This window comes from Pseudorhodoplanes sp. (assembly GCF_050250235.1).
Taxonomy (GTDB): Bacteria; Pseudomonadota; Alphaproteobacteria; order Rhizobiales; family Xanthobacteraceae; genus Pseudorhodoplanes.
Window position 1 is genome coordinate 1 of sequence record NZ_JBFWPA010000056.1, and the last position, 44,758, is coordinate 44,758.

Genomic DNA, 44,758 nt, shown 5'->3' on the forward strand with positions numbered 1-44,758 from the left:
CCGCGCCGGGCCGTACCAGTTGATATGGTTGTAGGTCTCGGCCTCGATCCCGCTCGCGGCGATCTTGTCACGCAGGTAGTCCATCTCGAACGAGGCAAAGCGTCCGCCCATCCCGCGAAACACGTAGGCTTTTCCGGTGGCCGGCTTCTTCTGGGCAAATTCGCCGTCCGCAGACAGGAACCCCTCGAACACGGAGAGCGAGCCGCATCCCGACAGGCTCGCGGCAAGAACACCGGCGATCACGAGGCGCGGCAGATTGAACATGCGTTCTTGGCCCTTATGTCGTCGCGCCGCTTGCGCCTGGGGCTGGCGAAGTCGGAAACGCACGCCATCCGATGCCTGCGGATCAAAGGCGGATTTCGTTAAGATTTTCCGAAGATTGCACGAAGTATCCGATAAGATACTGATTAAGCTTGGGTTTCATCGCTGCGCCAACTCGCAAGGCGGAGCGACCTGCGGGTTTGTCATGCGAGAACCGCGAAGCCTGGCTCCGAGTCGCCGGACCCGAGATCGGGCGGGACATGCCGGCTCGTTGACAAGTCCACATCGCGATCCATAGAACCTGTCGGCAGCAATGGCGATCCCGATGAAGGGCGGCAATGCGATGACGGGACCCGCTTTGCGAAAACGCGCGAACCACGAACGACACCACTCGGCTCGCGACGTGTTGCCAAACGGCCCAGGCCCGCACATTCATGACGACGACCCCTGGAACGCCGCGGTCGTGCATGGCCGAAAGCTCGACCTCGGCGAATATCCAAGCTCGCTGCTGTTGCGGGCGGCCAATGTCATCCATCTGGAAGGCACGGCGGTCTATGCGAGGAAGCACGGCCTATCCCTGCCGGAATGGAGAATTCTCGGGCGGCTGTGCGAATCCGCGCCGATGCCGCTGGCCGCGCTTTGCCGCATTTCCCATTTCGACAAGGCGCAGGCCACGAGGGTGCTGCGCAGTCTCGCCGCGCGCCGGCTGGTCCGCATGCTTGCCGACCCCTCGCACCGCAATCGCCGCATCGTCGATCTCACCCCAGGCGGACGCAAGCTCGCGCAGTCGATCTTTCCCGAGGCGCTGGAGGCGCAAATGAAACTGCTGAAGGCGCTCTCGCCGGACGAGCGCCGCGCGACATTCAGCGCATTGAAAAAGCTGCTGGCGGTGTATGGCGCCGGGATACCCGCGCCGGCGTCGATGGACGAGGGCCGATCGTCGTGAAAATCACCGGCATCGAAACTCTGCATGGTGACGGCGGCTATCGCGTCTGTTCCTACGTCAAGATGACCACCGATGAAGGCATCGTCGGCTGGTCCGAATATTATGAAGGCCTGACCGGAGTTTCGGTCACGCCGGTGATCCGGGATTTCGCGAAAGTCGCGGTCGGCATGGATCCGCGTCAGGTCGGCCGGCTGAGCGAAAGCCTGCTCGCGACCACGCGGCTATCCTGGGGTGGCCTCGCGCATCAGGCGGTCGCGGCCATCGAGAATGCGTGTCTCGATATCCACGCCAAATCCCTCGGTGTGCCGGTCTATGCCCTGTTCGGCGGGCCGTTTCGCGAACGGGTGCCGGTCTATTGGACGCATTGCGGCAGCTATCGGGTCCGGCACGCGGCCTTCTATGAGCAGGAGCTTGGCTTCGAGCCGGTGCGCACGCTCGACGACTTCACCCGGCTGGGCCGCGAAGCCGTCGCGCAGGGCTTCCGGGCCGTGAAGACCAATCCGGTGTTCTTCGACCGGGACAGGCCCTATATGTTCAACGGCGGGTTTCGCATCGAACCCGGCTTCCTCGACCGCAGCATCAGCGATCACCAGATCGGCGCGATCGTCGAGCAGCTCGACGCGTTGCGCGAGGGCATCGGCCCTCATACAGGGCTGATGCTCGATGTGAGCTTCAGTCAGCGCACCGAGGGGTATCTGCGGCTGGCGCGGCGGCTGGAACCGCTCCATCTGTACTGGCTCGAGCTCGACATGCGCGATCCGGAAGGGCTGGCGCTGATCCGGCAATCCACCCGCACGCCCATCGCGTCGCTTGAGGGGCTTCACGGCATCCACGATTTCCGCCCCTATCTCGTCCAGCGCGCGGTCGACACCGCGATCGTCGATCCGATGTGGAACGGGGTGTGGCAGTCGGTGCGCGTGGCGACGCTGGCCGATGCCTTCGAGATTCACGTGGCGCCGCACAACCCGGTCGGCGATCTCGCGAACCTGATGAGCGCGCATTTCTGCGCCGCCATTCCGAATTTCCGCATCATGGAGCTACGTCCGGACGAAGCGCCATGGACACGGGATTTCCTGACGCATCCATCGAGCATCGAGAACGGTGAAATCCTGGTCCCGCAGCGTCCAGGCTGGGGCTCCGATATCGATGAAGCCGCGCTGAAGGCGCATCCGCCCCGAAAGGCGCGATAGGGAGCCTGCCGATGCGCGTGGTCTATTGGGCGCGGCTGCAACTCGCCAGACGAAACGTCACCGACGCCCTGCGCGCCGTGCCGGGCGCCGATCTCGTCATCGTCGAAACCCTTCCGGAAATGCTGGCCGCGCTCGACGGCGCCGAAGCCCTCATCCTCTATGACGCGCCGCCCGCCGAGGCCCGTCAGGTGGTGGCAGCCTTGTCGTCACCCGGCAATCGTGTCCGCTGGATGCATTTCCTCACCGCGGGCATGGAAGGTTTCAACGCGGTCGGACTTCCGGCAGGACTTGCGGTGACCTACCCCGCCGGCTGCGTGGCGCCGACGGTCGCCGAACACGCCATGACGCTGCTGCTCGCGCTGATCCGCCGCGTCCCCGCCATGCTGGAGGCGCAGGGGAAGCGGAACTGGTCGCGGCTCGAGGTTTCGGCGAAAGCCACCTCGGTCGAGGGCAAGGTCATGGCGATCGTGGGTTACGGCCAGATCGGCCGCGAGATTGCGCGGCGCGCCCGTCCCTTCGGCATCCGCATCCTGGCGGTCTCGCGCAGCGGAGGCGCCGACGAATTCACGGACGAAGCCCATTCATTGCTGCAACTCGATGAGGTGCTGGCGCGGGCCGACATGGTGATGCTGACCATCGCCCTGACAGCGGAAACCCGTCATCTGTTCGATATGCGCAGATTGGAAGCCTGCAAGCCGGGCGTCGTGCTGATCAACGTGGCGCGTGGCGGGCTGATCGATCAGCCGGCCCTGGCCGCGATGCTGGCATCAGGTCAAGTGGGCGCGGCGGGTCTCGACGTCGTCGATCCGGAGCCCCTGCCCGCCGACGATCCGCTCTGGGCTTCGCCCAATCTGATCATCTCTCCGCATTTTGCCGGAGGCGCCAGCCTGCCGAGCCAGGAGCGCCTGGCCGACAGCGCGGCCGCCAATCTGCGGCGGCTCATTGAGGGCGAGCCGCTGCGCCATCTCGTGACATGAGCAACCAATATCCAAGAACGCAAAGGGAGGAATGCATGACACTTCGCCGAACCTTGCTGCTGGCCCTGACGGCCGCACTGGCGGGGCCGCTGCTCGGGGCCAGCCACGTCGCCTACGCACAAAAGCCGCCCGCGCTCGCAACCATCATCGTCGGCTTCCCGGCGGGCGGAGCAACCGACACGGTTGCGCGCCTCGTCGCCGAGGCGATCCAGGGCAAGTATGCCGACTCTGTCGTGGTCCAGAACCGGCCGGGCGCCGGCGGACAGATCGCTGCAGCATTCATCAAGGGAACGCCGGCCGACGGCACCACGCTCCTGTTCACGCCGGCCTTCCCGATGGCGATCCATCCACATGTCTACAAGGACATGCGCTACGACACGCTGAAGGATTTTGTCCCGGTCGCCACCACGCATTTCGGCACGCTGGCGCTGTCGGTCGGGCCGGCGGTACCGAACGACGTGAAGACGCTGACGGATTTCATCGCCTGGGCGAAGGCCAATCCCGACAAGGCCAATTTCGGCGCTCCGTCCGGCGGTTCGCAGCATTTCACCGGCCTGATGCTGGCACGGGACGCGAATATCAAGCTCAACCTGATCTCCTACAAGGGTGGTGCGCCGTCGGTTGTGGATGCGCTGGGCGGACATGTGCCCGCCATCGTGACGCCGCTTGCGGAGGTTCTGCCGCATGCCCGCGACGGCAAGTTGCGTATCCTCGCCACGACGGCGCGCGAGCGTTCGACGCTTGCCCCCGATATTCCGACCTTCGTCGAACTCGGCTTCGACAAGATCGTCGTGCAGGACTGGTCGGGCTTCCTGATGCCGGCCGGGACGCCGCCCGAAGTAGTCGCGCGGGCCAATGCCGCCATCAGCGCAGCGGTGGAGTCGCCAAAGGTGATGGACGCCATGGCCAAGCTCGGGATGGAGGTCGGCACCCGGACGCCCGCCGCATTCGCCGACACCGTGCGGGAGAGCTGGGAGCGGTATCGCGATATCGTCAAGGAATCCGGCCTCAAGGCGCAGTAGCATTTGACGGGTGGATCCCGGGCGCCAATCCCGTGCGCCTGCCGCGCGATGGTTCGTTGCGGCAGGTCATCGGGGCGGTGAGGGATTGCGGCTTGCGGCAGTTGACCTTACCTGCTGCCTGCCCTAAAGCCGCGCCTTCACCCCGATCCGGACCTGCATGACCGCCGCCCCGCGCATATCCTTCGTATCGCTGGGCTGCCCCAAGGCACTGGTCGATTCCGAGCGCATCATCACGCGGCTGCGCGCCGAGGGCTATGAACTCGCGCGCGGTCATGCCGGCGCCGACGTGACCATCGTCAATACCTGCGGATTCCTGGATTCGGCTCAGGCGGAATCGCTCGCCGCCATCGGCGACGCCATGGCCGAGAACGGCAAGGTCATTGTGACGGGGTGCATGGGCGCCGAGCCGGACAAGATCACCGCGCAATATCCGAACGTGCTCGCGATCACCGGGCCGCAGCAATATGAGAGCGTGATGGACGCGGTGCATCGCGCGCTGCCGCCGGTGCACGAGCCCTATGTCGATCTGGTGCCGCCGCAGGGCCTGAAGCTGACGCCGCGCCATTATGCCTATCTGAAGATTTCCGAAGGCTGCAACAACCGCTGTACTTTCTGCATCATCCCGAAGCTGCGCGGCGATCTCGTCTCTCGACCGGCTGCCGATGTGCTGCGCGAGGCCGAGCGGCTGGTGAAGGCCGGCGTCAGGGAGCTGCTGGTGATCTCGCAGGACACCTCAGCTTACGGCGTCGATGTGAAATATGCGACCAGCCAGTGGCAGGATCGCGAGGTGCAGGCGAAGTTCGTGCCGCTGGCGCGTGAACTGGGCGAACTCGGCGTCTGGGTGCGGCTGCACTACGTCTATCCCTATCCCCATGTCGACGAAGTCATCCCGCTCATGGCCGAAGGCAAGGTGCTGCCGTATCTCGACATTCCGTTTCAGCATGCGAGCCCGGAGGTGCTGAAGCGGATGCGCCGTCCGGCCGCGCAGGAGAAGACGCTTGAGCGCATCGCGCGCTGGCGCGAAATCTGTCCGGATCTCAGCATTCGCTCGACCTTCATCGTCGGTTTCCCGGGCGAGACCGATGCCGATTTTGAATTCCTGCTCGACTGGCTCGATGAAGCGGAACTCGATCGTGTCGGCTGCTTCAAATACGAGCCTGTGGACGGCGCGGCATCGAACGCACTCGATGGTGCTGTCCCGCAGGACGTGAAAGAGGAACGCTGGCATCGGTTCATGAAGAAGCAGCAGGCGATCTCTGCCCGCCGTCTCAAGCGCAAGGTCGGAACGCGTCAGCAGGTGCTGATCGACGAAGTCACGGCGTATGGCGGCAAGGGCCGCAGCAAGGCGGATGCGCCGGACATCGACGGCGCGGTGCACGTGACCAGCCGCCGGCCGCTGCGGGTCGGCGAATTTGCGCAGGTGAAAATCGAGCGCTCCGACGCCTATGATCTGCATGGCAGTGCGGTGGGATTCTGCACGCGGGCCGCCTCAGCCAGCGGGGCTGAGCAAATCGAAACCGGGTCAAGCTTATGTGAGTTGCCGGTCCGCGGGACTCACACAACAGTCCGCCCCGCCTCAATGTCGAGGCTGGGGACCGATCATGAAATATCTGCTGCTTGCTCTCTCGGCGTTCGCATTTCTCAGCACCATCGTGCCGGCGGATGCGCAACGATGCCCGCCGGGAACACGCTATTATTGTTCCGGATCGAATTGCCGCTGCGTCTGATCTCCGGAATGCCCGGCCCGCTGATGCAGGCGGGTCGGGCCATGCCATCCGGCGATGCCTGCCGGAACTGGAACTTCGACCATTCGGCTGCGGCATTCGGCCGGCCGCCCGTGACGCAAAAATGATTGGCGCGGCGGTTGGCCGCTTCCGTAATCTCCTGGCTGGCGGATTTTGCTTCCGCCCGGGGTGAACCGGACAGCGCCGGTTTGCGACCGACGGCAAATGTCCCTCTCGGACCAATCAGGGTCGCCACTTCGATCGGGTCATCGATGCGAAACTTCTTCGGCCTAGTCATCGGTTGCCTGGCGGCCGCCGTGATCTCCATGATCGCGTCCGCCGAGGTGAATGCGCAGAACCGCGTCGCCCTGGTTATTGGCAACGACCGTTATCCCAATCTCCCGGCGGACCGGCAACTGCAGAAGGCCGTCAACGATGCTCGCTCCATGAGCGGCGCCTTGCAACAGCTTGGCTTCAATGTGATCCGGGGCGAAAATCTTAGCCGCGGCCAGATCGTCGATCACATCGTGCGGTTTACCCGCGCGATCAAGCCCGGTGACATCGCGCTGGTGTTTTTCGCCGGACATGGCGTGTCGCTGTCGGGAGCGAACTACCTGCTACCCGCCGACATTCCCCTGCCAAGCCAGGGCGAGGAAATCCGGGTGCGCAACATGGCGCTCGGCGAATCCGACCTTGTCGCCGACATCCAGGCCGCCAAGCCGCGGGTGCTGATCATGGTGCTCGATGCCTGCCGCGACAACCCGTTCCGCCAGGCCGGACTCACACGGTCGGTCGGCAACCAGGCGGGGCTTTCGCGGTCTCGCGAGGCGGAAGGCGTGTTCACGATCTACAGTGCGGGTTTCGGTCAGGCCGCGCTTGACCGGCTTGGCGACGGCGACCGCTCGTCGAACTCCGTATTCACGCGCGTGCTGATTCCGGCACTGGCGCGGAGCGACGCACATCTCGCCGATATCGTCATCGACCTGCGCGAAGAGGTAGCTCGGCTCGCCGCCACCGTCGGCCACGAGCAATATCCCGCCTATTACGACCAGACCCGTGGCGGCCGCATCTATCTCAGGCCGCCGGGGGCCCAGCCCGCTCCCCGCGCGCCGCAGATCGCTGTGGCGCCGCCCGTGGCCCCCGCACCTGTTCGGCAGCAGCCGGTTCCTGTTGCGGCGCCGGTTCCCGCCGGTCCAGGTCCGGTCCAGGGCGGAGTGCCGCGTGCGGTGCAGGTCGCACGTGCGACCGAACTCCCGCGCTGCAACCTATTCGTGGATGCAAGTGCCTCGGGTCGCGGCAATGGCTCGCTGCAGAACCCGTACCGCGCGATTGGCGACGCGGTCGCGGCGGCCAATGCCGGGGTGGTGATCTGCGTCGCGGAAGGCACCTATCGCGAAGAGATCAAGCCCGGAGAGAAGCATCTGACATTCGCAGGCGGGTTCGAGCGCGGTTTCGGGGCGAGGGATTCCGCAACCTACGTGACGCGGGCCGTCGGCAATGGGCGCGGTTCGTTCATCCGCTACGAGGATCCCGCGCCGAAGGGCAATGCCCGCACGGTGATCGACGGATTCGACATCAGCGGCTATTCACAGGCGATCGTGCGCGAGCATTATGAATCGCAGCGTTTCGACGTGAGCAACAATCACATTCATGACAATCGCTGCACCGACAACAAGCTTGCCGGCGGCGGATTGTCCCTCAACAACATCACCGGGCGGATCGAGAACAACGTATTCCGCAACAATTCCTGCGGCCGCGGCGGCGCGATTTTCACGAATGACGACGTCAAGGAGAACACCGTCACCATCGAAGGCAACTGGATCGACAACAATCACGGCGTCGAGCCGGAGACCTCGCATGGCGGCGCGGTCTATCTGTTCGGGACCACGCTGCGCATCACCGGCAATCTTTTCACCCGCAATTCCGTGACCAAATGGGGCGGCGGCCTGTTTGTCGGCGCCGATCTGGGAAGCGGGCAGAAGACCGATGCCCGGCTGAACTGGAACGTCTATCGCGGCAACAGCGCGGGCATCGCGGGCGGCGGATTTTTCTGCGACGAGGGCGCGATGTGCCGCAGCTATCACGAAGTCTATGACGGCAATTGCGGCGGCAACATCTATCTGGACAGCGGATCCGGCGGCGGCCCGACGGTCGCGCGCTTCGACCACCTGACCAGCATCAATGCGCGCGCGGTCGGTTGCAGGGGACCCGGGCCAGGGGTGCGGATCGATCGCGGCGGCAACGATCCCGACAATTACGCCTTCATCAATGCGATTTTCTGGGGCAACAAGCCCAATGAGGACATTGCCGCCAACTGCGACGAGAATTGCAACAATGTCCGGATCATCATCTCGCATTCCATGGTGCAGACCCGCTACGGCGCCAACGGGCTGAGGGTCACCTTCGGCGACGGCATCATCCCGCCGGTCGATCCGATGTTCGCCGATCCGGACAATGGCGACTATCACTTGAAATCGGCTGTCGGCCGATGGACCCCGAAGGGTTATGTACGGGATGCGGCGTCGAGCCCGCTGCTCGGCCGCGGCGAAGGCAAGCCCACCGAAGCACCGCCCCGCGCCGGCGACCGCAATGAACTCGGCGCCTATGGCAACAGCGCGGAGTCTTCGCTGGTGCGTTGAGGGTTAAGCCTTGAGCAGATCGCGCAAGGATGCTGCGACGATCTTCGTCGCCGCTTTCAGATCCGACAGCTTGACATGCTCGTTGGCCGAATGCGCATTGGCCTCCAGGATCGAGCGCGGGCCCGCGCCATACAGCACCGTCGGAATACCCGCCGCGCTGTAATGGCGCGCATCGGTATAGAGCGGCACGCCCATTTCCTTGATCGCGGTTTTCAGTTCGCGCCTGGCGTGGCGCTGGATGATCTCGACGATTTTCCGCACCCCGGGCCGCGGCTTGAGCGGTTCGGCAAGGATGATGCGCTTGCACTCGACCTTGATGCCCCGGCCCGCGCCCGCCCGCTTCACCAGTGCGACCAGCTCACGCTCGACCTTCGTCCCCTTCTCCTCCGGAATCAGGCGGCGGTCGATGCGCATCGTGACCTTGTCGGGCACCACGTTGGTCGCAAACCCTCCGGCGATCTGCCCGACCGTGATTTTTGGCGAGCCAATGCCCGGCGATTTCGACTTGATCCGGTTCAGGCGCTTGCGCTCCTTGTAGATGGCGGTGAGGATTCTCGTCGCCGCTTCCAGTGCATCGGCACCGCTCTCCGGCATCGCGGCATGCGCCTGCTTGCCGCGCACCGTGACTTCCAGGTGCAGCACGCCGTTATGGGCGGTGACCACGGCGTAGGAGAAGCCGGCCGAGAAGGCGATGTCCGGATTCGTCAGCTTCTGCTTGATCAGCCAGTCCGGACCGGTATAGCCGCCGATCTCTTCGTCATAGGTCAGATGCAGCTCGACTACGCCGTCAAGCCCCGCGGGACTGTCCTTCAGCGCCAGCAGCGCGAAAGCATAGGTCGCGTAATCCGACTTCGACACCGCGGCGCCGCGGCCATAGATCGCGCCGCCTTTTTCCTCCGCGCCGTAAGGATCATGGGTCCAGCCCTCGCCCGGCGGCACCACGTCGCCATGCGCATTCATGGCGATCACCGGCCCCTTCCCGCTGCCGAAGGTCTCGCGGACGATCAGGTTGGTCGCCGACACCATGCCGTGCTGCTTCGCGATGCCGTCGGGCACCTTGTGCCGCTCGACCGTAAAACCGAGGCCTTCCAGCAGGCGCGCGGATTCCTCCGCGTGACGATCGCAATCACCCGGCGGATTGTCGGACGGCACCCGCACCAGTGCTTTCAGAAATTCGACCTCGCGCGGAAAATTCGCCTCGATGAAATCGGTCATGTCCGGCCCCGTTGCCCTGCGTCCCGCGCCGCCAGGATTTCGATGAAGCGCACCAGCGCAGCGACGCTCAGCCCCATATCGGTCTCGCTCGCCAACTCCGCCGGATTGTGGCTGACGCCGCCCCTGCAGCGCACGAACAGCATCGCCATCGGGCAGAGACTGGCCATCACCTGCGCATCATGGCCGGCGCCCGAGGGTAGCCGCGTCGCTTCAAGGCCGAGCGCCGCGATCGCCTCGGCCATCAGGTTCTGCAACAGCGGGGTGCAGGCCGTGGTGCTGGTCTCATGGAACGGCTCGAAGGCGAATTCCAGCCGGCGCTTGACGCCGATGCGCTGGGCGTCCGCCTTGATCTGCTCGATGGCGGCCTTGCGCCTGGCATCGCTCGACGAACGAAACTCCAAAGAGAACCCGACCCGGCCGGGGATGACATTGGTCGCGCCGGGCGAGGCCTCGATGCGTCCGACGGTCGCCACCATCCCATCGTCCTGGTTTTCCACCGCAGTCTGCTCGATCAGCAGCATCAGCTCCGCGGCCCCGGCGAGCGCGTCCTGGCGCATGCGCATCGGCACCGTGCCGGCATGACCGGCCTCGCCCAGCACGATCACGCGCATCCGGCTCTGCCCAACGATGCCGGTGACTACGCCGAGCGGCAGCCCCTCCGCTTCCAGCACCGGGCCCTGCTCGATATGCACCTCGACATAGCCAACAACCGCAGCGGGATCGTAGGCCGCTGCTGCAATGTCATCCACGCTCTTTCCGTAGGCTTTGATCGCGTCCGCGAGAGTGACGCCATTGCGGTCCGGGAACGCCAGCGATGCGCGGTCGAACACGCCGGCGCAGGCCGAGGAGCCCGCCAGTGTGGTGCGAAATCGTGAGCCCTCCTCGTCGCCAAAGGCCAGCACGTCGATTCCGAACGGCAGATCGGCGTTGCGCGCGGCGAGCTCTCGCACGGCGAGAATACCCGCCACCACGCCCAGCGGGCCATCGTATTTTCCGGCGTCGATTACGGTATCGATATGCGAGCCGATCAGCAGCCGCGTCTCCCGGTCCGGCCGCCAATGGCCCCGCACCGTGCCGAGCGCATCCTCGGTCACGGTCATGCCGGCTTCCCGCATCCAGAAGGCGATCAAGTCGGCGGCGCAGCGATGCTCGGAGCTGAGATAGAGGCGCACAAGCCGCTGCGGCTCGGATGAAATTGCTCCAAGCTCGGCCAGCATGGCTTCGGCGCGCGAACCGATCGCAGCGATTTCGGCGGGGATCGCCATCGTCAATGCGCGCTGAGCCAGCGTCCCAGTTGCGCGCGCTCGTCGTCCGTCATGTTGGTCTGGTTGCCGAGCGGCATCGCCTTGTTGCGGACGGTCTGGATCATAATGAGCTGATTGAAGCGCTTGAGATCGGCGAGTGTCTCCAGCGTAACATTCTTGGGCGGTTCCTTGAAGCTCTCATGCGTCGGCCGGCGCGCATGGCAGGAAATGCAATGCTTGGCGCTCAGCGCCAGCACTTCGCCGTCCGAGACCGGTGGTCCGCTATCCGCCGCGTGGCGCGGCGCCGTGAGAAAAATCGCGCAAAGCAGCGCAAACGCCGTGACCGGCGCCGCCCAGCCGTATTTCTCCCAGGGCTCGCCGATGTCGATCTGGTTGAGGATGTGCCGGAACAGGCCCCCGGTCATCAGGATCAGCGCCACCACCAGCCAGGCCTGCGGATGCGCCGACAGGAACGGATAATGCGGCGACACCATCATCAGCAGCACCGGCAGGGTCAGGTAGTTGTTGTGCAGCGAGCGCTGCTTGGCGATCTTGCCGTATTTCGCTTCCGGCTCCTCGCCCGCCAGCAACTGCGCGACCATCTTCCGCTGGCCGGGAATGATCACCATGAAGACGTTGAAGGCCATGATGGTGCCGATGAAGGCGCCGACATGGATAAACGAGCCGCGGCCCGAGAAAACCTTGGTGTAGAGCAGGCTCGCCAGCAGGATCAGCAGGAACACCGAGATCGCGAGCGGAACCGTGCGGTCGCCCAGCAGCCGGCAAAGGCCGTCGTACAGCACCCAGCCGACCAGCAATGACGCGATCGAGATGAAGATCGCCTGCCACGGTTCGAGCTCCATCACGGCCGGATCGATCAGATAGGCACTGGCGTGGACATAATACTGGATGATCAGCAGGCCGAAGCCCGTCACCCAGGTGAGATAGGCCTCCCACTTGAACCAGTGCAGGTGTTCCGGCAGATGCGGCGGGGCGACGGTGAATTTCTCGACGTGATAGAAGCCGCCGCCGTGAACCTGCCAGGCGGTGCCGAACACGCCCGGGCTCTTGCGCTCCTTCTGGTTCAGCGAATAGTCGAGCGCGATGAAATAGAACGAGGTGCCAATCCAGCCGATGCCCACGATCATGTGGGCCCATCGCAGCAGCAGATTGCCCCATTCGCCGAGAAAGACGTCCATTGCGCTCCGACTCCGGCCCCTCTTCCGGCCTCACCCCGAGGAGCAACCCGAAGGGTTGCGTCTCGAAGGACGAGGCCGGAATGCAGGCTAGCAAACGCTGTGCCGCCTACGGAATGAGGATCGACGAACCCGTGGTCTCCCGACCCTCCAGGTCCTCGTGAGCCTTGCGGGCATCCTTCAGCGCGTATGTCTGGTTGACCGGGATTTTGACCGCGCCGCTCCCGACCACGTTGAAGAGGTCGTTTGCGGTTGCGACCAGGTCCTCGCGCTTGGCCACGTAATTGTTCAGTGTCGGGCGGGTCGCGAAAAGCGAGCCCTTGGTCTGCAGGATGTTGATGTTGAAGGCCTCGATCTGGCCGGACGCCGAGCCGAAGCTGGCGAACATGCCGAGCGGCCGCAGGCAGTCGAGGGAGGCCGGAAACGTGGTCTTGCCGATGCCGTCATAGACCACGTCGCAGAGCTTGCCGCCGGTGATCTCTTTCACTTTCGCGGCGAAGTCCTCGTCCCGGTAGTAGATCACGTGGTGACAGCCATTGGCCTTGGCAATCTCGCCCTTCTCCTTGCTGCCGACGGTGCCGATGACGGTCGCACCGAGATGGTTGGCCCATTGGCACAGAATCTGACCGACGCCGCCCGCCGCGGCATGCATCAGCACGGTCGTGCCCTTGGTCACCCTGTAGGTGCGGTTGAGCAGATATTGCGCGGTCATGCCCTTCAGCATCATCCCGGCCGCCTGCTCGTAGGAAATGACGGGCGGGATTTTCACCACCCGGTCGGCCGGAAGCAGCCGCTCCGCCGAATACCCCCCGAGCGCCACCACATAAGCGACGCGGTCGCCGACCTTGATGTCGGTCACACCTTCGCCGACCGCGATCACCTCGCCCGCGCCCTCGTTGCCGGACACAAACGGCATGCCGACCGGCGACGGATACATGCCCATGCGGAAATAGGTATCGATGAAATTTACCCCGCAGGCATGCTGTCTGATCCTGATCTGGCCCGGTCCGGGCGCCGGCACCTCGATGTCCTCCACAGTGAGGACCTCAGGGCCGCCATGCTTGTGAACCCGGACCGCTGCGACCATCGTCGACCTCCCTTGGCGCGCTCATCGCGGCGCGCTGAAAACCGGCCGGGATCATAGGGGGCGCGACGCCCGGCGCAAGCGCGCGCTATCGGGCGCCGGAGACGGACAGAGTCGTACCGCTGGTATAGCTCGCCCGGTCCGACATTAAGAAAAGAATGGCCTCGGCGACCTCCTCCGGCTTCCCGACCCGGCCGGTCGGGAGCTGATGGGCAATCCGCGCCAGTCGGCCCGGCTCGTGGATTTCGGTGTCGATCGGGCCGGGCGAGACCGCGTTGACACGGATGCCCTCCCCCGCAAGCTCCTTCGACAACCCGGTCACCAGGCCCTCCACCCCTCTCTTGGTGGCGGCATACCAGGCGTATTCGCCGGCGGCGCCAAGCTGCGCCTGCACCGAGGAAAGGAAAATCATGCTGCCCCCCGCCTTGCCATGCTTGGTCGACAGCCGCGGGATCGCCGCACGCGCGCAAAAGAAGGCGCCCATCAGGTTGATGTCGACATTGTCGCGCAGCGTCTGCGTCGACACCGCCTCGAAGCGTGAATTCTTGCCGGTGACCCCGCTGTTATAGACCAGGTGCTTCAGCGGACCGAACCCATCGACCGCCGCGAACAGGCGCTCGACATCCTCCTCTTTCGCCATGTCGCCCTGCACCGCAAGTCCGCGCGCCCCGGCCTTCTCGATCTCGCTGACGACCTGCGCCGCGGTCTGCGCATTGCTCTTGTAGTTGATCACCACGTCATGGCCGCGCGCCGCTGCGAGCATGGCGGTGGCGGCGCCGATGCCGCGGCCGCCGCCGGTAATCAGAACGATGTCTCTCATGATGCTTTCCAGTTCACTTGCGTGTCAGCGCTTTCGGGCGACGGCGCCGGTTGCGCAGCGCCAGGACGTTGAAAACCTCAACGGCACCGGCAAAGGCCATGGCGAAATAGATATAGCCGCGCGGAATATGAAAGCCCAATCCATCCGCGACAAGTGCCACACCGATCAATAACAGGAATGAGAGAGCCAGCATTTTTGTGGTGGGATATTTCTGAATGAATTTCGACACCGGCGAAGCGGCGAAATACATGACGAGCATGGCGATCACAACCGCAGCGATCATGATCTCGACGTCCTGCGCGAGCCCGATCGCGGTGATGATCGAGTCCAGCGAGAAAACCAGGTCGATGGCGACGAGTTGCGCGACGATCCAGGCAAAGGCCTGACGATCGGTCCTCGGCTCCATGTCCTCGTATCGTGCTTCGACCTCGGAATGGATTTCGTGCGTGCCCTTGGCGATCAGGAACATGCCTCCACCGAGCAGGATCAGGTCGCGCCACGATATCTCGTTGCCGAGCACCGTGAACAGCGGTGTCGTCAGTCGCATGATCCAGGTCAGCATGAGGAGCAGCGCGACCCGGAACACGAAGGCAAGGCCGATCCCGATCCTGCGCGCCATCCGCGCCTGATCGCGCGGCAGCCGTGCGATCAGCACCGAAATGAAAACAATGTTGTCGATGCCAAGCACGATCTCCAGCACCGACAGCGTGACGAGTGCGAGCCAGGCATTCGGATCGGTCAGCAGATGGAGCATCGATGCATGCCTAGTCGCCGGCGGTGGCGAGCCCGATGGTCAGAAAGTACACGCCGAGCGCAGCGAGCGACCATGCGACGATCGGACCGGGATCGAGCGCGGTCATCAGCGCATAGAGGCCAAGCGCGCACCAGGCCACCAGCGCCGCGAAATTGAGAGTGCGGAAATGCGCAACCCGGAACGGATGCAAGACGCGCAGCGGCATGAAGGTCAGCACCACGAGAATGGCGACGGCGGAAGCTGCGATCCAGGGCGGCAGCTTGAGAACAAACAGGTGGAAGGCGACCGCGTTCCACAAGGCGGGAAAGCCGCGGAAATAATTCTCCGATGTCTTCATCTGCTCGTCGGCGAAATAGAGCGCGCTGGTCACGACGATCGCGATGGCGAGCGGGATCGCCATTGCGGGCGGCAAGATACCGCTGGTGGCCAGCGCAAAGGCCGGCACGAACACGTAAGTGGTGAAATCAACCACCAGATCGAGCGCGTCGCCGGACCAGCGAGGCAGGACCTCCGCGACCCGAAACCGCCGCGCCAATGTGCCGTCGATCCCGTCGATAAACAGCGCGACCGCGAGCCACACGAACATCGTGATCCATTCGGCCCTGGCGGCGGCAAGCATCGCGAGCAGCGCGCATGCGGCACCGCAGGCCGTGAAGATATGGATGGAGAAGGGTCGCGCGGCGGTGGCGGCGCGGCGGGCCGAAACGCGCAGCCTGCTGTCGCCCTTGCCGCTCCTGCTGTCGCCCTCGCCGCTCAAGGCTTGCAGCCCGTGAACAGAAACGTGATATCCGGAATGTGTGGGCGCGCGTCGACCGGCGAAAAGCCGGCATCGCTCATCGCGGTTGCGATGTCCGATATCGTGTGAGGATGCGTGGTTGCCGAAATCGCGAGATTGGCAAACGACCAGAGCGCCGCATTGCGAGGGCCGGGTTGTTCGTCGTGCATGGCAAAATCATGGATCATGATGCCACCCGCGGCAGGGAGGTAACCGAACGCGCGCACCAGCAGCGCGCGCAGGTCCTCCGGACGGTACGAACTGACGATATAGGACATCAGGATCAAGTCGCAGCCTTCCGGCCATGAATCGTTGACCACGTCACCAGAGGCGCAATCGATCCGTTCGCTCAAGCCCGCATCTGCGACGAATTGTTCAGCGAAGCGGATCACCCCTGGCTGGTCGAACACGATCGCGGACATCTGCGGCCAGCGCCTCGCGATTTCGATCGAGAAAGCGCCGGAGCCACCACCGAGATCGAGCATGCGCCGGTAGGCTGAGAAGTCGGCGTTGCGCGCCAGCAGAAAGGCCGGTCCAGCGGAGCCGGCATGCTGGCCGCGGATGAACAATTCGGTGCGGACCGGATCGTCGAGAAAGCTGGAATAGGTGGTGTCCCGCGCTTCGCCGCGAAGCACGGCGCGCGCCTGCGGCAACTGCTGGTACAGCGTGTCGGCGATCTGCCGCAGGTAATATTCGCCCATATAGCCGCGGGATTCGCGGACCAGATAGCGCGCCGCCGCCTTGCTGTTGCGATAGCGCTCGTTCTCCCGCAGCACCAGACCGAGGCCGGTCAGCGCGTGCAGGAGCGCGTGCAGCGGCCCGATGTGCGCCCCGGTTCGAGCCGAAATTTCCTCCGCCGTCAGCGGGCCGGTCGCAAGCGCCGAAAACAATCCCAGTTCCAGCGCCGCGAACAGGGCCTGCGAGCCCATGAATCCATAGGCGATGGACGAAACCAGCGTGACGGCATCGTCTTTTTGTTCGGGCGCGTCGGCGGACATGTCCGGCCTCCTGTATGCAAGGCAAGACTGCCCCGTTTCGCCGGCGCGGCGCAACAACCGGCCGCCTCGCCACGCGCTGCCGCCTGCGCTATGAGACTGCCCATGATCGCGCCGGCACCATCGAAGGCGGATGTCGTCGTTGTCGGCGGAGGCCCCGCCGGACTGACGGCCGCGATCGCGCTTGCGTCCGCCGGGCTCACCGTCGCGCTGGTGGCGCATGCGCCGCCCGCCGACAATCGCACGACCGCGCTGCTCGCAAGTTCGGTCGCGGCGCTTGAAACGCTGGGCGCCTGGGAAAAATGCAGCGCGCAGGCCGCGCCCTTTACGGCGCTTCGCATCATCGATGCGACGCAGCGCCTGTGGCGCGCACCGGAAGCGCGGTTCGAGGCCCGCGAGATCGGGCTCGACGCCTTCGCCTGGAATATCGAGAACCGGCATCTGGTCGCGGCGCTGGAAACGCGCGCCGCTGCCATGCCAAGACTCGACCGCATCCGTGACACCGCAATCGCGGTCGAGGTCGAACCCGATGCCGTCACGGTTCGCACCGGGGGCGGGACGATCATTGAAGCAAGGCTGGCGATCGGCGCCGATGGAAAGAATTCCCTGTGCCGGGCGGCAGCCGGAATCGACGTGCAGAGCCATGGCTACCCGCAGGTCGCACTGACCTACAACGTCTCGCATCGCCGCCCGCACCGCGATATCTCGACCGAATTCCATGCCGAGCAGGGTCCGTTCACCCTCGTTCCCCTGCCTGGCCAGCGCTCGAGTATCGTGTGCGTGGTCTCGCCGGCGCAGGCAGACCAAATCCGATCCCTGACCGGCGAGGCGCTGGACCGCGAGCTCGAGCAGCGTTCGCATTCGATCCTCGGCAGGATCAGCGCCGAGCCCGGATACGGCGCGTTTCCGCTGGTGATGGAAACGGCACGCCGCTTTGCCGCGCAGCGCATCGCGCTCGTAGGCGAAGCGGCTCACCGCTTTCCGCCGATCGGCGCGCAGGGCCTCAATCTCGGCTTGCGCGACGCCGCGGCGATCGCGGAGATCGCATCGGATCATCGCCACGATCCGGGCGCACCGGAACCCATCGCCCGATATGATCGCGAGCGCCGAGCCGATATCCTGAGCCGCACCATGGCGGTCGACCTGATGAACCGCTCGCTGCTGTCAGGCTTCCTGCCGATGCAGGGGCTGCGCGGCATGGGCCTGCATCTCCTCAACACCATCGGCCCGCTGCGGCGCACGATGATGCGCGAAGGCGTGATGCCACGGCTGGCTCAGCCGCGGCTGATGCGCGGCGAGGCCCTCTGGCTCCGTTGACAACGCTCATCCCGTGCCGGCTGGCTCGCGGAATTGCGGATCAATCGGAACCGGCAGCGCCGGCAGCGTTCCGCCCGCGGCGCCACCGACCCGACGCGCGAACAGACCGCGTGCGATGAAATGCGGGTCGCCCAGCGCCTCTTCCAGCGAACGCACGATGGTGACACAGCAATCGGCCTCCGCGAAGAGCGGCTCCCATTCACTGGCACCACGACTGGCGAGAATGGCGGCGACCGCCTCGATCGTCGCGTCCGGATCGCGGCTGTCATCGGCCAGTGCCTCGCCGAGACCAATCAGCGCGACAAAGCGCTGCCAGAAATGCTCCTCGATTGCCGCACAGGCGATTATTCCGCCATCCTTGGCGGGATAGAGCCGGTAGCGGGCCGCAGACCCCGTCAGTTCGCGCTGCCCTGACCGCGCCATCGCTCCGGTCGCCCAATAGCCCGACAGCGCCCGCCACGCGAAGGTAAACATCGCGTCCGACATGGCGATATCGAGATGGCAGCCCGTGCCGGTCCGGTCGCGCTGGCGCAGGGCGAGCAGGATGTTGATCACCGCCGGAAAGCTGCCGCCCGCGATGTCCGCGATCAGCGCTGGGGGAATGACCGGGCGGTCCGGCGGCCCGGGCTGCAGGGACAGAAGCCCGGTGCTGGAAATGTAATTGAGGTCATGCCCGGCTTCGCCGGCACGCGGCCCCTGCTGGCCGTAACCGGAGATCGAGCAATAGATCAGCCGGGGATTCAGGGACGATACCGAATCGAAGCCAAACCCGAGCTTTTCCATGGTATTTGGCCTGAATTGCTCGACAAGAACATCGCTGTCCTCAAGCAATTGATGAAGAGCGCGAACGCCCTCCCGCGTCTTCAGGTCGAGGGTACGTATGGTCTTGCCCCGGTTGAGCAGGCTGAAGGCGGCGCCGGTGCCCTGCCAGTTCGGGGCATAGCGGCGCAAGTCGTCACCGCCGGGGCGCTCGATCTTGATCACCTCGGCGCCGGCCTCCGCCAGCATCAGTGTCGCCAGCGGACCCGGCAGCAGGTTGGTCAGGTCGACGATCCTGATCCCGGAGAGCGGCTGCATGAACTTCCTCCGCATGTGCCTGCCCGGTGGCGCTTCGATAGGTCCGAATGAGCGCGGTTAAAACGGTGTTACCGGCAACCGTCCGGACTGCACGAGCCACATCACGCTCGTCAGCGTGAGCACCGACACCAGCGTGCCGATCAGGATCGAGCCGGATGCCTCCTCCACCCAGACGTCATATTGGCGCGCCAGCACGAATACATTAAGCGCCGGCGGAAGCGCCGCCATCAGCACGGCCGCATAGGTCCAGGATGCGCTGAAGGGACCGAACCAGGCCAGCACGAAAAACACGATCAGGGGGTGCAGCAGGAGCTTCACCGGAACGATGGCCGGGACATCCCAGGCGAGCCGTGGCAGGGGCCGCAGCGCAACCGTGACCCCGAGCACGAACAGCGCGCACGGGGCCGCGGCATTCTGCAGGAACTGCATGAGGCGGTCGAGCGCAACCGGTGGCTCGACATGCAGCGCCGCGGAAACCGCCCCGAGCAGGGTCGCGATGATGAAGGGATGCAGGGCGATGCGGCGACTGACAAAGACAACCGAACGCCAGAATCCGCGGGGCTCGCCCCCGCCGATTTCCATCAGGAACGGCACCAGGGAAAACAGGATGATGCTGTCGAAGCAGAAGATCAGCGCGACCGGCGCCGCCGCCTGCGGCCCGAGCGTAGAGAGCGCCAGACCCGGCCCCATATAGCCGATATTGCCGTAACCTCCGGCAAGGCCGGCGATCGTCGCTTCCGGCGTGGTGCGATGGCCGAGCTTTGCGATGCCGAACGCAATGAAGAAAGCAGCCGTGGTCGAAAGGCTGGTCGCCGCCACGAAGGAAACGTTGGCCAGTTCTTCAAACGGGGTCTTGGCCACGATCCGGTAGAACAGGCAGGGCAGCGCCACATAGACGATGAAGAAATTCATCCATGCGAGCCCGGTATCGGGAATCTGCTTCAGGCGGCCGCAGGCATAGCCGAGAAAGATCAGCCCGAAATACGGAAGCGCCAGATTGAGGACGTCGATCATGCCGAAGGGGTCGATCCCGAACTGCCGCTCGCCGCAGGGACGGCGCCGGTTGTGCCCGAAAGTGCGGCTTGGCGGGCGGGCGAGCGTGTTCTAGATCATGTTGCGCTGCACTTTCCACCGCGCGTGCCGCATAGCCCGACCGCTGTTGCACCAAAGCCGTTTCTCCCGAGGCCGTTGCCATGAAGCTGCCCCGCAACTTCTTCAAGCCGCTCGCTGCCGGCGCCCCTGCCCCGACGCGTGAATTGCCGGTCCGGCTCGAACGGATGATCCATTTCGTACCACCGCACATCGAGAAAGTGACCGCCAAGGTCCCGCAGCTGGCGCGCGAGGTCGACGTGGTGCTCGGCAATCTTGAAGATGCGATCCCCGCCGACGCCAAGAAAGCGGCGCGCGACGGCTTCATCGCCATGGCGAAGGCGACCGATTTTGGGGCGACCGGGCTCTGGACCCGCATCAACGCGCTCAACTCGCCCTGGGTACTGGACGACATTACCGAACTGGTCGCGGCGATCGGCAACAAGCTCGACGTCATCATGCTGCCCAAGGTCGACGGGCCGTGGGACATCCACTATCTCGACCAGCTGCTGGCGCAGCTTGAGGCGCGGCACGCGGTGACCCGGCCGATCCTCATCCATGCCATCCTGGAAACCGCTGAAGGCGTCATGAATGTGGAGGCGATCGCGACCTCATCGCCGCGCATGCAGGGAATCAGCCTCGGTCCCGCCGACCTTGCTGCCTCGCGCGCGATGAAGACCACGCGGGTCGGCGGCGGTCATCCGGAATACAAGGTGCTCGCGGATGCCGCAGCCGGCGGCGGATCACGTGCAGCGTTCCAGCAGGACCTCTGGCACTACACGCTCGGCAAGATGGTCGACGCCTGTGCCGCGGCCGGGATCAAGCCGTTCTATGGTCCGTTCGGAGATTTTTCCGATCAGGACGGCTGCGAGGTGCAGTTTCGCAATGCGTTCCTGATGGGTTGTGCGGGGGCGTGGTCGCTGCATCCGACCCAGGTCGCGATCGCCAAGCGGGTCTTCTCGCCCGACCCCGATGAGGTTGCCTTCGCGAAACGGATTCTGGATGCGATGCCGGACGGCACCGGCGCGGTCATGATCGACGGCAAGATGCAGGACGATGCAACCTGGAAACAGGCCAAGGTGGTGGTCGATCTGGCCAGGCTGGTCGCCACCAAGGATCCGCACCTTGCGGCGCGCTACGGCCTCTAGGTCGCCTCGGAGCCATCTACCGGCCACGAAGAGCGTCCGGTTCCGGTCCGGGGGGTGACGCGAGGCGGCGCTGTTCCTATGATGGCGGCATGAGCATGACTGAACCGCGCATAGCGAAATTCTGTATCGGGCAGGTGGTGAAGCACCGGATATTTCCGTTCCGGGGCGTGATCTTCGACATCGATCCGACCTTCAACAACACCGAGGAATGGTGGCTGTCGATTCCGGCCGAGGTGCGACCGCACAAGGACCAGCCCTTTTATCACCTGTTCGCGGAGAACGCGGAGACCGAATACGTCGCCTATGTCTCCGAGCAGAACTTGCTCGCCGACCATTCCTCCGATCCGATCCGCCATCCGCAGGTCAGGGAAATGTTCGTGAAGGACCGCAGCGGCGCATACCGGCCGCGAGACTTGCGGGTGAACTGATCGGCCTGCGGGCGAAAACCGGCCACCGCTATTGCGGCTTGCCCTGTTGCGCCCGCTCCTTCGCGCGCTTTTCAAGTTCTTCCTGCAGCTTCTTGTTGCGCTGCTCGACCTCTTTCGGATCGGTCGGCGCCCCGTCATATGCCTTCGCGAAATCCGCGAGCGGTACCGCCAGCGTGAACACCGATTGCTGCATGTTGTAGGCCTGAACATACAGGTTCTGGCCCTTCTTGAGCTTCGCAACCAGTTCCGCACTGGCTTCGCCCTGTGCCATGCAGCCGCCACCGGCGCACACGATGATCGGCAGGACCATCGCGCCCTGCTCGTCATTGTCGACCAGCACGCGTGTGCCGCGCGGCAAGAGAATCCCGAGCGGAAGCATGATCTGGAGTATCTTTCGCGGTTCGCCCTCCGCCTCCATGAGAACGGCACCGACCATCGGAGCACCGCCCTCCAGACGTCCGTCCCTGCCGGTGCGGCACAGAGTCTTGCCGCCGGTTTCCGCACTCTTCGAGCAGAGCTTGGTCCAGTACGAATAGACCAAGGGCGGCGTTTCGGCAGCGGCAGGCTTGGCGGCGTCCGGCTTGGCAGGCTGCTGGCCCTTCGGGGCCGCCTTTTGCGCAGGCTTTTGCTGCGCTTCGGCGGTCGCGACGCCAGCGATCGCAAGGATGACGATGGCAGGTATCAGACTGCGCAGAGGCGATGGCGATCTGAAATGGGTCATGTCGCTTCCTCGTCGTTTGCATCGGGCTGCAGCCTGCCGGATGCCCTTACCATTCATTGTCCGGTCGCCCAAACAAGGCCAAAGCATGACGTTTCGCCCAGGCACTTCGGGCTGCGTCAATCGGTCCAGAAGCAACGGACCGGTCCGGAGGCGGCGGAACAGAAAGGGCGCGCCCTTCGGCACGCCCCCCATATGCCGCACGTGCCGCAGCGCTATTGGGTCTTGCCGCCCTCAAGCTTCTGACGCTGCTCGTTCGCCCGGCGCTGCAGCTCATCCTGAAGCTTCTTGTTCTTCTGCTCCAGTTCCTTCGGATCGGTGGCCGGACCGTCATAGGCCTTGGCGAAATCGTTGAGCGGCAGCGAAAGGGTCATGACGCTTTGCGCCATGTTATAGGCCTGCACATAAAGGGTCTGGCCCTTCTTGAGCTTCTGAACGATTTCGGCGGTGGTCTCCAGATGCGCGATGCAGCCGCCATTGGCGCAGGTGAGGAAGGTACCGATGATAGCGGAAGGTTCGTCGCGATCGATTACCACCCGGGTTCCTTTGGGCAGGTAGACGCCGGGCGGCAGCATGATCTGCAGGACCTTCTTGCCCTCCCCTTCCATCTCCATGAGGATCGCCGCTACGACCGGCATGCCAGATTCGAGTCGCCCATCCTTGCCAGTCTGGCAAATCTGCTTGGCCCCCTGTTCGGGACCCTTGCCGCAGATCTTCGTCCAGTTGGAGTAGATCAGCGGCGGAATCGCCTGCTCCTGCTGGCCGGATGCCGCCGGTGCCTGCGCGGCCGGGGGCGTCGCTGGCGCACCGCCCTTCTGCTGGCCCTTCGGACTGGCCTTCTGCGGGGCCTGCGCGGAAGCCGCGACCAGTCCTGCAACCGAAACCAAAGCGACCGCGGCAAAGATTGCGAGCGTCCGGGCCACCGGACGGGCCGGTGCGGACGCAGACCGATACGTCATGATCCTACTGTTCCTCGTTTTCGCCGTGCCAAACGGCGGTGGGCTCGTCGGCCGCCAAACCGCTGTCTCAACGCCAAAAAAGGCGACAGCGTGACGCCGGGCACGGGCCTGATAGCCGAAAACGCCCTCACAATAAAGCTTGAAGACCAAAAATGATGATATCGGGCACGCATCGCATCAACAGCGATGGCAACCCATATATCGCGCAGCCATGATTGCTGATGCGAACGAATCGGATCACCGAGCGGTGAAAGTCTTGACCCTGTCCTGGTTTCGCGGCCGCTTCGGGATCGCACTCGTGGCCGCGGCCGTTTCGTGGCTCGTCGGTTCTGCAGCACCCGCATTGGCCGGCGCGCAGCATGCGATTGCCATGCATGGCGCGCCGAAACTGCCGGCCGATTTTTCCGCGATGCCCTATGTGAATCCCGATGCGCCGAAGGGCGGGCGCCTGACCGTGGGCGTGCCGGGAACCTTCGACACGGTCAATCCGCTGGTGGTCCGGGGCCTGCCAGTGCCCAACATCCGCGGCTACGTGATCGAAGGCCTGATGGCGCGCGGCTACGACGAACCGTTCACGCTCTACGGTCTTCTTGCGGAGAGCGTCGAGACCGACGACAAGCGGACCTACGTCACCTTCAACCTCAACCCGCGCGCGCGCTTCTCCGACGGCAAGCCGGTGACGCCGGAGGATGTCATCTTCACTTGGCAGCTTCTGCGCGACAAGGGCCGCCCCAATCACCGCTCCTATTATGCGAAGGTCGCGCGCGCGGAGATTGTCGGTCCGCACTCGGTCCGCTTTGACCTGTCCGGCAACGCGGACCGGGAATTGCCGCTGATCCTCGGACTGATGCCGGTCCTGCCGAAGCACGCGACAGACGTTGCGCATTTCGAGGAGACCACCTTCACGCCGCTCGTGGCCAGCGGGCCCTATATCGTCAAGTCGGTGGATGCGGGACGCAGCGCCACGTTTGTCCGCAATCCGGATTATTGGGGCGCCGACCTGCCGATCAACCGGGGCCTGTGGAATTTCGACGAGATTCGGTTCGACTTCTACCGCGACGAAAACGCATTGTTCGAAGCCTTCAAGAAGGGTTTGTACGACGTTCGCGCCGAGAACGACGTCACGCGCTGGCAGACCGGATACGATACACCCGCATTCCGGGCCGGGCGCTACGTCAAGGAGACCTTTCACAACGGCACGCCGGTCGGCATGAGCGGATTTGCGTTCAACACGAGGCGCGCGATCTTCGCCGACATCCGGGTGCGCGAGGCGCTAGCCTCGCTGTTCGACTTCGAATGGGTCAACAAGAATTTCTTCTTCGGGCTTCAGAGGCGCACCGCAAGCTATTTCGAGGGCTCCGACCTGTCGTCGGTCGGACGACCGGCAGACGCGCGCGAGCGGTCCTGGCTCGCGGCCTTTCCGGACGCGCTGCGCGAAGACGTGCTCGAGGGCCGCTATGCTCCGTCCAGATCTGACGGCTCGGGGCGCGACCGCGATGTGCTCAAGCGGGCGCTCGCGCTGCTTTCGGATGCCGGCTACGAACTCGAGGGCACGGTTCTGCGTCATCGCGACACCCATGAGGCGCTGAGCTTCGAAATCCTCGTAACCACCCGCGATCAGGAGCGCATCGCGCTCGCCTATGCGCGCGACCTCAAGCGCGCGGGCATCAAGGCAATCATCCGGAGCGTCGATGCGGTGCAGTTCGACCGGCGGCGACTCACCTATGATTACGATATGGTGCCGTATCGCTGGGACCAGTCGCTGTCGCCCGGCAACGAGCAAAGTTTCTACTGGGGGTCGGCTTCGGCCGACGTGGATGGCACGCGCAATTACATGGGCGCCAAGAGCAAGGCCATCGATGCGATGATCGCGCAGCTTTTGGTCGCGCGCGACCGGGACGTGTTTGAATCGGCGGTTCGTGCGCTCGACCGGGTGCTGATCTCGGGCTTCTATGTCGTGCCGCTGTTTCACCTGCCCGATCAATGGGTCGCCCGCTGGACGCGCGTCGAACATCCGCAGCGCACTCCGCTTTTTGGCTATATGCCGGAATCCTGGTGGCGGAAGCCCGGCACATGAGTCCGGCGCCCGGCCCGCTCCCGCCGCTGGATGCGATCCTGAAGGCGCACGCAACGAAAGGCCCCGACAGGCTCGCACTGGTCGACCCGCCGGATTGCGAGGCGGTAACGGGTATGGCGCCACGACGCTTCACGTATCGTGAAGCGGATCGCGCCGTCGGGGCCATCGCCGCGCGGCTGCGGGAGATCGGCCTTGCCGCGGGCAGCGTGGTCGGCATCCAGATGCCGAATGTCGCCGCCGGCATCCTGACCCTGCTTGCCGTCATGCGCGCGGGCATGATCGCAGCGCCGCTGCCACTGCTGTTCCGGCGCGCCGATTGCGTGGCGGGACTTTCGACCGCGGGCGCACGGGCGATCGTAACCTGCGGGCGCGTGTCCGGCTTCGACCATGCCGGGCTGGCGCTCGAGATCGCGACCGAACTGTTCCCGATCCGGGCGATCTGCGGCTTTGGATGCGGCGCCGTCGACGGGGTGGTGCCACTCGACGATCTTCTGTCCGCGAACGAGGAACATCCGGACACGATCCTGTTTCATGGCGACCGCCCCGCCGCCTTTGCGGTGATCACGTTCGATACGACCATCGACGGCATCGTTCCGATGGCCCGCAGCACCGCGCAATTGCTGGCGGGTGGCCGGTTGATCAGGCAGCGTGGCGCAATTGCGCCCGCCTCTGCCGTCGTGCTGTCGACCCTTCCGGTCTCGTCCTGCGCGGGGATCGCGACCACGCTGGTGCCGTGGCTGCTCACCGGCGGCACGCTTGTGCTGCACCACCCGTTTGATCCCGATATCCTGCGCGAGCAGATCATGCGCGAGCATTGCACAATGCTGGTGGTCCCGGACGCGATGCTGCCGGCGCTCGACGCGTCGGATTGGCTCGACAATGTCAGCGCCGTGATCTCGGTGTGGCGCGCGCCGGAGCGGCTTGCGCATGCGGCAGCGTGGACGAGCGCAATCACGCTGGTCGATGCCGTCGCTTTCGGCGAGACGGCGATGCTGGCGGCACGCCGCCCACCGGACGGCCGGACCCTGCCCTGGCCGATCGGCCCGATGGCCATTGCGGATGGCGGTTCGGAATGTGCGCAGGTCTCGATGATGCCCGGCGGTACTCTGGGAATCCGGGGCCCGCTCGCCGCCGTATCGTTCCACCCCTATGGTACCGAAGCTTCGAGCGACCCCGGCGCGGCTCACGATCCTGTCGATACCGGCTATCCCTGCCGCGCCGTCGATGATGGCGCCGCGCTCGTCGTGACGGCCCCGCCCGCGGGCATGATCCGCGTCGGCGGCTATGGCTTCGCGATCCAGCAGTTGCAGCACCTGGTCCGCGGACTGGACGCCAATGGCGTGCTGGCGGCACTTCCGCATGCCCGCTCCGGTCACCGGCTCGCAGGGCACAGCCACGATCCCGTTGCGATGCGTGCGATGCTGCGTGAGAGCGGATCGAATCCCCTGCTGCCGGCCGCATTCCGTGATCACACGACCTGACGAATTGCGCCGGCCGCGTTGACAGCCCATTAATGGGCGCCCGCTATCACTTCCGTCGCATCACAAGGACGGATCCATGTCACTGCAGGGGCCGGTCGTCGTCGTCGCCGAGCAATGCGCTCCCGGCCTGATCGAAGCGGTATCCGCAGCCGGAGCGTTTCCGGTGATCGAGGCGTCCTGCGAACGGGCAAGCGCCGCCATTGCTGCCGCCGATCCCGCCGCAATCATTCTCGCTGACATTCATGCTGCCAATGATCGCGTGTTGGGCGAAAGTCTGACCCGCACCATCACACGCCGCGCGCCGATGGTGCCGGTTGTCGCATGCGCGACCGGCAACGCGGTCCTGCCGTATCGCGAAGCGCTGGCGATGCCCGACCATTCCACGCCCAGCGCGGTCGCGGCACGATTGTCGTCGGTGCTGCGCGTGCGCGCCTTGCATGCGAGCGTGCTGCGCCGCGCGGAGGCCGCCCGGTCCGCGGGTCACGCGCTGCCCTCAACGCCGGCCAATGATCCGATCGAGGATGCGACCGTCATTCTCGCCGGCCGCGGCAGATCCTATCCGGGCCTGTCGGTCGCGCTCGGAGAACGGACCGGGCTGATCGGCGTGCTCACGATCGAGGCCGCCGCACGCTATCTGAAAACCCGCGATGCCGACGGCCTCGTGATCGGCGATGGATTCTATCCGCACAATGTCGACGCGCTGCTCACGGTCATCGCGGAAGATTCACGCTTTCGCGACCTCCCGGTGGGCGTGATCGGACAGCCAGTCGGGATCGATGCTCGCAGGCTCCCGCACCTCGTATTCGCCTACCAGTCCGACTGCCTGGTATCGCGGATTTTGCCGCTGGTGCGGCTGCATGCCTTCGAGGCGCGGCTGCGACGCACCCTCGACGCCTTCGTGAAGGAAGGCGTGATCGATCCGGTGACGGGATTGATGTGCGAGGGCGCGTTCATGGATGAACTGGAGCGCGTCATGAGCGACGCGAGCCGCCGCAGCGGCGGGTTGTCGGTTGCCCGGCTGATCTTCGAGACGAGTGTCGATCCGCGTGCCCTGAACGATGCTGCGCGGCTCGTCTCGAAGCTGGTGCGCGGCGCCGATTTTGCGTGCCGCGACCGCGACGCATCGATCCTGGTGGCGTTCGCCGATACCGCGCCGCGTCAGGCGCAGATCGTGGCGAAGCGGCTGGTCAGCGTGCTGCGCAATACGATGTTGCAGGGTGGCCGACGCCGGCCGGTCGCACCGGACGTTGCGCTGACCGCATGGCGATCGACCGACACCCGGGCAAGCCTGCTTGCGCGCATCACCCCGGCTGCGGTTGCGGCGGAGTAGCGTCCGTCCTACATGGTGCGGGTCGCGCGTCGTAGAGCTGGAGGTCGCCATGACCAGTCCCGTCCGTGTCGATGTCGTTTCCGACATCGTCTGTCCCTGGTGCTTCATCGGCAAGAAGCGGCTGGAACAGGCGATCGCACTCAATCCGGATATTCCGGTGGAGGTGCATTACCATCCCTATTTCCTGAATGACTGGATTCCGCCGGAAGGCATTTCGCGCGAGCAATATCTGACCACCAAATTCGGCTCGCCGGAACGCTACAAGGAGATTGCGACGCGGGTGTCGGTGGCAGCCGCACAGGATGGCCTCGTCTACGCCATCGACAAGCTGAGCCGGCAGCCCAACACGACCGACAGCCATCGCCTCATTCACTGGGCCGACCAGATCGGAAAGGCGCCGCAGATGAAGCAGCGGCTGATGGAGCTGTATTTCTCCGAAGGCGCCGATCTGTCCGACCGGGCCGTGCTGGCGAAGGCCGCCGCCGATGTCGGACTTGACGCGGACGAAATCGCAGGGAAACTCGAGTCGGAGGACGATCTCGCGATCGTGTCGCAGCGCGTTGAGCAGGCGAAAGCCGCCGGCATCCAGGGGGTGCCGTTTTTCATCTTCGACAATGCCTTCGCGGTGTCGGGAGCGCAGGCTCCCGAGCAACTGGCCGGCGTGATCCGCAAGGCGGCGGACGAGAAGAAGCAGAAGGCGACCGCTGGGTAAGGCACGGTAAGGCGCCTCCACACACTCCGCTCATTCCCGCGAAGGCGGGAATCCAGAATCGCAGATACTTATGTTGTTGGCTGATCTAGATCCCCGCTTTCGCGGGGACGAGCGGGAGAGTTTGTCACTCCACGTCAGGCCGCCTTCTTGCCCTCCGCGATCTTCACCAGGTTGCGCAGGATTTTCGTGGTGCCGAGCAGCCGCTGCACCGGCTTGGGCCAGTCATCCAGGAACACCACTTTCATGTCCGGCCGCACCTTGGCGATCGGTGACTGGCTCGCGATGTAGCGTAGCAGACCGTCCGGATTGGCGAATGTGTTGTCACGGAACTGGAGCACCGCGCCCTTCTGCCCGGTATCGATGCGCTCGACATTGGCGCGCTTCGACAGCAGCTTGATGGCAACGATCTGCAGCAGATGCTTGACCTCCTCCGGCAGCGGACCGAAGCGGTCGACCAGTTCGGCGCCGAACGCCTCGATCTCCTGCTCGGTCTCGACGGTGGCGATCCGCCGGTACAGCCCGAGCCGTACCGACAGGTCCGCGACATAGTCCTCCGGAATGAGCACGGGCGTGCCGACCGTGATCTGCGGCGACCATTGGTCCGCAACCGGCTCGGTGATGCCGGCCTTGAGCGAGGTCACCGCCTCTTCCAGCATCTGCTGATACAGTTCGAAGCCGACTTCCTTGATATGGCCGGACTGTTCCTCGCCGAGCAGATTGCCGGCGCCGCGGATATCGAGATCGTGAGAGGCAAGCTGGAAGCCGGCTCCCAGCGTGTCGAGCGACTGCAGAACCTTGAGCCGCCGCTCCGCCTGCGCGGTAATGCGTTTCTCCGCCGGCAGCGTGAACAGTGCATAGGCGCGGATTTTCGATCGCCCCACCCGGCCGCGTAGCTGATAGAGCTGCGCCAGGCCAAAGCGGTCGGACCGGTGCACGATCAGTGTATTCGCGGTGGGGATGTCGAGCCCGGACTCGATGATGGTGGTCGAGAGCAGCACGTCGAACTTGCCGTCGTAGAACGCCGACATGATGTCTTCCAGTGCGGTCGGAGGCATCTGGCCATGCGCCACCGCGACCTTCACCTCCGGTACGGTCTTGTCGAAGAATTCTTTCGCACCCGCGAGGTCCTCGATGCGTGGACAGACATAGAAGCTCTGCCCCCCGCGATAGCGTTCGCGCAGGATCGCCTCGCGCACAACAATAGGATCAAATGGCGACACGAAGGTACGCACCGCAAGGCGATCGACGGGGGGCGAAGCGATCAGCGACAGGTCGCGCACGCCGGTCAGTGCGAGCTGCAGGGTGCGCGGGATCGGGGTCGCCGTCAGCGTCAGCATGTGCACTTCCGCGCGCAGCGTCTTCAGCTTCTCCTTGTGCGCGACACCGAAATGCTGCTCCTCGTCGACGATCACCAAAGCGAGGTCTTTGAACTTGATGTTCTTGCCCAGCAGCGCATGGGTACCGACGACGATGTCGAGCGTGCCCTCGGCCAGCGCCTTGCGGGTCTGTGCGAGATCGGCCGACGTTACCAGCCGCGACGCCTGCCCGATCTTCACCGGGAAGCCATGGAAGCGTTCGGTGAAGGTCTTGTAGTGCTGACGCGCCAGCAGCGTGGTCGGCACCACCACCGCCACCTGCTTGCCGCTCATTGCCGCGACGAAAGCCGCCCGCAAAGCCACTTCGGTCTTGCCGAAGCCGACATCGCCGCAGACCAGCCGGTCCATGGGTCGGCCGGAAGCGAGATCGTCGAGCGTAGCGTCGATCGCGGCCTGCTGGTCCTCGGTCTCCTCGTACGGAAAGCCGGCGCAGAATTCGTCATAGGCGCCCGACGGCACCGTGAGCTTCTGCGCCTCGCGCAGTTTCCGCTCGGCCGCGACCTTCATCAGCTCGTGCGCGATCTCGCGGATGCGGTTCTTCATCCGCGCCTTGCGGGCCTGCCAGCCGGTGCCGCCGAGCCGGTCGAGATCGACTTCGAGGTCCTCCGATCCGTAACGCGAAAGCAGTTCGATGTTCTCGACCGGGAGATACAGCTTGTCGCCGCCGGCATAATGCAGTTCGAGGCAGTCATGCGGCGCGCCCGCCGCCTCGATGGTCGCAAGACCGATGAAGCGTCCGATGCCGTGATCGACGTGAACGACCAGATCGCCGGCCGACAGGCTGGTCGCCTCGGCGATGAAATTCTCGGCTTTCTTGGACGCGCGGCGCGGACGGACCAGGCGGTCGCCGAGGATGTCCTGTTCTCCGATGATCGCGGCCTGCCCGGTCTCGAAACCGGATTCCAGACCGAGCACCGCAAGCGCGACATCGGTCACGGGCCGTGCCAGCGCCTCCTGCCACGAGCCGACATTGACGAGATTGGCGAGACCGTGGTCGCGCAGCACGTGGCTCATGCGGTCGCGGGCGCCATCGCTCCACAGCGCAACCACCACTTGCCTGCCGCCGCGCTGCAGGCCGGCGACATGTCGCACCACGGCATCGAACACGTTACCATCGGCCTCGGCGCGCTCGGCACTGAAATTGTGGCCTTGCCTGGTGCCGATATCGACCACCACCGCGCCGTCGCTCGCGGGTACGGCGAACGGAGTCATGCGCGCGAGTTTCACCCGCGCGAGCTGGTTCTTCCATTCGTCTTCGGTGAAGTAGAGACGCTGCGGCGGCAGCGGCTTGTACGGCACGCCCCCCACCCCCTGCGGTGCGTTCTGCCGCGCCTCGTAATAGTCGACGATCTGAGCGATCCGCTCATGGGCGGCGTCATCGGCCAGCGGTTCGAGCACCACCGGGGTCCGGCCGAGATAGTCGAACAGCGTGTCCATATGGTCGTGGAACAGCGGCAGCCAATGCTCCATGCCGGGATAGCGGCGGCCTTCGCTCACCGCCTCGTAGAGCAGGTCGTCGCGGGTCGCAGCGCCGAACGCCTCGACATAGCCGAGCCGGAATCGTCGGATCGTGTCCGAGGTGAGCTGAAATTCCGAGACCGGCACGAGGTCGAGCGCACGCAGGTCGTATTGCGTGCGTTGGGTCTCCGGATCGAAGGCACGGATCGTCTCGATCTGATCGCCGAAGAAATCGAGCCGGACCGGGTCGCCCATGCCGGGCGCGAACAGGTCGAGGATGCCGCCGCGAACCGCATAATCGCCGGGCTCGCGCACGGTGGACACGCGGGTGTATCCGTTCAGTTCCAGCCACCCGGCGACGCGCTCCATTGGCAGAACGTTGCCGGGCGCGGCAGACAGTGACAGCCCAATCACCAGCGTGCGCGGCGGCACCCGCTGCAGGATCGCGTTGACCGTGGTCAGCACGACCGCCGGCTTTTCTCGCCCCTGCACGTTGGCGAGTCGCGACAGCGTCGTCATGCGTTGCGCGAGCACTCCGGCATGCGGCGACACGCGGTCGTAAGGCAGGCAGTCCCAGGCCGGGAATTCCAGCCGCTCGATCTCGGACGCGAAGAAAGAAAGCCCGCGCGCCAAGGCCGCCATACGCGGCCCGTCGCGGCAGACCACCAGCAGACTGACGGCCGGCGCGTCGCGACCGGCAGCGATGGATCGGGCCAGGTCGGCGACGACCAGGCCCTCGGCGCCGTCGGCGACACCCGTCAGGGTCAGCGGACTTCCGTTCTTCAGAAATTCGGCCGGCGATTTCACCATCAGCGCCCGCCCCCGTTATGGAAGCGCACGATCCGCTCGAGCAGATCCGACCGGTGAATTTCGGGAACATCCAGTTCGCCGCTGACCCAGAGATAGAGGTCGTGATCGGCCACGTCGAGCAGCCTTTCGTAGGTCTCCAGGTCGCTTTCGGACAGGTCGGCAATGTGCGCGTCGGCAAAACGGCCGAGCAGCAGATCGGTTTCCCGGATGCCGCGATGCCAGGATCGAAACAGCAGCCGCCGCTGCCGCTCATTCAACCCCTCGCTCGATCGCGTAGTACCGGTCATCCTGCTTGTCCGAAAACGCCGAAAGCCCGGACGGGCCGGGCGCGCGTATATAGGCATGATCCGGAAAAGTGGGAACCGACTTTCGGACGAGATCAGGCCCATGCGAAAGGCATAGGGCGCCACCCTATCAGCCCTGCTGTGATACTGCTCCGCCATGCGGCCAAATCTGCTCGATCCGTTCTTCAGGGCGATTACGACGCTTCCGGGCATCGGCCCGAAGCTCGAAAAGCTGTATCGACGGCTGCTCGGCCGCGAGGACGAGCCGCGGCTCGTCGATCTGCTGTTCCACCTGCCGACCGGCGCAATCGACCGCAGGGCGCGCCCTAAACTCCGCGAGGTCGAGCCTGGCTCGGTCGTGACGGTGAAAGTCACCGTCGACCGCCATCGACCGGCCCCACCCGGCCGCGACCGCGCCCCGCATCTGATCTATGCGAGCGACGAGACCGGCGACCTGATCCTGACCTATTTCCGCGCGCGTCGGGACTATCTGGAGAAGCTTTTTCCGGTGGGCGAAACCCGCTACGTCTCCGGCAATGCGGCGTTCTATGACGGCATGTTGCAGATGGTGCATCCGGATCGCGTGGTCGACGAAAAAGGCCTCGCCGCCTTGCCCATGATTGAGCCGGTATATCCGCTGACCGAGGGCATCACGGCGAACATGATCGTGAAAGCCATCGACAACGCACTCTCGAAGATTCCGGCGCTGGCGGAATGGCAGGAAACAGCGTTCTTGCGAAAGAACGGCTTCCCGCCCTTCGGCGATGCGCTCCAAACTTTGCACCGGCCGCGCGACATGAACGATATCGCGCCCGAGGGACCGGCACGCACGCGGCTTGCCTATGACGAACTTCTCGCCAGCCAGCTCGCGCTCGGACTGATGCGCGCGCATAATCGAAAGCGCGCGGGTCGTGCGCATGCCGGCAACGGTCATCTGCGCCGCGCCATCATCGCAGCACTGCCCTATTCGCTGACGCTGTCGCAGCACCGCGCACTCGAGGCGATCGTAGTGGACCTCAGCAAGCCTGAGCGCATGGTGCGCCTGTTGCAGGGTGATGTCGGCTCCGGCAAGACCGTGGTGGCTCTGCTCGCCGCCGCTGCCGTGATCGAAAGTGGCCGTCAGGCCGCGCTGATGGCGCCGACCGAAATTCTCGCTCGCCAGCATTTCAATACGATCGCGCCACTCGCCGAGGCGGTCGGCATCCGCGCCGCCATTCTGACCGGACGCGAACGCGGCAAGGACCGGAGCGCACTGGTCGAAAAGCTTGCCACCGGAGATATCGATATCCTGGTCGGCACGCATGCCCTGTTCCAGGATGATGTCACCTTCCGCGACCTCGCCTTGGCTGTTGTGGATGAACAGCACCGTTTCGGCGTGCATCAGCGCCTTGCGCTCGTGAACAAGGGTGAAGCCGTTGACATGCTGGTGACGACTGCGACCCCGATCCCGCGCACACTGGTGCTGACCTATTTCGGCGACATGGATATTTCCGAATTGCGCGAAAAGCCGGCCGGGCGCCAGCCCGTCGATACCCGCACCATCCCGCTCGACCGGCTCACCGAGGTGACGGATGCCGTCGGCCGTGCGCTGCAAGACGGCCAGCGGGTCTATTGGGTTTGCCCGCTGGTGGAGGAATCCGAGACCAGTGATCTCGCCGCCGCCGAGGACCGCTTCAAGACGCTGCGCAAACGCTTCGGCAAGGAAGTCGATCTGGTCCACGGACAGATGCGCGGCAGCGAGAAGGACGAGGCAATGCGTCGCTTCTCCGTCGGAGAAACGCAATTGCTGGTCTCGACGACTGTGATCGAGGTCGGCGTCGATGTGCCTGAGGCGACCGTGATGGTGATCGAGCACGCCGAGCGCTTCGGGCTGGCCCAGCTTCACCAGCTTCGCGGCCGCATCGGCAGGGGGCACGGCAAGTCGACCTGCCTCCTGCTCTATCGCGCGCCGCTCGGCGAGACCGCGAAGGCGCGGCTCGCCATCATGCGCGAAACCGAGGACGGCTTCCGGATTGCCGAGGAAGACCTGAAGCTGCGAGGCGAAGGTGATGTGCTCGGCACCCGCCAGAGCGGGATGCCGGCTTTCCGCATCGCCTCGCCGGAAGCCCATGGTCATTTGCTGCCGGCCGCTCGTGACGATGCCCGCCTCATCCTGTCGCGCGACGCCGCACTCGTAGGCGAGCGCGGCAAGGCATTGCGGCTCCTGCTCTATCTGTTCGAGCGCGACGACGCGATCCGGCTGATCGACGCCGGATAATCACTCGCCGAGCGGGTTCGGGCCGAAGCGGTTGGGTCCTGGCTGGCCGCGCGACACCCACCAAACGATCAGCACAATGGTCCCGACAACAGTAAGCGACAGCAACTGCCACCAGCCCGTGCGGTCGATGTCGTGCAGCCGGCGCGCCCCCACGGCAAGCGATGGAATGATCAGCGCGAGTGCGCAAAGTCCGTAGATCGGACCGGGGCCGTCATAGTCGAGCATATACTGATCCAGCAGCGTCGCGACGACATAGACAATGAACGCAAACAAGTTCCAGAACCAGAACGCCGAACGCTGCGCGCGCCCCTTGAAGTTTGCGTAGTTCTGAAAGCCCGACTGGATCGCTTCCGTGAAATTCATCGCCCCGTCTCCCCGTTGTTGCAACCGACTCTCGCCCGTTACGCAGCCGGCTCCTTCGTCGCATTCTCGCGCGCGGTCTGCGCAATCGCTGCGGCCGCGGCCATTGCCGCAACGCTGCCGGGTTGTCCGTTCGGCGCGGGCACACCCGGCTGAATCATTCCGGCCGACATGATCAGGGTTGCCGCCTGCTCCACCGGGATATCGAGTTCGATGATTTTCTTGCGTGGAACATAAAAATAGAAACCGGTCGTCGGGTTGGGTGTGCAAGGCAGGAACACTGATATCTGGTCGTCGCCTCCCGGCAGACGGCTTGCCACGTCGGCGCTTGGCGGCTGGGATATGAAAACCAGCGACCACATGCCGGGCGCCGGAAACTCCACCAGACCGACCTTGCGGAAGCTCGTCCCCGATTTCGAGAACAGCATCTGAAACACCTGCTTCACCGTCTTGTAGATCGGCCGCACGATGGGCATCCGGTCGATGAGGTGATCGCCCAGTTGTACCAGCGTCCGGCCAACCAGATTGGCGGTGAGGAAGCCAAGCAGAGTGAGCGCGAACAGCGCGATCACGAGCCCCGACCCGGGGATTTTCCAGGGCAAATAGGTTTCCGGACGATACATGTCCGGAACCAGCGGGCGCACGGCATCATCCACCCAGGTTACGAAGGCGGAGATGAGCCAGGCCGTGATTGCGAGCGGGCCCGCCACCACGAGCCCGGTCAGGAAATAGTTGCGCAGCCGCGCACCCAGCCCATGCGGCGGCAGGTCGGTCTCGATGATGTCGTCGGGCGGCTTCTTGGTTTCGGTCATGCGGCTCAACGTGGTTGCTGACCGACGTATATAGCCCAGTTCGGAGGAATTGCGGCGGAGTGGAACGCTCGCCGGACGATTATTCCACGGTCACCGATTTCGCGAGGTTCCGAGGCTGGTCGATGTCGGTGCCGAGCCCAACCGCCGTGTAATAGGCCAGTTGCTGCACCGGCAGCGCATAAACCAGCGGAGTTACCGCGGTTGGCATGTCCGGCAGCGTGATGGTGGTCACCCCGGGCATGGCCGCTTCTGCCGCGCCCTTCGCATCGGTGAGCAGGATGATCTTGCCGCCCCGGGCAGCGACCTCCTGCATGTTGGAAACGGTCTTCTCGAACACGCTGTCATGCGGCGCGATGACGATTACCGGCACCGATTCATCGATCAGCGCGATTGGTCCGTGCTTCAACTCGCCTGCCGCATAGCCCTCCGCGTGGATATAGGAGATTTCCTTCAGCTTCAGCGCCCCTTCCAGGGCCAGCGGATAGCTCGTGCCGCGGCCGAGATAGAGCACGTCACGGCTCTTGCCCAGATCACGCGCCAGCAATTCGATCTCGCCTTCGAGCTTCAGCGCCTCATTCATGAGACGCGGCACCTCGATCAGGGCGCGCACAAGCTTGCGCTGCTCCGCCTCATCGATCGCGCCGCGCGCGCGTCCCGCCGCGATTGCAAGGCAGGCAAGCACGGCGAGCTGGCAGGTGAAAGCCTTGGTCGACGCAACGCCAATCTCGGGACCGGCCAGTGTCGGCATGATCACGTTGCTTTCTCGGGCGATGGTCGAAGACTGGACGTTGACCACCGACAGCACGTGCTGGCCCTGCTCCTTTGCGTAGCGCAGCGAAGCCAACGTGTCTGCCGTCTCGCCAGATTGCGAGACGACGATCGCGAGATCGCCCTTGCGCAACGGCGCCTCGCGGTAGCGGAATTCGGAGGCGACATCGATCTCGATCGGCAGCCGCGCGTAACGCTCGAACCAGTACTTGGCGACAAGACCGGCATAATAGGCGGTGCCGCAGGCCGAGATCGAAATTCGTTCCAGCGCTCTGAAGTCGAACGGAAGGTCGCCGGGAAGCGCCACGCGCTCGTTCGCCATGTCCAGATAATGCGACAGCGTATGCGCCACGACTTCCGGCTGTTCATGAATCTCCTTCGCCATGAAGTGGCGATGGTTGCCCTTGTCGACGAGGAACGCCGAGCCCGTGGTCTTGATCACGGGGCGCTTCACCGGCGCGCCGGCGGCGTCGAAAATCTGCACGTTGCCGCGCCGCACCACAGCCCAGTCGCCCTCTTCCAGATAGGAGATGGTGTCGGTGAACGGTGCGAGTGCGAGCGCATCGGAGCCGATATACATTTCCTCGGCGCCATGTCCGATCGCCAGCGGGGATCCCTTGCGCGCCCCGATCATCAGGTCGTCTTCGCCGGCGAAAATGAAGGCCAGCGCAAACGCCCCGCGCAGCCGCGGCAGTGCTGCGCGCACAGCCTCGACCGGCGACCTGCCCTTCTTCATCTCTTCGGTGACGAGATGGGCGACCACCTCGGTGTCGGTCTCGGTGCCGAAGCGCGCGCCCTGTCTCTCGAGTTGCTCGCGCAGCTCGCGGAAATTCTCGATGATCCCATTGTGGACCACGGCTAGCCGGTCGGTGGCGTGGGGATGGGCGTTGTTCTCGGTCGGCTTGCCGTGCGTTGCCCATCGGGTGTGACCGATCCCGGCCAGACCGGACAGCGGCTCGCGGCCAAGCCGGTCCTGAAGGTTCCTGAGCTTGCCTTCGGCCCTGCGGCGCTCCAGATGGCCGTTCTCGACGGTTGCGATGCCGGCCGAATCGTAGCCGCGATATTCCAGCCGCTTCAGCGCGTCGACCAGAAGGCCTGCCACCGGTTCACGCCCGAGAATTCCGACAATTCCGCACATTGCGGCCCGATCCCCCCGCCGAGATGACGCTCCGAAACGCCTGGCCCCCGGCCGTTAGAACCGCATTCGCTCCCTTGCGGAAGTCACGATGCGTTTCGGCCTGTAACCCAGAAGCTGAGCCGGGAGCGCGGCGGGACCACGCTCAACCGCGATCCTTCTTGCCCGCCGCCTTCAGGCTGCGCAAGCGCGAGGCCCAGCCTTCCTTAACGACCTGCCGGACACGGCCGAGCGCGAGCGCGTCGGCCGGAACGTCATCGGTGATCACCGACCCCGACCCGACATAGGCACCGTCCCCGATTGTGACCGGCGCCACCAGCGCGGAATTCGAACCGATGAAGGCGCCCTTGCCAATTTCGGTGCGGTGCTTGGACGCACCATCGTAGTTGCAAAAGATGGTGCCGGCCCCGACATTGGCGCCCTCGCCGACGCGTCCGTCGCCGATATAGGCCAGATGATTGGCCTTGGCGCCGTCCTCCAGGACCGCTTCCTTCACCTCAACGAAATTGCCGACGCGGGCGTTCTTGCCGATTCGGGCGCCAGGGCGCAGCCGCGCGTACGGACCGATCGACGCGCCCTCGCCGACATGCGCGCCGGCAAGATGCGAAAAGGCATGGATCACGGCTTTCGACTCGATGGTGACGCCCGGGCCGAACACGACATAGGGCTCGATCGTGACATCGCTTGCCAGCTTCGTGTCGGCCGACAGAAATACCGTCTCCGGGGCGATCATGGTGACGCCGGCCTCGAGCGCAGCCTTCCGCAGCCGCTGCTGCAGAAGGCCTTCCGTCTCGGCGAGCTGGGCCTTGGTATTGACGCCTCTCACATCGTCCTCCTCAACTTCGACGGCCACGGCGCGCAGCCCCGCCTGATTGGCGAGCGCCACCGCATCGGTCAGATAGAATTCCTGCTTCGCATTGGCGTTGCCGATCTGGTCCAGCAAGGTAAGCGCGTGGCGGCCGTCGAGCGCCATCAACCCGCCATTGCACAATCCGATCTTGCGCTCGGCGTCGCTCGCATCGTTGTGCTCGCGGATGGCGAGCAGCCGGCCATTGGCGGCGATGAGCCTGCCATAGCCGGTCGGGTCCTCCGGCGCGAACCCTGCCACCGCGACCGCGGCTCCGTCCGCCACGGCCACGCGCAGCCGCTCCAGCGTTTCCGCCCGGATCAGCGGCGTGTCGGCAAACACAACCAGAATATCGTCAAAGCCGCGTTCGAGCATGGTCCGCGCTGCCAGCACCGCATGCGCCGTTCCAAGCCGCTGCATCTGGCGGGCAATTCCGGCATTCGGAAAAAAGCGTGCCGTCTCCGTCTCCAGAGCGGCATGATCCGGACCCACCACCACGCAACATTCGGTCGCGCCCGCCCGTGCGACCGCGCGCAAGACATGCGACAGCAGCGATTGACTGCCGATTGGATGCATCACCTTTGGCAGGGCTGACCGCATCCGCGTGCCTTCTCCCGCGGCCAGTACCACTGCAAGGCAGGTTCGCTCCGCCATATCCGGCATTTTCCTTCTTTTCCGGCTCGCCTCTTAGCTCTTCGGCATCGCGCGGAAAAGCCACCATGGCAGGCCGGGCCCGCAGGTTCCTGCTAGGATTCCGCGATGATTCGCAGCGAGGCACGAAAGTCCGGCGCGGCGCCCGCCTCCGCCGATCCACTGGCGGGTGCGCGCGATGTCGATCTCGGCGCCCTGGTCCGGATCGGGCTCTGGGGCGGGATGGCGGCCGCGTGCCTGCTTGGGGTTGCGTTTGCGGTTCGCACCGAAACCGGGAAAGCCCGTTTCGTGGCTGCCATTGGAGCTTCGGGCGCTCCAGCTGTGGAGCGGGCCGCACCGCTGCTCGAAACGCAGGATGAAGTACGGCGGGTGACAGAAACCATTCGCAACCTTGCCGAGGACCGCGATCGCCTGCTTGCCCGCATGACCGCGCTCGAGCGCAATTATGAGGACGTCACAGGTTCGATCGGACGGCTTTCGACGGCGGCCAGGCCATCGGCCGAACCGGCGGTTGTGCCGGCCCCGGAACCGGCGCCGATTGTCAACGCTCCGGCCGCATCCCCGACCGCGACGCCCCCTTCCGCGTCCGGCCGCGCCGCGGTTCCGCAGTCGGCGGTTTCGGAGCCGGCCAAGACCGCATTCGGGGTCGATGTCGGTGGAGGCCCGACGCTTGCTTCGCTTCGCGCCGCATGGGACCGCATCAGGCGAAATCATGCGACCCTCCTCGACGGTCTCCACCCGGTGATCACGGTGCGCGATGGTCGCGGAGGTCAGGTGGAGTTGCGGCTCATTGCCGGCCCGGTCGCGAACGCCGAGTCCGCCGCCAGACTTTGCGCGGCACTCGCTGCGGCGGGGCTGTCCTGCCAGCCTACCGTGTTCGATGGCCAGCGGCTCGCCCAGCGCTAGGTTGTACGGTCAGCTATGCGACGGCATAGTGCTGATGATGTCACGTCCGCTCTTTGCCCCAACCGCGCGCCAGACCAGCTGGCTGATCGCACTCGGCCTCGGCGCCTTGGGCTATGCCCTCTATCTACGCTACCTCGCCGTGGAACTGAGCAGTGTCGGGCTTGCATGCCAGGCCGGATCGCAGACCTGGCTCTGCGCCACCCGGAAGCTGGTCATGACGCTGTTCAACCATTCGGTTTTCGGCTGGACCGCGCTCGGAGCCGCGATCGTCCACCTGCTGCGGCCGACGCTCCCGATTTTCGCGCTTTCGCTGGTCGCCGCCGCCTTCGGTGTCGTTCTGTATAACGTCGGGCTTGCCGCGTTGGCCGCCGCCTTGCTCATTGTGAGCTTCGCGCGGCCCGTGGCCAGCGAAAACGAACCAGACTGATCGAAAGCGCGAAAAGCAGAGCGCAGAGCCAGACCGACTGCCAGTTGGCGAAGCTTTCGTTGAACAGGATATAGAGCCCCGAAAGCGCGAGCGTCGCGGCTGCAACGCGTTCGGCGAGGCCCGCTTCAGAATCGCTGCTGCTGCTTGCGAGCGCGACGAGCGCGATCGACACGATCGGTGCCGTCAGCGGCGCGAACGGAAAGTCCTTGTAGCGCGGATCGAAAACGAGCCCGAGCGCGACCTGGATCGCAAGCACCGTGACCCCGACAACGAGGGCACCCGCGAGCCAGCCGCTCCGCGACGATGCCGCGCCGCCCCGGCCGGCGAGCACATCGGAAAACGAAGCGAGCCGCTCCCCCCGCATCAGGACGGCCGCGGCAGCCAGCGGCATCAGCGCCGCCGCCGCCAGCAGCGCCACCGACCGCAGCCAGCCGCCGACGCCCAGGCTTTCATAGAGCATCATCTCGGCCGCCCAGCCGATCGTAATGCCCGAGGCGAGCGCGATTGCCGCAATGGCTGCCCACCGCAGCAACGTGAAATTGGTGGTCCGCGACCGCAAGGCCACCGCGACGATCAGCGCCGCGAAGGCAATCCCGCCTGCCGCCTGCCACCGCCAGAATGGATGATTGGAGACTGGCCGCCCCCACTCGAATTTCGCCCGACGGGTGGCGTCGTCGAACAGGCCCCAATAGCCGCCGACGGTCCCTTCCAGCCGACGCTTCCACGGCTGGTCAAAGGCTTCGATGACATTGACGCGGTATCCCTTGTTTTTGGCAATCGCGAGCACTTCCTGCACGACCAGGGCCTGGTTGATACGCGAGGGAAGCGCCGCCTCGCGCATGCGTCCAGCACTGGGCCAGCCCGTCTCACCGATCAGGATGTCCTTTCCCGGGAAGGCGGCCGCCATGCGCTCGCGGATCGACTCGACATGGGCCGCAGCGTTGCCCGCCGCTATCGGGAAGTCCTCCCAATACGGCAGGATATGGATGGTGACGAAATCGACCGCGGTAGCAAGATCGCGGTGGCGCAGCCAGAATTCCCAGACATCGGCATAGGTGACCGGTACGCCGCCGACCCTGCCCTTCACCTCGCGCAGGAAGCCCGCGACGTTTTCGGCCGACAATTCGCCGCGCAGAAGCACCTCGTTGCCGACCACGAGCGACTGGATCACGTCGGGAAACTGCTTCGCCAGCCGGGTACCGGTTTCAATCTGTTCGCGATTCTTGTCGGCTTGGCTCGACAGCCAGAGCCCCTGGATCACCTTGAGCCCCACGCGCCGCGCGATTTCCGGCACCTGGTCAAGCCCATGTTCGATCGAATAGGTGCGGACGCAATCAGTGACCGCCTTTAGACGGACAAGGTCGTCCTCGATCTGGGCTGCCGAAATATATGTGCCGTCCCGCAGCGGCGACTGATCGCCACGGAACGGAGCGTAGGATACGCATTGCAGCATCTCGCCGGCCGATCCCGCAGCCGGCATCGCGACCGGCCGCCCCAGCCACCACCAGGTGAGTGCGATCAGAACCCCGACCGCGGCCAGCACAACCGCCGGGATCAGCGGCGTCGTTAACGAGCGTTCATGCATCCGGTGTCTTCGTCTTCCGATCTCGCATCACCGCCCATCGCATGAACGCGCTCGGCCGACAAATCGTTGAGGCGACCGCGTTCCTGGGTCGCGCGCAAGCTGGACAAATCGCGGGAAAGGCGGAAATGTCACGGGGTCAGCCGGCAGCCCCATTGCCGTCGGATTCCACGATAGACTGCACCACCAGCCTGTCATGCAGTGACCACCGCGCCAGAGTATCTCGACATCATGCCGTCCTGTCCCTTGCAAGTTCTGTCCGCCCTCTGCCTTGCCATGCTTCTCGGCGCCGCGCCGGCCATGGCCCAGAACGACCCGGGCGACAAGGCAAAGCAGCAGGCCGCCGAGCAGGCCAAGCGGGACGCCCAGCGCCTGAACGACCTTGCCGAGGTCTCCAAGCAGATGACCGGCCCAGCCGGCAATCCCGAATGCGTCTGGATCGGACGACGCGTGGTTCATCGGCTGTTTCAGGATGATCTGGACACCGCTTTTCGCCACATGGACCTTTACGACCGCTTCGGTTGCCCCGGAGGGCATATCCAGGCGGCTTTCCGCTGTGTCGTGAAGCAAGGTCCGATCATTGACGCGAAGGCGCAAGAGAACATCCTTGGCCGCGTTCATTCATGCTGGGTTAATCCGGCAGCACCGCCGGCGCCTGCGGCAGCCGCCAACACGCCGGCGACCGGAACAACGACGCAATGATCGCGTTGATGTCAGGCGAAACGACGTCATCAATTCGCCATGCCGCGGTGCGATTGAAAAACTCGCTCACTTGAGCTATTTGACTGTCGTAGCAGGCGCTTGTCCCAGGGGACGGGGCAGCGACCTTCACCCTGCCCCGCTTGGTTTCGCGTTCAATGCGCCTCGTCGCGGTTGTCGTCGCGCTTGTGGCCTGCGTGCATGCGGGTCTGTGGGCTTTTTCCGAGAAGAGACTGTCTGCGCCGGACATTGAGGGTCCGCTCGCGAGCGTCTCCTATGGCAAGCATCCCGACAAGCAGGTTGGCGTTTCGGAAATCCGCGCCGACCTGAACATGCTCGCACCCCATACCCGCGCCATCCGGACCTACGCTTCGACCCGCGGTCTTGAAATGGTCCCGCCGGTCGCGTCCGAAACCGGCCTGCGCGTAACCGTGGGCGCCTGGCTCGGCGGCAGCCTCGACGACAGCGAGTGGCGGGGACAGGGTCCGGATGCCAGCAATGGCCGGCGCTATCGCGAGCGCATCGCCAGCCGCAAGCGCAACTCCGCCGAGCTGACGGCGGCGATCGAGATCGCGCGGAAGAATTCCAACATCGCCGGTCTCGTGCTCGCCAACGAGGCGATCTATCGCGGCGAGACGATCCTGTTCGACGACGAGACCCTGTCGCCGGAGGAAGTCGAACTGGCCCGCGCCGCAGCGCAAGTCTCGAAAGCCGAGGAAACCCGCGTCAAGGAACGGATCAATGTTGCCCGCCTGATCAAGACGATCCGGGAGGTGAAGCGCCAGGTCTCAGTACCGGTTACCACTGGCGAGATCTGGAGCGTCTGGCGCGACCATCCTGAACTGGTCGCCGCAGTCGACTACATCGCCGTGCATATTCTGCCGTATTGGGAAGGCGCCCCCGATCAGTCCGCGGTCGATGCAGCGATCGGCGGCTATCACCAGCTCCGTCAGATGTATCCCGGCAAGCGCATCGTGATCGCCGAATTCGGCTGGCCGAGCAACGGTTACAATTTCAAGCTGGCGCAGCCCGGTCATTTCGAGCAGGCGCATGTGATCCGCGATTTCGTAGCGCGCGCCAATGCCATCGGCATTGACTACAACATCATCGAGGCATTCGATCAGCCCTGGAAAATCTCCGAAGGCAGCGTTGGCGCCTATTGGGGCCTGTTCAACGACGCCCAGCAGATGAAATTTGCCTGGAGCGGC

General features: G+C 64.8%; 36 protein-coding genes and 2 pseudogenes. 18 read left to right on the forward strand and 20 right to left on the reverse strand.

Features of this window, described 5'->3' with window-relative positions; translation table 11 throughout:
- On the reverse strand, positions 1–264 hold a 264-nt coding region (locus AB7F49_RS22055), incomplete at its 3' end, for a hypothetical protein (RefSeq protein WP_428526319.1).
- A gap of 322 nt (positions 265–586) precedes the next feature.
- Between AB7F49_RS22055 and AB7F49_RS22060 the strand changes: the two genes are divergently transcribed.
- The 6 genes and pseudogenes from AB7F49_RS22060 to AB7F49_RS22085 all read left to right on the forward strand — a co-directional run bounded on the left by AB7F49_RS22060 (position 587) and on the right by AB7F49_RS22085 (position 8,759).
- Positions 587–1,207 (forward strand): MarR family winged helix-turn-helix transcriptional regulator, encoded by a 621-nt coding sequence (locus AB7F49_RS22060; RefSeq protein ID WP_428526321.1) that lies wholly within the window; start codon positions 587–589, stop codon positions 1,205–1,207.
- Positions 1,204–2,397 (forward strand): mandelate racemase/muconate lactonizing enzyme family protein, encoded by a 1,194-nt coding sequence (locus tag AB7F49_RS22065; protein WP_428526323.1) that lies wholly within the window; start codon positions 1,204–1,206, stop codon positions 2,395–2,397. The genes AB7F49_RS22060 and AB7F49_RS22065 overlap by 4 nt, the downstream gene beginning before the upstream one ends.
- 11 nt (positions 2,398–2,408) lie before the next feature.
- Complete coding sequence (locus tag AB7F49_RS22070; protein WP_428526325.1) at positions 2,409–3,374, forward strand: NAD(P)-dependent oxidoreductase; 966 nt, start codon at positions 2,409–2,411, stop codon at positions 3,372–3,374.
- A 35-nt stretch (positions 3,375–3,409) separates the two neighbouring features.
- Positions 3,410–4,396 (forward strand): tripartite tricarboxylate transporter substrate-binding protein, encoded by a 987-nt coding sequence (locus tag AB7F49_RS22075; RefSeq protein WP_428526327.1) that lies wholly within the window; start codon positions 3,410–3,412, stop codon positions 4,394–4,396.
- Between the two features lie 157 nt (positions 4,397–4,553).
- Positions 4,554–5,870: pseudogene (gene rimO, locus AB7F49_RS22080) on the forward strand (30S ribosomal protein S12 methylthiotransferase RimO); the annotation flags it as partial.
- Between the two features lie 576 nt (positions 5,871–6,446).
- A complete protein-coding gene (locus AB7F49_RS22085; protein WP_428526382.1) occupies positions 6,447–8,759 on the forward strand; it encodes a caspase family protein in 2,313 nt (770 codons plus the stop codon).
- A gap of 3 nt (positions 8,760–8,762) precedes the next feature.
- On the opposite strand, the gene AB7F49_RS22090 is transcribed toward AB7F49_RS22085, so the two are convergent.
- From AB7F49_RS22090 to AB7F49_RS22125, 8 genes are all read right to left on the reverse strand, one after another.
- On the reverse strand, positions 8,763–9,974 hold the full coding sequence (locus AB7F49_RS22090; protein WP_428526329.1) for an ArgE/DapE family deacylase: 1,212 nt from the start codon (positions 9,972–9,974) through the stop codon (positions 8,763–8,765).
- The gene (locus AB7F49_RS22095; protein ID WP_428526331.1) at positions 9,971–11,239 is read right to left on the reverse strand and encodes an allantoate amidohydrolase; all 1,269 of its coding nucleotides are present in this window, start codon (positions 11,237–11,239) and stop codon (positions 9,971–9,973) included. The genes AB7F49_RS22090 and AB7F49_RS22095 overlap by 4 nt, the downstream gene beginning before the upstream one ends.
- 2 nt (positions 11,240–11,241) lie before the next feature.
- The gene (locus AB7F49_RS22100) at positions 11,242–12,417 is read right to left on the reverse strand and encodes a urate hydroxylase PuuD (protein ID WP_428526333.1); all 1,176 of its coding nucleotides are present in this window, start codon (positions 12,415–12,417) and stop codon (positions 11,242–11,244) included.
- Positions 12,418–12,523: 106 nt separating this feature from the next.
- Positions 12,524–13,501 carry a quinone oxidoreductase family protein gene (locus AB7F49_RS22105; RefSeq protein WP_428526335.1) on the reverse strand — a complete coding sequence of 326 codons (978 nt, stop codon included), beginning with the start codon at positions 13,499–13,501 and terminating at the stop codon, positions 12,524–12,526.
- Positions 13,502–13,586: 85 nt separating this feature from the next.
- Positions 13,587–14,318 (reverse strand): SDR family oxidoreductase, encoded by a 732-nt coding sequence (locus AB7F49_RS22110; protein WP_428526336.1) that lies wholly within the window; start codon positions 14,316–14,318, stop codon positions 13,587–13,589.
- 13 nt (positions 14,319–14,331) lie between these two features.
- Positions 14,332–15,072, reverse strand: coding sequence for a TerC family protein (locus AB7F49_RS22115; protein WP_428526338.1), 741 nt, complete (start codon positions 15,070–15,072; stop codon positions 14,332–14,334).
- A 10-nt stretch (positions 15,073–15,082) separates the two neighbouring features.
- Positions 15,083–15,829, reverse strand: coding sequence for a CDP-alcohol phosphatidyltransferase family protein (locus tag AB7F49_RS22120; protein ID WP_428526340.1), 747 nt, complete (start codon positions 15,827–15,829; stop codon positions 15,083–15,085).
- Positions 15,826–16,845 (reverse strand): methyltransferase, encoded by a 1,020-nt coding sequence (locus AB7F49_RS22125; RefSeq protein WP_428526342.1) that lies wholly within the window; start codon positions 16,843–16,845, stop codon positions 15,826–15,828. The genes AB7F49_RS22120 and AB7F49_RS22125 overlap by 4 nt, the downstream gene beginning before the upstream one ends.
- 102 nt (positions 16,846–16,947) lie before the next feature.
- Here AB7F49_RS22125 and AB7F49_RS22130 point away from each other — a divergent pair, with 102 nt between their 5' ends.
- The gene (locus AB7F49_RS22130) at positions 16,948–18,159 is read left to right on the forward strand and encodes a UbiH/UbiF family hydroxylase (RefSeq protein ID WP_428526344.1); all 1,212 of its coding nucleotides are present in this window, start codon (positions 16,948–16,950) and stop codon (positions 18,157–18,159) included.
- Positions 18,160–18,165: 6 nt separating this feature from the next.
- On the opposite strand, the gene AB7F49_RS22135 is transcribed toward AB7F49_RS22130, so the two are convergent.
- Together AB7F49_RS22135 and AB7F49_RS22140 are read right to left on the reverse strand one after the other, a co-directional pair.
- Positions 18,166–19,236: a CaiB/BaiF CoA transferase family protein gene (locus AB7F49_RS22135; protein WP_428526346.1), complete on the reverse strand. Its 1,071-nt coding sequence runs from the start codon at positions 19,234–19,236 to the stop codon at positions 18,166–18,168.
- 57 nt (positions 19,237–19,293) lie between these two features.
- The gene (locus AB7F49_RS22140) at positions 19,294–20,250 is read right to left on the reverse strand and encodes an AEC family transporter (protein ID WP_428526348.1); all 957 of its coding nucleotides are present in this window, start codon (positions 20,248–20,250) and stop codon (positions 19,294–19,296) included.
- Positions 20,251–20,429: 179 nt separating this feature from the next.
- Between AB7F49_RS22140 and AB7F49_RS22145 the strand changes: the two genes are divergently transcribed.
- Positions 20,430–21,473, forward strand: a complete 1,044-nt coding sequence (locus AB7F49_RS22145) for an HpcH/HpaI aldolase/citrate lyase family protein (RefSeq protein ID WP_428526350.1) — start codon at positions 20,430–20,432, stop codon at positions 21,471–21,473.
- 95 nt (positions 21,474–21,568) lie between these two features.
- The gene (gene hspQ / locus AB7F49_RS22150) at positions 21,569–21,901 is read left to right on the forward strand and encodes a heat shock protein HspQ (protein WP_428526384.1); all 333 of its coding nucleotides are present in this window, start codon (positions 21,569–21,571) and stop codon (positions 21,899–21,901) included.
- Positions 21,902–21,929: 28 nt separating this feature from the next.
- On the opposite strand, the gene AB7F49_RS22155 is transcribed toward hspQ, so the two are convergent.
- A complete protein-coding gene (locus AB7F49_RS22155; protein WP_428526351.1) occupies positions 21,930–22,622 on the reverse strand; it encodes an invasion associated locus B family protein in 693 nt (230 codons plus the stop codon).
- A 212-nt stretch (positions 22,623–22,834) separates the two neighbouring features.
- The gene (locus AB7F49_RS22160) at positions 22,835–23,578 is read right to left on the reverse strand and encodes an invasion associated locus B family protein (protein ID WP_428526353.1); all 744 of its coding nucleotides are present in this window, start codon (positions 23,576–23,578) and stop codon (positions 22,835–22,837) included.
- Positions 23,579–23,789: 211 nt separating this feature from the next.
- On the opposite strand from AB7F49_RS22160, the gene AB7F49_RS22165 reads away from it, so the two are divergent.
- The 4 genes from AB7F49_RS22165 (at position 23,790) to AB7F49_RS22180 (ending at position 29,178) form a co-directional block, all read left to right on the forward strand.
- Positions 23,790–25,655 carry an extracellular solute-binding protein gene (locus tag AB7F49_RS22165; RefSeq protein ID WP_428526355.1) on the forward strand — a complete coding sequence of 622 codons (1,866 nt, stop codon included), beginning with the start codon at positions 23,790–23,792 and terminating at the stop codon, positions 25,653–25,655.
- Positions 25,652–27,136: an AMP-binding protein gene (locus tag AB7F49_RS22170; protein WP_428526357.1), complete on the forward strand. Its 1,485-nt coding sequence runs from the start codon at positions 25,652–25,654 to the stop codon at positions 27,134–27,136. The genes AB7F49_RS22165 and AB7F49_RS22170 overlap by 4 nt, the downstream gene beginning before the upstream one ends.
- A gap of 76 nt (positions 27,137–27,212) precedes the next feature.
- The gene (locus tag AB7F49_RS22175; protein WP_428526359.1) at positions 27,213–28,466 is read left to right on the forward strand and encodes a GGDEF domain-containing protein; all 1,254 of its coding nucleotides are present in this window, start codon (positions 27,213–27,215) and stop codon (positions 28,464–28,466) included.
- Between the two features lie 49 nt (positions 28,467–28,515).
- Positions 28,516–29,178: a DsbA family oxidoreductase gene (locus AB7F49_RS22180; RefSeq protein ID WP_428526361.1), complete on the forward strand. Its 663-nt coding sequence runs from the start codon at positions 28,516–28,518 to the stop codon at positions 29,176–29,178.
- A 134-nt stretch (positions 29,179–29,312) separates the two neighbouring features.
- Here AB7F49_RS22180 and mfd read toward each other — a convergent pair whose 3' ends face one another.
- Both mfd and AB7F49_RS22190 read right to left on the reverse strand, forming a co-directional pair.
- Positions 29,313–32,822, reverse strand: coding sequence for a transcription-repair coupling factor (mfd, locus tag AB7F49_RS22185; RefSeq protein WP_428526363.1), 3,510 nt, complete (start codon positions 32,820–32,822; stop codon positions 29,313–29,315).
- Positions 32,822–33,109, reverse strand: a complete 288-nt coding sequence (locus AB7F49_RS22190) for a succinate dehydrogenase assembly factor 2 (protein ID WP_428526365.1) — start codon at positions 33,107–33,109, stop codon at positions 32,822–32,824. Before AB7F49_RS22190 ends, mfd begins: the two co-directional genes overlap by 1 nt.
- A gap of 154 nt (positions 33,110–33,263) precedes the next feature.
- Here AB7F49_RS22190 and recG point away from each other — a divergent pair, with 154 nt between their 5' ends.
- A complete protein-coding gene (gene recG, locus AB7F49_RS22195; protein WP_428526367.1) occupies positions 33,264–35,363 on the forward strand; it encodes an ATP-dependent DNA helicase RecG in 2,100 nt (699 codons plus the stop codon).
- On the opposite strand, the gene AB7F49_RS22200 is transcribed toward recG, so the two are convergent.
- The 4 genes from AB7F49_RS22200 to glmU form a co-directional block, all read right to left on the reverse strand.
- Complete coding sequence (locus AB7F49_RS22200; RefSeq protein ID WP_428526369.1) at positions 35,364–35,726, reverse strand: DUF805 domain-containing protein; 363 nt, start codon at positions 35,724–35,726, stop codon at positions 35,364–35,366. It abuts the gene before it with no gap.
- Positions 35,727–35,764: 38 nt separating this feature from the next.
- Positions 35,765–36,535 (reverse strand): DUF502 domain-containing protein, encoded by a 771-nt coding sequence (locus AB7F49_RS22205; RefSeq protein WP_428526371.1) that lies wholly within the window; start codon positions 36,533–36,535, stop codon positions 35,765–35,767.
- Positions 36,536–36,614: 79 nt separating this feature from the next.
- Positions 36,615–38,441 carry a glutamine--fructose-6-phosphate transaminase (isomerizing) gene (gene glmS, locus AB7F49_RS22210; protein ID WP_428526373.1) on the reverse strand — a complete coding sequence of 609 codons (1,827 nt, stop codon included), beginning with the start codon at positions 38,439–38,441 and terminating at the stop codon, positions 36,615–36,617.
- A gap of 142 nt (positions 38,442–38,583) precedes the next feature.
- Positions 38,584–39,939: a bifunctional UDP-N-acetylglucosamine diphosphorylase/glucosamine-1-phosphate N-acetyltransferase GlmU gene (glmU, locus tag AB7F49_RS22215; protein ID WP_428526386.1), complete on the reverse strand. Its 1,356-nt coding sequence runs from the start codon at positions 39,937–39,939 to the stop codon at positions 38,584–38,586.
- A 105-nt stretch (positions 39,940–40,044) separates the two neighbouring features.
- Between glmU and AB7F49_RS22220 the strand changes: the two genes are divergently transcribed.
- Both AB7F49_RS22220 and AB7F49_RS22225 read left to right on the forward strand, forming a co-directional pair.
- Positions 40,045–40,842, forward strand: a complete 798-nt coding sequence (locus AB7F49_RS22220; protein ID WP_428526374.1) for a hypothetical protein — start codon at positions 40,045–40,047, stop codon at positions 40,840–40,842.
- A 34-nt stretch (positions 40,843–40,876) separates the two neighbouring features.
- Positions 40,877–41,269, forward strand: coding sequence for a hypothetical protein (locus AB7F49_RS22225; RefSeq protein WP_428526376.1), 393 nt, complete (start codon positions 40,877–40,879; stop codon positions 41,267–41,269).
- On the opposite strand, the gene AB7F49_RS22230 is transcribed toward AB7F49_RS22225, so the two are convergent.
- A complete protein-coding gene (locus AB7F49_RS22230; RefSeq protein WP_428526378.1) occupies positions 41,220–42,854 on the reverse strand; it encodes a beta-(1-6) glucans synthase in 1,635 nt (544 codons plus the stop codon). The two genes, AB7F49_RS22225 and AB7F49_RS22230, sit on opposite strands and share 50 nt — an antisense overlap.
- Before the next feature lie 198 nt (positions 42,855–43,052).
- On the opposite strand from AB7F49_RS22230, the gene AB7F49_RS22235 reads away from it, so the two are divergent.
- Positions 43,053–43,553, forward strand: a complete 501-nt coding sequence (locus AB7F49_RS22235) for a beta-1-3, beta-1-6-glucan biosynthesis protein (protein WP_428526380.1) — start codon at positions 43,053–43,055, stop codon at positions 43,551–43,553.
- 155 nt (positions 43,554–43,708) lie between these two features.
- A pseudogene (locus AB7F49_RS22240) lies at positions 43,709–44,758 on the forward strand (glycosyl transferase family 2); the annotation flags it as partial.

What these genes read in the sequence shown, in the direction of transcription:
- AB7F49_RS22140 (WP_428526348.1), bottom strand. Translation starts at nt 20,250, where the DNA reads ATGATCGACGTCCTCAATCTGGCGCTTCCGTATTTCGGGCTGATCTTT.
- hspQ (WP_428526384.1), top strand. Translation starts at nt 21,569, where the DNA reads ATGACTGAACCGCGCATAGCGAAATTCTGTATCGGGCAGGTGGTGAAG.
- AB7F49_RS22110 (WP_428526336.1), bottom strand. Translation starts at nt 14,318, where the DNA reads ATGAGAGACATCGTTCTGATTACCGGCGGCGGCCGCGGCATCGGCGCC.
- AB7F49_RS22105 (WP_428526335.1), bottom strand. Translation starts at nt 13,501, where the DNA reads ATGGTCGCAGCGGTCCGGGTTCACAAGCATGGCGGCCCTGAGGTCCTC.
- AB7F49_RS22135 (WP_428526346.1), bottom strand. Translation starts at nt 19,236, where the DNA reads ATGCAGCCGCTCTCCGGGATCAGGATCGTCGACCTGACCAACCTGCTG.
- AB7F49_RS22125 (WP_428526342.1), bottom strand. Translation starts at nt 16,845, where the DNA reads ATGTCCGCCGACGCGCCCGAACAAAAAGACGATGCCGTCACGCTGGTT.
- AB7F49_RS22220 (WP_428526374.1), top strand. Translation starts at nt 40,045, where the DNA reads ATGATTCGCAGCGAGGCACGAAAGTCCGGCGCGGCGCCCGCCTCCGCC.
- AB7F49_RS22100 (WP_428526333.1), bottom strand. Translation starts at nt 12,417, where the DNA reads ATGGACGTCTTTCTCGGCGAATGGGGCAATCTGCTGCTGCGATGGGCC.
- glmU (WP_428526386.1), bottom strand. Translation starts at nt 39,939, where the DNA reads ATGGCGGAGCGAACCTGCCTTGCAGTGGTACTGGCCGCGGGAGAAGGC.
- AB7F49_RS22160 (WP_428526353.1), bottom strand. Translation starts at nt 23,578, where the DNA reads ATGACGTATCGGTCTGCGTCCGCACCGGCCCGTCCGGTGGCCCGGACG.
- AB7F49_RS22130 (WP_428526344.1), top strand. Translation starts at nt 16,948, where the DNA reads ATGATCGCGCCGGCACCATCGAAGGCGGATGTCGTCGTTGTCGGCGGA.
- AB7F49_RS22190 (WP_428526365.1), bottom strand. Translation starts at nt 33,109, where the DNA reads ATGACCGGTACTACGCGATCGAGCGAGGGGTTGAATGAGCGGCAGCGG.
- AB7F49_RS22165 (WP_428526355.1), top strand. Translation starts at nt 23,790, where the DNA reads ATGATTGCTGATGCGAACGAATCGGATCACCGAGCGGTGAAAGTCTTG.
- AB7F49_RS22075 (WP_428526327.1), top strand. Translation starts at nt 3,410, where the DNA reads ATGACACTTCGCCGAACCTTGCTGCTGGCCCTGACGGCCGCACTGGCG.
- AB7F49_RS22115 (WP_428526338.1), bottom strand. Translation starts at nt 15,072, where the DNA reads ATGCTCCATCTGCTGACCGATCCGAATGCCTGGCTCGCACTCGTCACG.
- AB7F49_RS22090 (WP_428526329.1), bottom strand. Translation starts at nt 9,974, where the DNA reads ATGACCGATTTCATCGAGGCGAATTTTCCGCGCGAGGTCGAATTTCTG.
- AB7F49_RS22070 (WP_428526325.1), top strand. Translation starts at nt 2,409, where the DNA reads ATGCGCGTGGTCTATTGGGCGCGGCTGCAACTCGCCAGACGAAACGTC.
- AB7F49_RS22200 (WP_428526369.1), bottom strand. Translation starts at nt 35,726, where the DNA reads ATGAATTTCACGGAAGCGATCCAGTCGGGCTTTCAGAACTACGCAAAC.
- AB7F49_RS22145 (WP_428526350.1), top strand. Translation starts at nt 20,430, where the DNA reads ATGAAGCTGCCCCGCAACTTCTTCAAGCCGCTCGCTGCCGGCGCCCCT.
- glmS (WP_428526373.1), bottom strand. Translation starts at nt 38,441, where the DNA reads ATGTGCGGAATTGTCGGAATTCTCGGGCGTGAACCGGTGGCAGGCCTT.
- mfd (WP_428526363.1), bottom strand. Translation starts at nt 32,822, where the DNA reads ATGGTGAAATCGCCGGCCGAATTTCTGAAGAACGGAAGTCCGCTGACC.
- AB7F49_RS22155 (WP_428526351.1), bottom strand. Translation starts at nt 22,622, where the DNA reads ATGACCCATTTCAGATCGCCATCGCCTCTGCGCAGTCTGATACCTGCC.
- AB7F49_RS22205 (WP_428526371.1), bottom strand. Translation starts at nt 36,535, where the DNA reads ATGACCGAAACCAAGAAGCCGCCCGACGACATCATCGAGACCGACCTG.
- AB7F49_RS22180 (WP_428526361.1), top strand. Translation starts at nt 28,516, where the DNA reads ATGACCAGTCCCGTCCGTGTCGATGTCGTTTCCGACATCGTCTGTCCC.
- AB7F49_RS22225 (WP_428526376.1), top strand. Translation starts at nt 40,877, where the DNA reads ATGATGTCACGTCCGCTCTTTGCCCCAACCGCGCGCCAGACCAGCTGG.
- recG (WP_428526367.1), top strand. Translation starts at nt 33,264, where the DNA reads ATGCGGCCAAATCTGCTCGATCCGTTCTTCAGGGCGATTACGACGCTT.
- AB7F49_RS22230 (WP_428526378.1), bottom strand. Translation starts at nt 42,854, where the DNA reads ATGCATGAACGCTCGTTAACGACGCCGCTGATCCCGGCGGTTGTGCTG.
- AB7F49_RS22175 (WP_428526359.1), top strand. Translation starts at nt 27,213, where the DNA reads ATGTCACTGCAGGGGCCGGTCGTCGTCGTCGCCGAGCAATGCGCTCCC.
- AB7F49_RS22060 (WP_428526321.1), top strand. Translation starts at nt 587, where the DNA reads ATGAAGGGCGGCAATGCGATGACGGGACCCGCTTTGCGAAAACGCGCG.
- AB7F49_RS22095 (WP_428526331.1), bottom strand. Translation starts at nt 11,239, where the DNA reads ATGGCGATCCCCGCCGAAATCGCTGCGATCGGTTCGCGCGCCGAAGCC.
- AB7F49_RS22085 (WP_428526382.1), top strand. Translation starts at nt 6,447, where the DNA reads ATGATCGCGTCCGCCGAGGTGAATGCGCAGAACCGCGTCGCCCTGGTT.
- AB7F49_RS22170 (WP_428526357.1), top strand. Translation starts at nt 25,652, where the DNA reads ATGAGTCCGGCGCCCGGCCCGCTCCCGCCGCTGGATGCGATCCTGAAG.